This window comes from Nocardioides luteus, assembly GCF_000960475.2.
In the GTDB taxonomy this organism is placed as follows: Bacteria; Actinomycetota; Actinomycetes; order Propionibacteriales; family Nocardioidaceae; genus Nocardioides; species Nocardioides luteus_A.
Genome location: NZ_JZDQ02000046.1, coordinates 1 through 46733 on the forward strand (window position 1 = coordinate 1; position 46733 = coordinate 46733).

The following is a 46733-nucleotide window of genomic DNA, read 5'->3' on the forward strand; positions in this document are numbered from 1 at the left end:
CCCCGCCGAGTCGGCTCGTCAGAACGAGCCGACTCGGCGAGGAATGTGGTCAGAACGAGCCGACTCGGCGGGGTTCCCGGTCAGCGGACGACGTCGGGGGTCAGCAGGTCCTGGTTGTCGTCGGTCCACTCGGCCATCCGGTCCTCACGGACCGCGCGCCACAGGTCGAGGTCGCGGGAGGGGTCGAGGCGTACGACCGACTGGTCGCCGACCATGCCGGTGCCGTCCGTGGGGACGGTGAGGTAGCTGATGTCGTCGGTGCGGAGGTTGCGGAGCGAGGCGGCGAGCTTGGCCATCTGGGTCGTCGACCACTCGTCGTCGACGGAGGCGTGCTTCGAGAAGAGGCTGAGCAGGTCGAGGACCTGGTCCGGGTTCTTGCGCAGCTCCTGGTGAAGGGTCTGCTTGAGGAGGGTGCGGAGGAAGGCCTGCTGACGGGCGACGCGGTCGAGGTCGCCGTCCTGGAGGCCGTAGCGCTGGCGTACGTAGAGGAGCGCCTGCTCGCCGTCGAGATGGTGGCGGCCGGCTTCCCAGCGGACCCCGCGGGCGGAGTCGTAGACGGTCTTCGGGATGTCGATGTCGACCCCGCCGACGGCGTCGGTGAGGGCCTTGAAACCGTCCCAGTCGATGACGGTGAGGTGGTCGATGCGTACGTCGGTCATCTTCTCGACGGTCTCGACGGTGAGGCTGGGGCCGCCGAAGGAGTAGGCCCAGTTGACCTTGCCCTTGCCATGACCCGGGATGTCGACCCAGGAGTCGCGCGGGATCGAGATCACCGAGGCGGAGCGGCGGTCGCCGTCGAGGTGGACGAGCAGCATCGTGTCCGACCGGGCCTGTCCCGGCTTCCAGCCGGGCGCCTCGGCGCCGGTGGTGGGGATGTCGGAGCGGGCGTCGGTGCCGAGGACGAGGATGTTCATCGCGTCGGCGGCCGGACCCGAGGTGGGCTTGCTGGGCCGATCGGTGAGCCCGGTGAAGGTGTCGGGCAGACGCTGGATGTTCCCCTCCACCTTCGCCTGGAGCCACAGGATCCCGGTCAGCGCGGCCGCGCAGAGCAGCAGCAGGCAGATGAGCAGCCCGATCAGCGGCTTGCGGGCACGACGCCATCCGCGCGAGGGGGTCTCGCCCGCAGGCTCGGACTGCGGCGGCACGGGCGGATGATCGAGGATGGCCACCCGAGTATGTGACCCGTCGAGCCCGGATTCAGGGGCCCAGATGCTCGCCATTCCTCAATTTCAGGCACCAGTCGGTAACGGCTGGTAACCAAAAATAGGGAGGCAATACGTCGGCTGGTGTCGCTGAGTAAAGTCACTCTGCTGTACGGCGCTGTTCACGCCGGAGCCGATGTCTCCTGGTGTTTCCAGCCGCCTGGCTGTGTCTTGGGAGGGCGCAGCTCGCAGGATGATGACCAGGGAGAACTGTGTCGAACTCAAGAGTCGGACCCGAGGAAAGAGCCCGGCTGCACGAGGCTGCCTCGGTGCTGGCCGGGGTCCGAGCGGCGACCACGCTGCTCAACTCGCCGGGCGAGATCGACGAGGAGCGACGGGCCTCGATGGCGGCGATGGTGCAGAGCGAGCTCGAGCGGCTCGAGCGGATGGTCCGCCGGCAGCAGCAGGAGGCCACTGAGCCGGTGATCGCGGAGCCGCGAGCCGGAGAGCAGCGGGCCGAGGTGATCGATCTCGACGCCGTCGTGTCCGCCATGGTCCTGGCCCACGAGGCCAAGGGCACCACGGTCGCGTGGCACCCGAGCCGGATGCTGGCGCTGGGTGACTCCGATCAGCTGACCGAGGCCCTCAACGTGCTCCTCGACAACGCCGCGGCGCACGGCAGCGGGCCGGTCCGGATCGACGTACGTGCCGCGGGGCCGGCGACCACCTCGGTCGAGATCGCGGTGACCGACCACGGACCCGGCGTCGCGCCGGAGTTGCGCCGCCGGATCTTCGCCTGGGGAGTGAGCCGGCCGGGGTCCACCGGCCAGGGCATCGGTCTCCACGCCGCGCGCGACCTGATGGAGCGCCAGGGCGGCTACCTCGAGCTGGCCGAGACCGGCGAGCGTACGACCTTCGTCCTCGGCATCCCGATGCTCGGGTGCATCGACGGGGCCGGCGAGCACGACAGCTCGACCCGGGGAGGTCGCAGTGGTGTCGCCGCGTAAGAGGGTGAAGGTGGTCATCGTCGAGGACCACACCCTCTTCGCGGAGTCGCTCGAGCTGGCCCTCACCTTCGAGGGCTACGACGCCCACCGTGTCGACCTGCCGGAGGAGCCGCCGTCGGAGGCCAAGCTCACCTCGCTGATCATGCGCTCCCAGCCACGCATCGTGCTGCTCGACCTCGATCTGGGACAGCACGGCTCGGGCGTACGTCTCATCGCGCCGCTCGCCAGGGCCGGTGCCGACGTGGTCGTGGTGACGGGCTCCACCGACGAGACCCGCTGGGGCCACGCCCTGCACGCGGGGGCCCGGACGGTGCTCTCCAAGACGGTGCCGCTGGGCGAGATCCTGGGCACCGTACGCAGGCTCAACTACGGCCTCAGCGTGCTCGACGTCGACGACCGTGAGCGCCTGATCCGGGCATGGGTGGGCCAGGAGCAGGGCAGAATCGAGATCCGGCGCCGGCTCGCCCAGCTCTCACCGAAGGAGTCGCAGGTGCTCGAGCACCTCATGGACGGCCTCACCGTCGGCGACATCGCCAAGCTCCGCGTCGTCTCGGAGGCGACCGTGCGCACCCAGGTGAAGTCGATCCTCGCCAAGCTCGGCGTCTCCTCCCAGATCGCGGCGGTCAGCATCGCCCACAAGGCCGAGTGGCGGGCCGCCTGAACCTGCGGCGGGCGGACCTCAGGACGCGACGAGGCCGTCGTCCTCGTTGCTGCTGCGCCGGACGTAGAGCGTGCCGGTCTGCGGGCAGCGCCAGGCGTCCCCCTGGGCGACCAGCGGTGCGCCGGCGTGCCCGACCCAGCCCACCCGCCGAGCCGGCACCCCGACGACCAGCGCATGGTCCGGTACGTCCCGGGTGACCACGGCGCCCGCCGCGACCATCGCCCAGGCGCCGATCGTCACCGGCGCGACGCAGACGGCACGGGCCCCGATGCTGGCGCCGGTGCGTACGGTCACGCCGACGGCCTCCCAGTCGTCGCCGTCCTTGAGGGTGCCGTCCGGGTTGACGGCGCGGGGCAGGTAGTCGTTGGTGAAGACCACCGCCGGCCCGACGAAGGCACCGTCCTCGAGGACGGCCGGCTCGTAGACCAGCGCGTGGTTCTGGATCTTGCAGCGGTCTCCGACGACGACCCCGGGACCGACGTACGCCCCGCGGCCGATGATGCACTCGCTGCCGACGCGGGCGTGCTCGCGGACCTGGGCCAGGTGCCAGACGAGGGTCCCGGCGCCGATCACGGCGCGTTCGTCGACGTCCGCGCTGGGCTCGATCCGGGGCGCGGCATGGGTCTCCTCCAGGGTCATGTCCTCAGCAAAGCGCGACCGGGAAACCCGCGGCGGAGGCCGGGAGCGGCGTACCCGATTCAGCGTAGGACCGCGGGAGAGGCCGCCTCCGGGACCAGCACGCGAGGGGTCGCGGTGGGCTCGGTGTCGAGGGACCAGACGTCGCTGACCGGCTCGTCCTCGCGCTCGAGGCCGTAGAGGACGGTGTCGTCGTCGAGCCACTCGATCTGGTCGTCGATGCTGTGGGTCTCGCCGGCGAGCACGGTCCGTCTCCCGGTGGCGAGGTCGAGGACCGCGGGCGTCCACCGGGTGCCGTCCTTGTCGGCCTCCTTGAACGCGATCCGGGTGCCGTCGGGGGAGAGCGAGGGGCACTCGACGTGGTCGGCGATCGTGGTCAGGGAGCGCTCGGCGAGGTCCCCGCGGGCCAGATAGGTCCGGCCGCCGGTGGCCACGGTCGCATAGAAGGTGCGGTCGTCGGCGGCGAAGGTGACGCCCCAGACGTTGCGGTCGGCCGGCGCGACCCGGCGGCCGTCGACGACCAGCCGGAACTTCTCCAGGTCGCCGTAGCTCGCCCCGCCGATCCGGCGGACGACGGTGCGCGTCGAGAACCCGCTGACCATGTAGGAGTCGCCGTTGACGAACACGGTGGAGGAGACCAGCCGCCCGTCCGGCGAGATCCGGGTGCGGCTGGGCAGGCCAGGCAGGTCGACCCCGTCGACCTCGCGCCAGCGCGCGCCCGGGGTCGAGGTCGCCAGGTCGGTCGCGCGGTAGCGGGTCACCACACCCCGCTCGGTCGTCAGGCACGAGACCGAGCCGGCCCGGGCGTAGACCCGGTCGCAGCTCAGGTCCGTGAGCGCCCGGGGGCCGCCGGGGTCGGCCAGCGCCACGGCACCGACATGGCCGTAGTCGGCGTCGCGTCCGGTGTGCCGGAAGAGGATCCGTGGCCCCTCCTCGACCTGCGTGAGCGAGGTGGTCGTGGCGTCGGTCGCGCGGGACGTACGCCGGTCGTTCTCGGCGATCGCGGAGAGGGCGTACGCCGTCACGCCGGCCGTGACGAGGACGACGATCGCGCCGAAGACGGTGGTGCGCTGCTTGACCCAGGCCGTCTTCACCGCGCCGCCCTCCGGAGCACCGCGAACCCGGCCGGGATCGCCGCGAGCAGCGCCACGCAGACGGCGAGCATCGCGACCCGGGGGCCGACGGCGTACCAGAGGAGGCCGAAGCCGGTCGCCGCGACCAGCCGGGCCACCGCGACGGCGGTCTGGGCGGTGGCGATGCCGCTGGCGCGTACGGTCTCGGGGACCAGCTGCCCGGCCACCGCGGCCAGGGTGCCGTCGGTCGCGGCGTAGAAGACGCCGAGGAGGAGGACGGCGGCGCAGGTCGTCCAGAGCGCGCCGGAGCCGCTGGCCGCGCACAGATAGGCGGCCGCGAGCGGGAGGTGGCCGAGGACGAGCACCGTGGCGCGCCCGGCGCGGTCCGCGAGCCGGCCCATCGGTACGGCCAGGGTGAGGTAGGCGAGATTGGTGCCGACGTAGAGGACCGGGAACCACTGTGCCGCGAAGCCGCCGGTGTCGAGCAGTGCCAGGTAGACGAAGCCGTCGCCGATGGTGAGCAGGGCGAGCACGCCGGAGACGCCGGTCAGGCGGAGGAGGCCGGGGGTGAGCGCGGTGCGCCAACGCAACGTGGGGCGCGGTTCCCGGTGGGGAGCGGTCCGGCGGACGGCCCCGGTGCGGAACGGCACGAAGCAGGCCATCGTGGCCACCCCGAGCACCGCGAAGCCGAGCGAGACGACCAGGACGGTGTCGTAGCCGTCGGCGATCCGCCACAGGATCACGAACGCGAGCAGCGGCCCGAGCGTCGCCCCGATCGTGTCCAGCGCCCGGTGGACGCCGAAGCTGCGGCCGAGGTGCGCCGGGTCGCTGGAGGCGGCGATCATCGCGTCACGCGGAGCGGTGCGTACGCCCTTGCCGACCCGGTCCAGCGAGATCGCCGCCGAGATCGTCCCGAAGCCGCCGGCGAAGAGCAGCCCGAGCCGCGCGACCGCGCTCATCGCGTAGCCCGCCAGGGCCACCGGCTGCGGCCGGTCGGTGCGGTCGGCGGCCCACCCGGCCGCGATCCGCACCAGCGAGGAGACGCCCTGGTAGAGGCCGTCGACGAGCCCGTACGCCACCGGCGAGAGCCCCACCACCGCGGTCAGGTAGAGCGGCAGGATCGCCGAGACGGACTCCGAGGAGATGTCGGTCAGCAGGCTGACGATGCCGAGGGTGATGACCGTCCGGGAGACCCGCCCCCCGGATCGCCGCGCCTCGGCGCCGGTGCTGGTGGCGGGACGGTCGCTGAGAGAGAGGTACACCGGCGCTCAGGTCTTCGTGCGGAGGACGGAGTAGAGGCTGAAGTCGACGCTGCGGCGGCCGGTGCGGGTGACCGTGACGCTCACGGTCTCCTCGCCGCGGCGCAGCGACAGCGCCGGGGTGTTCTCCACCGAGGTGGTCGTGACCTCCTCGAAGCCGTGCTGGGCGAGCTGGGTCCGGAAGTGACGCAGTACGTCACAGGGCCGCCGGCAGCTCGCGGTCAGCGCCACCTGGAGCACGCCCTTGGTGGGCGTGACGCTGGAGACGTCCACGCTGGTCCGGGCCGGCGGCTCCAGGGCCTCCGGGTAGCCGGCCACCAGGGCGCCCTTGCGGACCGCCTGCTTCGGCAGCGGCTCCGAGATCAGCGCCGCCTGCTTCGTACGCGGCTTCGCGGTGAGCCCGGGCAGGCCCGACTCGGTCGGGGTCGAGGCCGCCTCCGGCAGCGCCTCGGTCGCCGGCTCGGGATCCGACTTCTTGCCGGACCCTGACCCGCCGCCCGATCCCGGGCTCGCGTCGGCTCCCGGTGAGCCCGACCGGGACGACGAGGCGCCTGCCGGATCCCCGCCGTCCGCGCCGGAGGAGGAGTCGGCGAAGCGTCCGGGCACCCAGAAGATCGTGACGCCGACGAGCACGCCGAGCAGCACGAGAAGGGCGAGGCGCTTGAGGTTCACGGGACCAGTCGACGCGCAGCGGAGCCGGGTCGCGAGCGATGGCCGGGCCGCGTACTCAATTTCAGGCAGCCTTCCGCGACCCCCACGGCCCGTCGAGGTGTGCCGTGCGACGTTGCCGTTGCCGGGAACGGTCCCGGCCGTAGCATCCCGGGGGACGGGCCACGTTGAACACCGCCGACTTTCTTCTCGAGCTAGCGCCCGAGGATTCGATCGCGCTCGCCGAGGCGGGTCGCGAGTACACCTTCGAGGAGCTGCGAGCCAGCGTGTCCGTGCTCACCGGGCGGATATCCGCGCTCGGTCTGACGCCGGGCACGCCGGTCGGGATCATGGCGCCCAACGGGCTGTTCTGGGTCTCGGCCTATCTCGCCGCGCTCCGGATGGGACTGGTCGTGGTGCCGTTCGCGGTCACGCTGCCGACCGAGGAGGTCGTGGCCCGGGTGCGATGGGTCGGGGCTGACGCGCTGCTGGTCGGACGCGCCCAGGCCGAGGCGCTGCGGCTGAGCCTGCCCAGGAGTCTTCCGGTCGTCGTGGAGCGCAAGGAGCGGCTGGTCCCGAAGCCGCGGTCGGCGCCGGTCGAGCTGCCCGAGACGGTCGACGTCGACCCGGACCAGGACGCGCTCTACATGTTCACCTCCGGCACCACCGGCGACCCGCGCGCGGTGCGGCTCACCCACCGCAACATCCAGGCGAACACGACCTCGATCCTCGGCTACCTCGACATCACGCGGGAGGACCGGATGCTGGTCGTGCTGCCGTTCACCTACGTCTTCGGGCTCTCGCTCCTGCACACCCATCTGCGTGCCGGCGCCGCGATGATCATCCAGCCGACGTTCGTCTTCCCGCAGGCGGTGGTGGATCGGATGGTGTCCGCGCGCTGCACCGGCTTCGCCGGGGTGCCGTCGACCTTCGGGATGCTGCTGCGCAGCAGCACCTTCGGCTCCACGGCGGTGCCGTCGCTGCGGACGATCCAGCAGGCCGGTGGCCGGCTCGCGCCGGCGCTGGTCGAGCAGATGGCGCACGCACAGCCACAGGCGAAGGTCTTCGTGATGTACGGCGCGACCGAGGCGACCGCCCGGCTCTCCTACCTTCCGCCCGAGGAGCTCGAGCGGCGACCGGGATCGATCGGCCGGGGCATCCCGGGCGTCGACCTGCGCGTGCTCGACCGCGACGGGGTGCACGTCCAGCCCGGCGAGGTCGGCGAGATCTGGGCCAGCGGCGCGAACATCTCGCCCGGCTACCTCGACGACCCCGAGGCGACGGCCCGCAAGATGCCCGGCGGGATGCTGCGTACGGGAGACCTGGCGAAGGTCGACGAGGACGGCTACATCTACGTGGTCGACCGGGTCGAGGACTTCATCAAGTCGTGGGGGCACCGGATCGCCAGCCAGGACGTCGAGGCCGCGGCGCTCTATCTGCCGGACGTGGTCGCCGCCGCCGCGGTCGGGGTCCCCGACGAGGCCGCCGGCGAACGGGTCGAGCTGGTGGTGGTGCGGCGGCGCGGGTCGCTGCTGCGTGGCGCGGACGTCATCGCACACTGTCGCGAGCGGCTCTCGAAGCACATGGTTCCCGAGGTGGTCCGCTTCGTCGAGGCGCTGCCGATGAACGCGAACGGCAAGGTCATCAAGCGTGACGTACGAGCGATGTGCCTGCGGCTGGCGCAGGAGCCGGGCGCGGGTCAGGGCGACGACGTCGATGATGCCGACGATGCCGGCTGCGAAGGGGTCAAGGTGGGGTGAGGATGTCGGTGAGGAACGTCCCCAGGTCGGTGAAGCTGCTGGCCGGGGTGTGGTCGGGGGTGCTGGTCGTCGCATTCGCGCTGGCCGGAGCATGGTTGCTGAGGAGTCCAGGGATGAACGACCAGGTCGCGATCGCGAAGCCGTCCGAGTCGGAGCTGCGGGTCGCGGGAGAGACCACGGTGCTCTTCGGGCACCAGTCGGTGGGGATGAACATCCTCGACGGGGTCTCGAAGGTGTACGCCGACGCCTCGGTGTCCGCACCCGCCATCGCCGACGTCTCGGGTGGATCCCTGGCACCGGACGCCGAGCAGGCGACCTTCCGCCACGCCTACGTCGGGGTGAACGAGGACCCGATGAGCAAGTTCGCCGCGTTCGCGGACGTGATGGACAGCTCGGCCGGCAAGGACGTCGACGTGGCGCTGATGAAGCTCTGCTACGTCGACATCACCGCGGCCACCGACGTCCAGGCGGTCTTCGACGCCTATGTGTCGATGATGGCGAAGGTGGAGGCGGCGCATCCGGACGTACGTTTCCTCTACACGACCGCGCCGCTCACCGCCGACCGCAACTGGAAGTCCAAGGTGAAGGCGGTCCTGGGTCGTGACGACCAGATGGGGCCGGCCGACAACATCGCCCGCGAGCGCTACAACGCGATGATCCGGGAGAAGTACGGCGCCACCGGCCGCCTCGTCGACATCGCCGCCGTCGAGGCCGAGGGCACCGGGGAGCGCAGCCACGACGGCAGCACCTACTACGTGCTCAACGAGAACCTGACCTTCGACCGCGGTCATCTCAACGAGACCGGCTCGGAGGCCGTCGCCGCCGAGCTGCTCAAGATGGTGGCGACCCACAGTCCGGTCGCCTGAGGACGAAGGGCGATGGGTGGGCGATGAGCCTGCAGGGGGTCGGGATCGACGTCGCCGACATCCGGCGCTTCGCGCGGCTCCTGGCGATGCGCGGCTCCGGGTTCGCGGTGCGCTGGTTCACCGACGCCGAGATCGCCCAGTGCATGGCCGCGACGACCCCCGCCACGGCCTTCGCGATGAGGTACGCCGCCAAGGAGGCCGTGTGGAAGGCGCTCGGTCCCGGCGAATGGTCCGGGCCGCTGCCGTGGCGCGGGATCACCGTCCTCGAGGATGCTCCCGGGTCGCTCGCGGTCAGCCTCGACGGCCCTGCGGCCGAGCTCGCGGCCCTGGCCGGTGTCACCTCGGTCCGCGTCGCCACCGTTCCCGGGCCCCGGATGGCCATCGCCACCGCGGTCGCCGAGGGCGACCCGCTGCGAGGTGAGAATGCCCGACCTTCGACTTGACCACGTCGGCATCCAGGTCCGCGACCTGTTCCGCACCGCCGAGGCCTTCGAACGGCTCTTCGGCTACCGCCGCGTCACGGACCCGGTCGTCAACACCCGCCACGGGGTCCGCGGGATCTTCCTGGAGAAGTCCGGCTCACTGCCCATCAAGCTCATCACCCCGGTGACTCCGGGGCCGCATGCGTACGGTCTCCACCATCTGGCCTTCATGGCTCCTGATCTCGAGGCCACTCTGGTCGAGCTCCGGGTCGCTGGGGCTCGTACGCTCAGTCCTCCGCAGCCCGGTGAGATGTTCGACGACGAGCTCATCGCGTTCGTACGGGCTGCGGGGATCAACGTCGAGCTGATCACCACTGATCGGCGGCGGGGTCGGATCGACTGAACGGGTCCCGCCCGTCGGGCCTGACGATCCCGCCGCCGACTGGTCGCAGATCCCGCTGAACCCGTCCGCCGCGATGCCCCACGAGCGTTCTGGCCAGCTCTCTCGACTCCACGCTCGCCGTTTCCCCGCTGACAGGGACACTTCCCCACTCCTGTGGAGGTTCACCACGCTCCGGAGGATGGGGAACCTCCCTGTACGTGGGGAACTCTTCGGATCAGCCCCAATCCCGCGCCCAACTGAATCCGCTGCGGCCAACATCAGGTCCCCGGCGACATCACTCCGAAGAGCGCTCCCTCCGCCCACGCCTGATCTCCGTGTCGAGAGCGTCCAGGTGTTGGGTCCAGAAGCGGCGGAACTGGTTGAGCCAGGCGTCGACCTCGGCCATGGGGCCGGTGTCGAGGGAGTAGATGCGGCGGGTGCCGTCGGGGCGTACGTTGGCGAAGCCGTGCTCGCGCAGGACCTTGAGCTGCATGGAGACTGCGGGCTGGCGGATGCCGAACTCGGCCGAGATGGTCTCGACGACCTCGCCGGAGGTGAGGTCGCCGGTGGCGAGGAGCTCGAGGATGCGGCGGCGTACGGGATCGCCGAGGACGTCGAAGGCGTGCAAGCGGCTACTCCGGGAAGGCGGTGTAGGCGGCGACGCAGCGCTCGCCGGCGGCGCGGGCCTGCTCGGGGAAGGTGCCGAAGGCGATGTCGGCCTCGACCCAGGCGGCGGCGGAGCCCTGGGTGTGCTCGATCATCGCGGGCAGGACGTCGGGGGACATCGGGTCGATCTTCTCGGCGTCGGGGGCGGCGAGATGGAGGGCGAGGCCGAGCAGCATCTGCTCCCAGCCGATGCCGACGGCGCTGGGGCCGAACTCCTTCCACTGCTCCGGCGGGACGGGGGCGGAGTGCTCGAGGCGGAGCAGCGTACGGCCGCCGGCCGCGGTCAGGGTCGCGTCGACCCACGACCTCATGTCGCCGTAGTCCCAGGTGATCGAGAGCAGCTTCGGGCGGTCGCAGGCGAGGATCTCGCCACCGGCGTTGCCCTCGAGCTGGTAGCGTCCGCCGACCTCGAAGTCGCCGGTGACCGGCATCAGCCAGCGCGGGATGCGCTCCTTGGTGGTCAGGGCGTCCCAGACCTCGTCCGGGTCGGCGTCGTAGCTGCGTTCGACGACGAGCATGCGCAGCTCCTCACCACCGCGCGTCGTCGTGGTGAGCGCGCGGTTCACGGCGCCTAGGTGGTCGGCAGGGATGAAGGGTGGTGTGCTCATGCCTGCCGACGTTATATCAGCGATTCTTGATATTCAACCGCCTAACCGACGGGCAGGTGAGCCTCGGGCCCGACGAACCGGAACGCGATCTGGAGCTTCTTCAGACCCTTGGGATCCGGCGTGGTCTTCGCGCCGGTTCCACCGGACTGGATCTCGAACTTCTTCCAGGCGGCGAGGGTGGCGCTGTCCACGATGCCGTTGACCACGAGGTTCGCGCCGGCCTTGGCGTTGAGCGCCTTCTGGATCCAGCCCACGCCGTTGGTGCGGATCCGCTTGCCCTTGCGGAGGCCCGCGGCGATCTGGAACTGCTGCTGGATGATCGCCAGGTTCGACTTGGTGTCCTTCGGCGTCCAGGCGGGCTTGGCCTTCGACCTGGCGAACGCCGCATAGTCGAAGATCGTCTTCTCGATGTGGGTGGGGTGCCAGGCCTCGTCGGTGTTCGCGCCGTGCATGCCCTTGAGGCCGAACGCGTGATGGTAGTAGTCCTCCAGCTGCGAGCTGGTGACCAGCGACCCGAAGAGGGTCGAGCCGCCGTCGACGAACTTGCCCACGGTGACCCCGAGGTCGCGGAAGTCGTCGCTCCGGACCACCCCGGACTGCGGCGGCAGGGTGAACCCGTGGATGTGGTGGCCGAACGTCGGCGGGAACCGGTACCAGCAGGCGTACCCGTTGGCCCGCAGCCACTTCTCCTGCGTCCTCCAGTTCACACCCGGGATGTGCAGGTCGGTGCAGGCGTCGTGGTCGTGGGTGCCCGCGGAGGCAGGCACGGTGGTGTTGAACGGGGCCTGGATGACGACGATCCTGGTCCCGAACTTCATCTGCGCAGCGGCGTCGATCGCGCACAGGTGCGCGATGGTCCGAGCCGACCCCTTGACCTGCTTGCCGCCCGAGGTCAGTCGTGACCACAGCACCAGGTCGGTCTGCCTCGGGGGCTTGCTCCAGTCGACCAGCTTGCCGTCGAGGGTGAGCATCTCACTCATAGATCAGGTCCTCCGGAAGATCCTCGGCAGGGATCATCGCGTCGGTGCCTGCGGTCTCCGCAGCCTCGCCGTCCTCGGTGTCCTCGTCGAAGGTGTTGATATCGGTGACGGCCTCGTCGATGTCGATCTCGGGTGCGTCGATCATCGCTTTGGCTTCGGCGTCGGAGAGACCGAGCGACAGGTCTACGATCTCACCGGGTTCGGGTGTGGTGTCGGACATGGAACCTCCTGATGTTGGTGGGGACATGCCACCTTTCAGGATGTTCCGACGGCCCCGCGGTGAGAAGCGGTCACGGAGATCTACCCAGGACTGGCGATCTCGGCGACCGCCTCGACGAGCATCGGAGCGGCGTGGAGGTAGGCGGTCGTACGCCGCTTCTGCTCGATGTCGTGGTAGACGCGCTCGACCTGCTCGACGGTGAGCCCGGTGGCCTCGGCGACGGCTCCGGTCGGGATCCCGTTGTTGAGGCCGTAGAGGCACAGGTCCATGCGCTGGTAGGGCAGCGAGAAGTAGAACTCCTCCTGCGACTGCTCCAGCGAGTAGGTGTCGGTGGTGGAGGGACGCGCCTGGATCTCCGCAGGGACGCCGAGGTGGGCGGCCATCGCATAGACCTGCGACTTGTAGAGGTGCGCGATCGGCTTCACGTCGGCGGCGCCGTCGCCGAGCTTCACGAAGAAGCCCTGGTCGTACTCGAGCCGGTTGGGGGTGCCGGCGACGGCGTAGTTGAGGCGGTCGGCGTGGAAGTACTCCAGCGCCTTGCGGGCACGCTGCTTGAAGTTCGTCGCCGCGACGATCTCGAGGTAGGCCTCGGTCGTCAGGCGGTGGGTGCTCTGGTTGCCGTGCGGGTCCTCGACGACGACCGAGAAGAGCCGGAACGCGTCGGAGTCGACCACGCTGGGCAGCACGATCTTCGACTTCCACCCCGGGCCGTACGCCGGGACGACCCGCCGGATCGCGTCGTCGCGCCGCTGGTAGGCGCCGAGGCCGACCAGCACTGGCGAGATGTCCTCGAGCACCGAGTCGATGCCCAGGGAGTCGGTCAGCTTCGTGCTGAACCCGATGGTGTCCTCGGACGACTCCTGCTCGGGCATGTGCAGCGCGAAGACCCGGTCCCGGCCGAGCGCCTTGACCGCCAGCGCGGCGACCACGCTCGAGTCGATCCCGCCGGAGACCCCGACGACGATGCCCTTGCGTTTGTTGGCCACCAGGTAGCGGCGGATCGCGTCGCCGATCCGGATCGCCTCCGCCTCCTCGTCGAAGCGGAGCGTATCCAGTCCGTACGCCGTGGCTGGTCTCGTTACTGGGGTGGTCACTGTGTTGTTCATGGCTGGGCTGAGGTCCTTCCGGTGGGCTCGAGAGTGGTGTCGAAGACGGTGAGTGGTTCCGGCGGCGCGGCCGCCCGGGCAGCCGGGCCGGAGAGCAGCTCGCTGTGCAGCAGCTGGGTGGACAGGACGGCCACCAGGCGCATGTTGTCGGTGTTGCCGAGACCGCGGCCCCCGGTGCGCCGGGCCTTCTCCAGCAGCCGCTGGACGAGCTCCGGCCGGAAGACCCCGGCGGCCTCCAGGGCGGAGGCCGTGGTGACGTCGGCGACCCAGTCCGGGGTGCCACCGGCGAAGAAGGCGGCCGCGTCCGGCGCCCGGTAGGGCTGCTTGGGCCGGCGCAGGATCTCCTCGGGCACCAGGTCGGCGAAGGCCCGCTTGAGCAGGTGCTTCTCGTCCAGGCCGTGGATCTTGTGCCCGGCCGGGACCCGGCCGGCGAGCTCGGCGACGTGCGGGTCGAGGAACGGGAAGCGGCCCTCGACCGAGTTGCCCATCAGCATCCGGTCGCCCTGGGAGGCCAGGATGTAGCCGGGCAGCAGGGTCGTCATCTCCAGCCACTGCGCCCGCGCGACCGGGTCCCACGAGGTCGCGGAGGCGGGCATCGCGGCGACGACCCCGTCGGCCGCACCACCGCCGAGCTCCCTGATCTCGGGCCGCAGCATCGACCCGAGGACGGCGGTGGAGTCCCACCGCGGCCGGTGCGACATGGCCAGGTCGTCGGGCGAGAGGTTGCGGGAGAAGAAGCTCCGCGCGAACGCCGGCGCCTGGTTGGGGGAGCGGTGCATCCACGGGTAGAGCTGCTCCACCGCCGCCTCGGCAGCCGCCGGGTCGCGCAGCCACAGGTCGCGGATCTTGGCCTCGCGGAAGATGTCGTAGCCACCGAGCACCTCGTCGGCGCCCTCGCCGGTGACCACCACCTTGAAGCCGGCCTCCCGCACCAGCCGGGAGAGCAGGAACATCGGCGCCGGGGCGGTCCGCAGCAGCGGCGACTCGGCGTGACGTACGACCTCGGGGAAGATGTCGGCGATGTCCCGCTCACGGACCACGACGTCGTGGTGGACGGTGCCGAGGCGTTCGGCCATCAGGCCCTGGAAGCCGCCCTCGTCGAACTCGGCATCGGCGAACCGCAGCGAGAACGTGTGCAGCGGGGTCGAGCTGCTGCGGATGGCGGCGATCGCGCCGGCAGTGACCGCGGAGTCGATCCCGCCGGAGAGGTACGCCGCGACCGGCACGTCGCTGCGCTCGAACCGCAGCCGGGTGGCCGCCATCAGGGTCGTACGCAGCGCCTCGGTGTTCGCCTCCAGGTCGGTGAGCTCCTCGGCCCCTGCCGGTGGGAACGACGGCGCCCAGTAGCGGTGCTCGACCTCCCGGCCTTCCCGGAAGGTGAGGTAGGAGCCCGGCGGCACCTGCGAGATCTCCCGGAAGACGGTGCGCGGCGCGACCGCCGACCACAGCGTCAGCACCTGGTCCAGCCCGGCGGGGTCCAGCTCGCGCGGGACGTCGGGGGAGGCGTACAGAGCCTTCACCTCGGAGGCGAAGAGCAGCTGTCCGGCGACGCGGGTGTAGAAGAGCGGACGGACGCCGAAGCGGTCGCGGGAGAGGACCAGCGAGCGCGTGCGACGGTCCCAGACCGCCAGCGCCCACTGGCCGTTGAACCGCTCGAAGCAGGCCGGCCCCCACTCCTCCCAGGCGTGCACGATGACCTCGGTGTCCGAGCGGGTGTCGAAGACGTGGCCGCGCGAGCGGAGCTCGGCAGCCAGCTCGACGTGGTTGAAGATCTCGCCGTTGAACGTGACCCAGACCTGCTCAGCTGCTCCCGACGAAAAGCAGGAGCGGCCGGTCATCGGCTGGGTGCCGCCGGCCGTGTCCACGATCGCCAGCCGGGTGTGGCCGAGCGCGACCTGCTCGTCGCGGTAGTAGCCGCTGCCGTCGGGGCCACGGTGGGCGAGGGCCGCCAGCATGTCCCGGATGAGGGCAGGCTCAGGCGTCTCGGTGCTGCTCAGCACCCCACAGATCCCGCACATGGCGCTCCTCGATCGATCCCGGACGGTGGTCGAAGGTTTGCTCGCGCCGGCATACCAGGGCGCCGGGATCGGCCCGTTTATCACCCAATGTCGGCATCTCCGGGCCTGATTTCGGCTCTCGACCCCCTCCGGCTGACAGAACGGGAGGCATTCCTCATAACCGTTCACAGGCCGTTGACAAGCAGGGAGATGTGATGGCGGACGTACAGCGCACGATCGAAGGCTTCATCCTGGACAGCCTGCTGCTGGGTGACGAGACCCGGCTGCCCGGGCCGTCGGAGTCGCTGGTCGAGTCGGGCGTGATCGACTCGACCGGGATCCTGGAGCTCATCGAGTTCCTCGAGGCGGAGTTCGAGATCTCCGTCGACGAGGCCGAGACCGTGCCCGAGAACCTCGACGGCGTCGCCAACCTGGTGGCGTACGTCGCCCGGAAGACGTCAGAGGCACAGAGCCTTGCTAGTTGACGGAGCCCGGAACACAGGCGACTTCGCGGTCGACCTGGCCAAGATGTACGCGATCGTCCTGGACGGTCCGCGTACGTCGTGGCTGTCCAGGCTGCGGTTCTGGCTCTTCGACTACGAGCTGCACTGCGTGGCGGCCTATCGCTTCGGACGCTGGGCGACCCGGCTGCGCGCTCGCAACCGGGTCCTCGGCGTGCTCGCGCTGGGCCTCTACTGGTTCTGGAACCGGCGCACCATCCGCGTCCACCACGCCGACCTCTTCCGGCGCGCCGACATCGGGCCCGGGCTGCTGCTCATGCACCGCTCGGGCATCATCGTCGGCCCGGCCACGATCGGCAGCAACTGCGTGCTCCACCAGAACGTGACGATCGGCCAGCGCATCGCCGACGGCGACCTCGGCGTGCCCACGATCGGCGACGACGTCTGGATCGGCCCCGGCGCGGTGATCTCGGGCGCGATCACGGTCGGTGACGGCTGCACCATCTCCGCCGGGACGGTGCTGTCGAAGGACGTCCCGCCCCGCAGCCTCGTCGGCGGCAACCCCGGCCGGGTCATCGCCAAGGACTACGACAACAGCAACATGATCAACTTCGTGGTCCCCAACGGGGTGGGACCGTCGTGATCGCGAGCGTCGTGGTGCCGGCGCACGACGAGGCCGGCGGGCTGTCGGAGAACCTGACGGCCCTGCTCGACGGCATCCCCTACGGGGCCGTCGACGTCGTGGTCGTGTGCAACGGCTGCACCGACGACACCGCCGCGATGGCGCGGACCGTCCCGGGCGTACGCGTCCTGGAGATCGCCGAGGCCTCCAAGGCGCGCGCGGTCGAGGTGGGCAACCTCGCCGCCCATACGTTCCCGCGGCTCCACCTCGATGCCGACGTACGCCTCACCGGCACCGACCTGCTCCGGCTGATCGACGCGCTGGACGAGGACGGTGTGCTGGCGGTCGCGCCCGAGCGGAGGGTGCCGCTGGCGTCGTCGTCCTGGCCGGTCCGCGCCTACTACCGGGTGTGGCAGGCCCTCCCGAGCGTACGCAGCGGCCTGTTCGGCCGCGGCGCCTTCTGCCTCACCGCCGAAGGTCAGGCGAGGGTCGCCGCCGCCGGGAACGGCCTGCTGAACGACGACCTGGTCGCCTCGGAGCTGTTCACGCCCGACGAGCGCCGTGTCGTCGCCGACGCGACCGTGGTCGTGCGGCCGCCGCGTACGGTGAAAGACCTGGTCAGACGCCGGATCCGCGTCGCGACCGGCAACGCTCAAGCCGATGACCACGGCGCGAGGAACGGATCCACCTCACTCTCGGACCTGCTTGCCCTCGGGCTGCGTCAACCGTCGATCGGACTCCGGGTTCCGGTCTTCCTGACAGTCACCCTCGTCGCCCGGATGCTCTCCCGCAGAGCTGTCCGGACCGGCGATTACACCACCTGGTTGCGCGACGAGAGCTCGCGAGCCTGATCCGAGAAGGAGCACGACTGTGAAGCTGCGTACGGGACTGGCCGCGTTGCTCGGAGTTGTTCTTGTCACCCCTGTCCTCTCGCTGGTCACCGCGTCCAGCGCCAGCGCCGACCCGTGCGGCCCGGAGGGCAATGCGATCGCCTGTGAGAACAGCAAACCCGGTAATCCATCGAGCGAATGGGGCATCACCGGCGCCGGCGACAGCTCGATCCAGGGATTCGCGACCGACATCAGCGTCAACGCGGGCAACCGGATCGACTTCAAGATCGACACCAACGCCTCGGCGTACGCGATCACGATCTACCGGATGGGCTGGTACGGCGGTGACGGTGCCCGCCGGATCACCTCGGTGACCCCGTCGGCGAACCTGCCGCAGAGCCAGCCCAACTGCTATCGCGACACCACCACCGAGATCACCGACTGCGGGAACTGGGCGGTCTCGGCCTCCTGGAACGTGCCGGCGACCGCGGTCTCGGGCGTCTACATCGCCAAGCTGGACCGCCCCGACACCAACGAGTCGAGCCACATCACCTTCATCGTCCGCGACGACGACAGCCACTCCGACGTCGTCTTCCAGACCTCCGACACCACCTGGCAGGCCTACAACTCCTACGGCGGCTCGAGCTTCTACGTCGGCGGCGGCAACGGACGGGCCTACAAGCTGAGCTACAACCGTCCGTTCGCGACCCGCTCCGGTGGCACCTCCCACGACTTCTTCTTCGCCAACGAGTACCCGGCGGTGCGGTTCCTGGAGCGCAACGGCTACGACATCAGCTACATCTCCGGGGTCGACACCGACCGCCGCGGCTCGCTGCTCACCAACCACAAGACGTTCCTCAGCGTCGGTCACGACGAGTACTGGAGCGGGCAGCAGCGCGCCAACGTCGAGGCCGCGCGCGACGCCGGCGTGAACCTGCAGTTCCTCAGCGGCAACGAGGTCTACTGGCGGACCCGCTACGAGGCGTCGAAGGACGGCACCAACACGCCCTACCGGACCCTGGTGACCTACAAGGAGTCCTGGGCACAGGCCAAGATCGACCCCAGCGCGGAGTCGACCGGCACCTGGCGCGACCCGCGCTACGCGCCGAAGTCGCAGGGCGGTGGCAAGCCGGAGAACGCGCTGACCGGCACCATCTTCATGTCCAACCTGACCGACCTGCCGGTGACGGTGAAGAAGTCGCAAGGTGGGCTGCGGCTGTGGCGCAACACCGGCCTGGCCGCGATGACCGCGGACTCGACCGCACTGGCGCCGCACACCGTCGGCTACGAGTCCGACGAGGAGCAGGACAACGGGTTCCGGCCACCCGGGACGATCCGGATGTCGGAGACGACCGGGTTCATCCCCGGGCAGTACATGCGCGACTTCGGCCGGATCACGGGTGACGGCACCACGACCCACTCGCTCACGCTCTACCGGGCGGCCAGCGGAGCGCTGGTCTTCGGCGCCGGGTCGGTCCAGTGGACCTGGGGCCTCGACTCCGAGCACGACAACCCCTACCACGACGAGACCGCCGACAAGCGGATGCAGCAGGCCCAGGTGAACCTCCTGGCCGACATGGGCGCCCAGCCGACCACGCTGATGACCGGCCTGACCGCGGCCACCAAGTCGACCGACACGACCGGACCGACGGTCGCCATCACCTCGCCCGCCGCCGGCTCGACGCAGCCCAACGGGACCAAGGTGACGCTCACCGGTACCGCCGTCGACACGGGTGGCGGCGTGGTCGCCGGCGTGGAGTACTCGCTCGACGACGGCACCTCGTGGCATCCCGCCACCGGGACGACCGCCTGGTCGGTGACGTACGTCCAGCCCGGGGTCGGCAGCACCCCGGTGCGGGTCCGCGCCGTCGACGACAGTGCCAACATCGGCGCCTCGGTGACCAGGAGCTTCGCGGTCACCTGCCCGTGCAGCATCCTCGGCCAGCGGGACGTGCCGACGACCTGGAACGCCGTCACCAGCCCGGCGACCCCTTCGGCCGACGACAACGGCGCCGCCGAGCTCGGCCTGCGCTTCACCCCGCAGGCCGACGGGTACGTCGCGGGCGTCCGCTTCTTCAAGGGCGCCGGCAACACCGGCACCCACGTGGGCTCCCTGTGGAGCAGCAGCGGCGAGCGGCTGGCCCAGGTCACCTTCACCAACGAGTCCAGCGGCGGCTGGCAGTCGGCGACGTTCAGCCAGCCGGTCGCCGTCGCCGCGGGGGCGAGGTACACCGTCTCCTACACGGCTCCGGCCGGGCACTACGCGGTGGCGCCGTGGGCGTTCGCGGCGCAGGGGTTCCAGGCGTACCCGTTCGAGGTCGAGGGCGGCTACGGTGCCGCGCCAGCCGGGGTCTATGCGGGAGCGGGACAGTTCCCGGCGAGCTCCTACCAGAACCCCAACTACTTCGTGGACGTGCTGTACACGACCACCGACAACTCCCCGCTGACCGCCACCAACCAGTGGCCGCTGGCCGGCTCCTCCTCGGTGCCGCGCAACACGACCGTGAGCGCCAGGTTCACCAAGCCGGTGGTCGCCTCGACCGTCGGGCTGCGACTGACCGACTCCGTCGGCAACGTGGTGGCCGGCTCGACGGCCTACGACTCGACGACCAGGACGGTGACGTTCACGCCGTCGGCCGACCTGGCCGGGTTCGTCACCTACACCGCCACGCTCTCGGGCGAGGACAGCGGTGGGACGGCGGTCTCGACCGGCAAGACCTGGTCGTTCCGTACGGCCAAGCCGCCGGCCGCGGCAGGAGTCTGCCCGTGCTCGCTCTATGACGAGGACGCCACACCGGCGGTCCTCCAGGACCCGGAGAACGCGCAGCTGACCCTGGGCGTCAGGTTCCGTGCCGACGTCGCCGGCACCGTCACCGGGGTGAAGTTCTACAAGGGCGTCAACAACGCCGCCCCGCACACCGGCACCCTGTGGTCGGCCAACGGGACCGTGCTCGCGCAGGGCACGTTCGCCGACGAGTCGACCAGCGGCTGGCAGACGCTGACCTTCACGCAGCCGGTGCAGATCCAGGCGAACACCGACTACATCGCCTCCTACCGCACCAACGGCTACTACTCGGCCACCCCGAACGCCTTCGCCTCGGCCGACCTGTCGAAGCCGCCGCTGCGGGTGACCTCGACGGCAGGGGCGTACGCCTATGGCACCGGGTTCCCGGCGGCGACCTCGCCCTCGAGCTACATGGTCGACGTCGTCTTCGAGAAGGGTGCACCGACGCTGACGATGACCTCGCGCAGCCCGGTCCCCGGGGCGGTCGAGGTGCCGCGCGCGTCCAACGTGGTGGCGTCGTTCTCCTCCGCGCTCAGCTCCGGCTACTCGGTGTCGGCGACCTCGGGGGGCCAGGCGATCCAGGGCACGACGACGCTCGGCAACTCCGGGACGACGCTGACCTTCGACCCGACCTCCCTGCTGCCCGCGGCCGCGGATGTGACGGTCACGATCAGTGGGATCACCTCGACCGAGGGGGCCAGCATGCCGACACAGAGCTGGACGTTCCGGACCAGGTCGGCGGAGACACCGGACAAGCAGACGCTCTTCGGTGACGTGGTGCCGGCGGTCGAGGCCCAGGACGACAGCTCACCGGTCGAGGTCGGGACGGTGTTCAGTCCCACCCGCGACGGGCGGGTGACCGCGATCCGGTTCTACAAGGGAGCCGGCAACGGGGGCACCCATGTCGGGTCGCTGTGGAACACGGCCGGTCAGCGGCTCGCCCAGGTGACCTTCGCCAACGAGACCGCCACCGGCTGGCAGCAGGCCACGCTGTCCAGTCCGGTCGCGGTGCAGGCAGGGGTGTCGTACATCGTCTCCTACCTGGCTTCGCAGGGGCACTACGCGACCACGTCGGGCTTCTTCTCGACCGCCTACTCCTCCGGGGACCTGACCGCCCCGGCGGGCGACAACGGGCGCTATCTCTATGGTGCCGCGGGCGGGTTCCCGCAGTACACGTACGGGTCGACGAACTACTTCGCCGACGTCCTGTTCGAGCGGTCGACCCCGACGATCTCGGTCACCGACCGGAACCCGAGCGCGGGCCAGATCGACGTGGCGACCTCGGCCATCCCGTCGATCACGTTCTCGACCGGGATCGCGAGCGGCTGGAGCATGGCGGTCACCGCCAACGGGTCCGCGGTGGCGGGTTCGGCGACGCTGAGCAGCGACGGACGTACGCTGCGCTTCACCCCGTCGGCGGCGCTGCCGTCCGGGGCGACGGTGTCGGTGACCGTCTCGGGGGTGGTCTCGACCGACGGGGCGAGCCTGCCCACGCAGACGTGGTCGTTCACCACGGTCGCCCCCACCGCGACGGAGGTCTCGCTGTTCACCGGTGTCACGCCACAGAACGCCTCGACGCTCGATCTGATGCCGATCGAGGTCGGCACCGCCTTCCGGACGTCCGTGGCCGGCTCGGTGACCGCGATCCGGTTCTACAAGGGCAGCGGCAACACCGGCACCCACGTGGGGTCGCTGTGGAGCCCGACCGGCACCCGGATCGCCCAGGTGACCTTCACCAACGAGACCGCGACCGGCTGGCAGCAGGCCACGCTGGCGACACCGGTCGCGCTCACACCGGGATCGACCTACATCGTGTCCTACTACGCGCCGAACGGGCGCTACTCCTCCACGCCCGCCGCCCTCACGCAGAACTGGACGGCCGGCCCGCTGACGGCTCCGGGCGGAGCCAACGGACGGTATCGATACGGGACCGGAGGGGGGCTCCCGAACCGATCCTGGAACTCCACGAACTACTTCGTGGACGTGCGGTTCCGCCCGGCGTCACCGTAGTCCGGCGAAGCGGTCCCTAATTGCGGGGATAGGTGGGGCGAGGCTCTTCGGAGCCTCGCCCCACCCGATTCCATGGTCGACATGACTGATGGCGAACCGCTCGGCGTGGCAGTGGTCGGGGCCGGTTACTGGGGGCCCAACCTGGTCCGCAACTTCCGCAACGCACGGGACTGGGCGCTGGTCGCGGTGGTCGACCTGGACCTCGCCCGGGCCCAGGAGGTGATCGGCGGCGGCACCGAGGTGCTGGCCACGACCGACCTCGACGAGGTGCTCGCCCGGGAGGACGTGGACGCGGTCGCGATCGCGACCCCGGCCCGTACGCACCGGGTGCTGGTGGAGCGGGCGCTGCGGGCCGGGAAGCACGTGCTCGTCGAGAAGCCGCTGGCCGACGACGTCGAGTCGGGACGGAGCATGGTCGAGGCCGCGCGGGCCAACGGCCTGGTCCTGATGGCCGACCACACCTACTGCTACACGCCGGTGGTGCAGAAGATCCGCGAGCTGGTCGAGGACGGCTCGCTCGGCGAGATCCTGTTCGTCGACTCGGTGCGGATCAATCTCGGCCTGGTGCAGCCCGACGTCGACGTCTTCTGGGATCTGGCTCCGCACGACCTCTCCATCCTCGACTTCGTCCTGCCGGGCGGGCTGCGCCCCACCGGGGTCGCCGCGCAGGGCTCCGACCCGCTGGGTGCCGGGAAGGCATGCGTCGGCTACCTGACCCTGCCGCTCGAGGGCGGGGCGATGGCCCACGTCCACGTCAACTGGCTCAGCCCCACCAAGATCAGGCAGATGGTGATCGGCGGGAGCCGGCGTACGTTGGTCTGGGACGACCTCAACCCGCAGCAGCGGCTCAGCGTCTTCGACCGCGGCGTCGACCTCGTCCAGCAGAGCGTGGACATCGCCGACCGCGCCGCTGCGACGATCTCCTACCGGCTGGGCGACACCTGGGCGCCCGCGCTGCCCGAGTACGAGGCGCTGTCCCGGATGGTCGGCGAGTTCGCCGGCGCGATCCGGGGCGAGCGCGCACCGGTCACCGACGGGGCCGCCGGGCTCCGTGTCCTCTCCGTCCTGGAGGCGGCCCAGACCAGCCTCCGAGCCCGTGGCGCCCTCGTCGAGGTGGCCACCGAGACCCCTTCACTGGAGCTGATCCGATGACGTCGTTGAACGGTGCGAATGTGCTGGTGACCGGGGGTGCGGGCACGATCGGCTCGACCATCGTGGACCAGCTCCTCTCCGAGGGCGTCGGCCATGTCGACGTGCTCGACAGCCTGATCCGCGGCCGCAAGGCCAACCTCGACGAGGCGCTCGCCTCCGGCCGGGTCACGCTGGTCGAGGGCGACATCCGCGACCGTGACCTGGTCGGCGACCTCACCGCCGGCAAGGACCTGGTCTTCCACCAGGCCGCCATCCGGATCACGCTGTGCGCCGAGGAGCCGCGGCTGGCCAACGAGGTGCTGGTCGACGGCACCTTCAACGTGGTCGAGGCGGCGGTCGAGGCGGGCGTCTCGAAGCTGGTCTACGCGTCCTCGGCCTCGGTCTTCGGGCTCGCCGAGGAGTTCCCGACGCCCGAGGGACACCACCACAACAACAACGACACCCTCTACGGGGCCGCGAAGTCCTACAACGAGGGGCTGGTGCGGTCCTTCCGGGCGATGCGCGGTCTCGACTACGTCGGGCTGCGCTACTTCAACGTCTACGGGCCCCGGATGGACGTGCACGGCGCCTACACCGAGGTGCTGGTGCGGTGGATGGAGCGGATCGCCGACGGCAAGCCCCCGCTGATCTTCGGCGACGGCCGCCAGACGATGGACTTCGTCTGCGTCCCCGACATCGCCCGCGCCAACATCCTGGCGGCCGCCTCCGAGGTGACCGAGGGCGTCTACAACATCGCCTCCGGCACCGAGACCTCGCTGCTCGAGCTGGCCGAGGCGCTGGTGCGGGTGATGGGCGCCTCGGCGCTGGAGGTCGAGCATGGCCCCGAGCGGGCGGTGAACGGGGTCACCCGCCGGCTCGCCTCGATCTCCGCGGCCCGTGAGGACCTGGGCTGGACGCCGACCATCGGGCTCGAGGAGGGGCTGCGGCAGCTGGTGGAGTGGTGGCGGCCGCTGCGCTCCGAGATCGCGGCCGGGCGGGCTCTGCAGGGTGGTCACTCATGAGCCGGATCAACGTGATGCAGCCGTGGCTGGGCGAGGAGGAGATCGCCGCGGTCACCGAGGTGCTCCGCTCCGGCTGGGTCGCCCAGGGCCCGCGGGTGGCCGAGTTCGAGCGCCGTTTCGCGGCCTCGCAGCAGGCGGCGCACGCCGTCGCCACCTCGAGCTGCACGACGGCGCTCCATCTCGCGCTGGTCGTCGCGGGCGTACGTCCCGGGGACGACGTGGTCGTCCCGTCCTTCTCGTTCATCGCGACCGCCAACGCGGCGGTCTACGTCGGTGCCCGGCCGGTCTTCGCGGACGTCTCGCCGGTGACCGGAAACCTCACGGCCGAGACGGTCCGGGAGGCGCTCACGCCGCGGACGACGGCGGTGATCGTGGTCGACCAGGGCGGGGTGCCGGTCGACCTGGACGCGATCCGGGAGGTCTGCGACCCGCTCGACATCGTGGTGATCGAGGACGCGGCCTGCGGTGCCGGGTCGACCTACCGCGGCCGTCCCGTCGGCGCCGGCGCCGAGATCGCCGCCTGGTCGTTCCACCCCCGCAAGATCCTCACCACCGGCGAGGGCGGGATGCTCACCACCTCGCGCGAGGACTGGGCGGCGCGGGCGCGGACGCTGCGTGAGCACGCGATGAGCGTCTCGGCCGCCGACCGGCACGCCAGCCTGGTCTCGCCGCCGGAGTCCTACGACGAGGTCGGCTTCAACTTCCGGATGACCGACCTGCAGGCCGCCGTCGGCCTGGTGCAGCTCTCCCGGCTGCCCGAGGTCGTCGCCCGGCGCCGTGAGCTCGCCGCGGTCTACGCGAAGGCCGTCGCGGAGATCGACGGGCTGCGCGCGGTCGCGGACCCGGCCTGGGGGACCAGCAACTTCCAGTCGTTCTGGATCGAGGTTCTGGCGGACTACGGGGTCGACAGGGAGGGGCTGCTCGCCGCCCTGGCCGAGGCCGGCATCTCCGCCCGGCGCGGGATCATGGCGGCACACCGGCAGCCTGCGTACGCCTCCGCGGGGGTCAGCCTCCCGGCCACCGAGCACCTCACCGACTCCACGCTCATCCTGCCGCTCTTCCACCAGATGTCGGACTCGGAGCAGGCGCGGGTCATCGACGTACTCCGGGGGGAACGTCGATGACCGCGCTCGTTCTCGTCGCCGCGAGCGGGCTGGCGGGAGAGGTCGCCGCGGCGGCCGCGGCCAACGAGTTCCGCTACGACGAGATCGTCGCGGTCGACGACAACCGGGAGCGCTGGGGCGAGGTGATCGGCTCCGTCGACGGTGCCGGCGGGGCCAAGGTGATCGGTCCGGTCGAGGTCGTCGCCGACTGCGGTGCCGACCTGGTGCTCTGTGCCGGAGCGGGCGCGACACGTCGTCGCCTCGCCGAGCGGCTGAGCGGCTACGGGGTCGCCCCGGAGCGCTACGCGACCGTCGTCCATCCGGCCGCGTCGGTGCCGGCCGGCTGCGAGCTGGGCGCCGGGACCGTGCTGCTCGCCGGGGTCGTGCTGACCGCCGGCGTACGCGTTGGGCGTCACGTCGTGGTGATGCCCAACGCCGTCCTCACCCACGACGACATCGTCGGCGACTACGCCACCCTCTGCGCCGGGGTGACCCTCGGCGGCGAGGTCGTGATCGGTGAGGCCGCCTACCTCGGGATGAGCTCCTCGGTGCGCCAGCGCACCACCGTGGGAGCCGACTCCGTCCTCGGCATGGGAGCGGTCCTGCTCAGCGACCTGCCCGCCGGGGAGACCTGGGCCGGAGTGCCCGCACGCAGTCTCAATTCACGTCAGGAGCTGATCTGGTGAAGGTGCCGTTCGTCGACCTCGGGGCGCAGCAGTCGGAGATAGAGGACGAGGTACGCCTCGGGCTGGACCGCGTCTTCGAGCGCACCGCCTTCGTGGGCGGGCCGGAGGTGACCGCCTTCGAGGACGCCTATGCGGCCTACGTCGGCGCGTCTCACTGTGTCGGTGTCGGCAACGGGACCGACGCGCTCGAGCTCGCGATGCGGGCCGTGGGTGTGCGGCCCGGGGGCGAGGTGATCGTGCCCGCCAACACGTTCATCGCGACCGCCGAGGCGGCCACCCGGATCGGAGCGGTGCCGGTCCCGGTCGACGTCGACGACGAGCATCTGCTGATCGACCCCGCCGCGGTCGAGCGGGCGATCACGCCGCGCACCCAGGCGATCGCGCCGGTGCACCTGTTCGGGCAGGCCGCGTTCGTGGAGCAGCTGCTGCCGCTCGCGTCCGCCGCGGGCATCCCGGTGATCGAGGACGCCGCGCAGGCCCAGGGCGCGCGCCGTCACGGCCGGGCCTGCGGCTCGCTGACCACGGTCGCGGCGACCAGCTTCTACCCCGGCAAGAACCTCGGCGCGGCCGGTGACGCGGGCGCGGTGACGACCTCCGACCCGGAGATCGCCCGGACCGTCCGGCTGCTCTCGGCGCACGGCTCGGAGACCAAGTACGTCCACGAGGTCGCCGGGATGAACTCCCGCCTCGACACGATCCAGGCCGTCGTGCTCTCCGCCAAGCTCGCCCGGCTGGAGAAGTGGAACGAGCTGCGCCGGCAGGCCGCCGACCGCTACCACGCTCTCCTCTCCGGCGTTGCCGGGGTGCGGGTGCCCGAGTCCGCGCCGGGCAACCAGGACGTCTGGCATCTCTACGTCGTCCGGGTCGCATCCCGTGACCGGGTCCTGGAAGCGCTCCTGGACGCCGGGATCGGCGCCGGGATCCACTATCCGTTCCCGGTGCATCTGACTGGTGCGTACGCCTCGCTGGGGTTGGGCGACGGCTCCTTCCCGGTCGCGGAGCGGGCGGCGGGCGAGATCCTGTCGCTGCCGATGTTCCCGCACCTGAGCCCGGAGCAGCAGGAGTACGTCGCCGATGTGCTCACGGAGGCGGTGAGGCATGGGTGAGGTGCGTACACCGGTCTCGATCGTCTGCGTCTACAACGACCCGGCGGTGCTGGAGTCGTGCCTGGCCGCCTCGGTCAAGGCCGGTACGGATGCATCGCGGCAGACCGAGGTGATCCCCGTCGACAACGTCTCCGGGGCGTTCGCGAGTGCCGGCGCGGCTCTCAACCATGGCGCCCGGCTGGCGCGCAACGAGGTCGTCGTCTTCGTCCACCAGGACGTCTACCTGCACTCGCTGCCCGCGCTGGAGGCCGCCGCCTCCGCCGTCCTCGCGGATCCGGCGATCGGGGTGCTGGGGGCGGTCGGGGTCAGCCACCACGGCGAGGTCATCGGCGCGATGCGCGACCGGGTCGTCCCCCTGGGCCGCTCCACGTCGGTCCCGACGGACGTCGACTCGCTCGACGAGGTGCTCTTCATGGTCACCCGCTCGCAGGTGCTGCGCGAGCCGCTCTCGGAGTCGCCCGACCTGGCCTGGCATGCGTACGCCGTCGAGTACTGCCTCCGGATGCGCGCCTCCGGCCGCCGGGCCGCCGCCGTCGACATCCCGCTGACCCACAACAGCATGACCACCAACCTCGCCCGCCTGGACGTCGCCCACCGTGCTGTCGGGCGGACCTATGCGGGCCTGGTGCCGGTGCGTACGACCTGCGGGATCGTCGGCGGCGAGCACGGCGCCACCTCCTGGCCGGTCCGGCGTGCGCGCGGCGCCCGTCGGTTCCTGGGGGAGTCGGTCCGCGCCCGCCGGGTGACGCGCTCGCTGCGCCGCGTCTCCCGGCCCGCGCGTGGGCAGGTGGTGCTCGCCGACATCCGGCTGCTCGTCGACGACGTCGCCCGCCTCGCCGGGAGCTCCTCGATCCGCGTCGTCGACCCCTCCCGCGACGGCACCGTCGGCGAGGCCGACGGTCTCGAGCGCAACGGCCTGCCCTTCTCCGCCGCCACCCTCCGCTGGCCCGGCGTCGTCGCCGCCGTCGCCGCTGCCGCCCCCGACCAGCTCCTCCTCGTCGCCGGCCTACGGCCCGACGAGATCGCCCCCCTCGCCGCCACCACCCGGGGGCCGTACGTCGTCGGACTGGCCAGCGACACCGGTCTGTGGCTGCTCGTCGGCGTCGAGGCCGGGGTCCTCGCGTCGTTGTGGAGTCGTCCGCGGAATCGGGCGTTCTTCGTGGGGTGAGGCGTGCAGGCCTGAGATATTCGTAGAGGCCGGTCAACCGGGTATCACGCCACCCCGGCGTCGCAACCGCGCCCGAACCGCCGCGGCGGCCCACTCGGGAGCGAGATCGCGGAGACGCCCGGCGCCGCCGCGGCGGGTCTGGCGCCAGATCGCGAGCCGGTCGGTGAGGGGCATCGCGCCGAGGAGGCCGGCGGTGATGTCGGCGGAGGTGCGGCTGAACGGGTTGGTCGCCTGGACGGAGACGGTGAGCAGGTCGAGGTGGCCGCGGCCGCGGACGGGCGGGAGGAAGTCGTCGTCGAGGAGCTGAGGCATCCGGTAGAGCGACTCGGCCTCGGCGACCCAGCCGGGGCCGGTGTGGCACTCCAGGATCGCCTGAGCGGTCGCGGTGCCGCGGGTGACCCGCTCGCGCGGGCGGCGGACGAGGTCGATGAGGGTGTCGCGCAGCTGGTCGGGGGTCTTGGGCCGCAGCATCAGGTGGTCGATGCCGGGGGAGTCGGAGCCCCATACCGCACACTCGGGCCGGTGGCCGCGGAAGGTGACCACCGGGTTGGCCAGGCCACCCGACTCGAGCAGCGAGGTGAGCCCGGCGAACGGGAACGAGTCGAGGTAGGCGTCGGCGGCGAGGTGGAGCGGAGCGACGTCGGGGAGCATGCCGACGGCCTGGATCCGGCCCGAGGTACGCCGGGCCAGCCCCGCCCACGGCTCCGAGTCCGGGTCGGGGCCGGCGACCCGCCACTGCAGCCGGGGTTCGGCGGCCACCGCGGCCTCGACGGCCGCGAAGTAGGTGTCGCCGCCCTGGAACTTGCTCGAGTCGGCGGCGGTCACGACGAGCACGTCGGAGGCGGGTACGCGCCACTGCGGCTTCGCCGTCTCGCGGCGTCTCGTCCGGCCCCGGACGGCCAGCGGCCGGTTGCGCAGGACCGAGCGCTCCATCGGCAGACCACGGCGGTGCAGGGCGAGGTCCTGGCCGCTGCGGCGCAGGTGGACGACCCGGTCGTAGGCGCGCACCCCGACCCAGAAGACGTGGTCGGTGTTGTCGATGTAGACCACCGGCGGCAGGCCGCGGCGGTCGGCGAAGGCGAGGGTCGGAACGACGTCGAAGGGGTGGCAGTGGGAGACGACCAGGTCGGCGGTCGAGGCGAGCGCGCGCAGCCGGGCGGCACGGTGCATCAGCGACCCGGGCGTGGTGTCGAGCATCGTCAGGCCGACCCGGTCCCCGAGCCGGGAGGCGATCTTGGCCGGCACCGGGGACGTCATGTGCCGGGTCGCCACGATCTCGTGGGCGTGGTCGGCGAGCTGGTCGGTCCAGCCCGCGATGATCTGGGTGTGCCCGCCGCTCTGGTACATCTGCGTGACCACGTGCAACGTACGCCGGGGGCGGGCCGGCGCCGGCACGGAGGGGAGCGAGCGGCCCAGGTCGGAGAGCAGCACCTCGAGCGGTTCGTACGCGAACCAGCCGGTGTGGTTGCCCCAGGCGAACTCGGCCGCGGCCTGGGCCAGGGCGGCCGCGCGCTGCGGCCGTCGTCTCCCGGCGGCTGCGGCGGCGGCGTACATCTCCTCCAGGGTGTGGTGGTTGTCGTCGAGACGGTCAGACATGCACGTCCTCGCTCCGGGGATCGGTGGGGGTCTCGGTGGGGGAGCCGGCGCCGGAGCGGAACCAGCTGACGTCCTCGCGCCGGCGCCGCAGGAGCACCGCCCACACGGCGGCGAGCACGAGCCCGGTGACCACGCAGGTCACCCAGACCGACGGCTGGACGGCGCGCAGCCCGACGGCCGCGGCCCAGACGGCGACAGCGCCGAGAGCGGGCAGCGCGGCACCCGCGGCGAGGCCCGCGAGCCCGACCCCGGCCCGGGCGAGGTAGACGAGGTGCAGCGGGAGGATGACGACGAGCCCGACCGCGAACGCGGCCAGCCCGACCCCACCCACGCCCGCCCAGGTCGCCCCGCCCAGCAGCGCCGGCACCAGGGCGATCAGCCAGACGATCTGGATCGTCATCAGGCTCCGCGTCGAGCCGGCGATGACCAGGAAGTCGTAGGCGAGCTCGAAGGAGATCCGCAGCACGGCCAGTGCGCCGAGCCAGAGGAGCGGTGCCGCAGCGGCCAGCCAGACGTGGCCGTAGACGAGCCGGATCACCTCCGGCGCCAGCGCGGCCAGCGCCGAGCAGCCGGGGAGCGTCACCGTCAGCACCAGCGCGGAGAGCCGGGAGAAGGCATGCCGCATGCCGTCCGGATCACGCTGCAGCCGCGCGAAGATCACCGGCGTGACCTGCCGCAACGGCTTCGACAGCATCGTCACCGGCCAGCTGGAGAGGTTGAAGGCGACGACGTAGAAGCCGAGAGCGGTCGCGCCCAGCGTGCTGCCGATGACGATCTGGTCGGCGAACCCGACCGCGAAGACCAGGATGCTGGTCACCGCCAGCGGCGTGCCGAAGCGGAGCAGAGCGACCGCATGCGAGCGGGAGAGCCCCAGCCGCCACGGCAGCGGCGACATCCGCAGGAACATCACGGTGGTGACCGAGACGCCGAGAACATGGCCGATGACCAGCGAGAACGGACCCGCGCCGGCCAGCGCCAGCCCGAGCATGACCGGCACCGCCACGACCGTGGCCAGCTGGTCGATGAGCATCCGCTTGCCCTGCATCAGGTTGCGCTGCAGCAGCGCCGCGGGCGTCGCGCTGATCCCGCTGAGGACCACCGGCACGGCGAAGAGAGCCACCAGCGCCGCCGCGTCCGGCTCACCCATCGCGCGCGCGTACGGCCCCGCCCCGATCACCATCGCCGCGGCGATGAGCAGGCTCGAGACGACCGAGATCGTGGTCACCGTCGGCGCGATCTCGCGGGGGTCGTCCTTCCAGCGCACCACCGCGAGGCTCACCCCGAGCTCGTTGAAGCTGAGCACCGCCATCAGGGCGAGGAAGGCGACGGCGTAGGTCCCGTAGCTCTCCGGGCCGAGCAGACGCGCGACGAGGATGCCGACGATCATCGTGCCGAGCTTGGTGACCGCGGTGTTCGCGATGCTCCAGGCGAGCGCGGTGTGCGGGCGGGTCTCAGGCCGGGTCTCAGACAACGTCGGGCTCCGTGAGGGTCTCGGCGCGACGCTGCCGGCGCCGCAGCAGGATCGGGTCGATGCGTACGACCAGGTAGAGGATCGCCGCGGCGCCGAGCAGCCCGGAGACCACGAAGGCCCGCCGCGAGCTGCCGCCGACCGGGTAGACGACGGTCGAGCCGGGCGCCTCCTTGGTGGTCATCCGGAAGGCCCGGGCCACCTTGTACTCGTCCTGCACCCGGTCGAGCGCGGCCGCCATCTTCTCGACCAGCTGCTCCTTGCGCTTGCGGACGGTCTCCGGATCGGGCCCGACGACCTCGATGATCAGCCACTGGTCGACGTAGTTGGGCGCCCACTGGCCGCCGGTGTCGGGCAGCCGGACGGTCCACCCGTCACGTACGCCCATGCCGATCAGCCCCGCATCGGTGGCCGTGAACTTGGGCACCTGCCGGGTGCCGGCGACGAGCTTGCCGACCACGCCGGCGGTGATCACCAGGTCCTCGGAGGTGGCCCGCAGCGCGTTCGGGTACTGCGCGTTCTTCGGCGCCAGGAAGACCAGATCCGTACGCGTCCAGTAGATGCTGCGGTCCTGGCTGGCGTAGTTCGCGGCGGCGAGCGTGATGAGCGCGCCGACCACGACGAACGGCCATCGTCGGACCATCGCCCGCAGCAGGTCCCACAGCGCCATGCCCTGAACGCTAGGTCCGCCGAGGCGGAGTCCACGCAGGTCAGCGGGGTCATCGCCCAAATCGGGTAGGGCCTCGGAGAGGTCGTCCCGGATCGATCCCGGCTGGGTACGTTCGGGCCCATGGTCTTGTCGGAGTTCGTCGGTGCGATCCGGCGGCGGTGGTATCTCGCGGTGATCGGCATCCTGCTCACCGGCGTGCTGGGATACAGCGCATCGGCGTTCGTGGCGCCCTCCTACACCGCCCGTGGCCTGGTCCTGATGCTGCCCTCGAAGAACGCGGTCGGCCCCGGTGGCAACCCGTTCCTGGGTCTCGGCGGGCTCGACCTGCCGGCCCGGGTCGTGGTCGCCTACTACACCAGCGCGCCGGCCCAGGAGGCGATCGCCGAGGTCACCCCGGGCGCCTCGGTCACGGTCTCGATGGAGGAGTCGACACGCGGCCCGGTGATCGCGATCGACGTCAGCGCGGACAGCGAGGCCAACGCCATCGAGGCGCTGAACTTCGTCGCCGACTCCATCCCCGAGACCCTCGGCAGGCTCCAGGACGAGGTCAACGCGCGAGGAAATGCCCGGCTCCGCTCCCGGCCGCTCGCGCTGGACGAGACGGCGGCCATCGACGGCAGCGGACCGCTGCGGGCCCGGATCATGGCCGTCGTGCTCGGCCTCGCGATGACCGCGGTGCTGGTCTACGCGGTCGACGGGATCGTGCTGCGCCGCCGCCTGGCCCGCGAGGAGCGGGCCGCGTCGCTGGCCGCCCAGGACGTCGCCGACGACGAGCCCGACGAGCCCGACGAGGACGACCGGGCCGGCTGGGCCGACCGGAACGACCACGTCGTCCAGCGCCTCCGCGGCTGAGGCCGGAACGATGGCCGTACGCCGTGGCGTCGATGCGGTGACGTGGCTGAGCCTCTACACGTTCGCCGTCTTCGTGATCCCGTCCTGGCTGGTCTTCCGCCCGCTGGGCAGCGCCGGCTCGGTCTCGATGCTCATGGGGCTGGGCAGCTTCGCGATCTGGGTGCTGCTGAGCATCGGCCGGCCGCTGCCGGTCGACCGGCCCCCGCAGCCGATGCGGCTGGTCCTGGCACTGTTCCTGTTCAGCGTCGGGATCACCTATGTCATCGCGATGTCGCGCCCGATCAGCCGCGACGAGGTGAGCCCGGCCGACGTCGCGATCCTGGCGATGGTCTCCTGGGTCGGCACGCTGCTGCTCGCCGGCGATGCCATCCCGAGCATGGCCCGGGTCCATGTACTGGTGTGGCGGCTGGTCGTGGGCGGCAGCTTCCTGGCGGTCCTCGGGCTGGCCCAGTTCTTCGCCAAGCAGGTCTTCGTCGACCGGATCTCGGTCCCGGTCCTGACCCCGATGACGACGGTCGAGCTGGCGATGCGCAACGGCCTCGTACGCCCCGCCGGGACCGCGCTGAGCCCGATCGAGTACGGCACCCTGATGGGGATGCTGCTGCCGATCGCGCTCCACGTCGGCTTCCACCACCGCAACCGCAACCCGCTCGTACGCTGGGCGCCGGTCATGCTGATCTGCATGGTCATCGCGGCCTCCTCGAGCCGGTCGGCCTACCTCGGCGCGGCCATCGCCGTCGGGGTCTGCATGATCGGCTGGTCGCGGAAGCAGCGCGGGGCGGTCCTGGGGCTCGCCGTCGGCGGTCTGGGGCTGGTCTTCCTGGTCGCGCCGCGAATCATCAACTCGGTGACCGGCATGTTCGTCGGCGCCGAGCAGGACCCGAGCGTCACCTCGCGCACCGACAGCTACGGGGTGGCCTGGTTCTTCGTGGACCGCAACCCGTTCTTCGGGCGCGGGCTGGGGACGTTCCTGCCCAAGTACCGCATCTTCGACAACCAGTACCTCCAGATGATGGTGAGCATCGGGATCGTCGGCGTGCTCCTCTTCGCGGCGTTCGTGATCGCGACGTTCGTCCAGCTCGCCAGGGTCTACCGGGCCTGCGAGGACCCGAAGACCCGTGACCTCGTCATCGCGCTCGTCGGCGCCGCGGCCGCCGGCTTCGCCGGGCTGGCCTTCTTCGACGCGTTCGCCTTTCCAATGACGATGGGCACGATCTTCCTGGTCCTCGGGCTGGGCAGCGCGATCACCCGGCTGACCGCGAAGCCGCCGCCCGCGGCGCCCTCACCCGAAGCGCCCTCACCCGCAGGGAAGATCTCGGACCGGCCGGGGTTGGCCCGCTGAGTCCATCGTCACGATCGCGGCCTGCCACTGGGTGACCAGGTTGCACCGGACGTCGAGCGGTCCGAAGACCCAGCTCCGGTCGACCACGTACAGGTTCCTCACCGTGCCCGGCGTGCCGAGCCGGAAGGGGTAGCCGCCGCCGCTCACGACCAGGCCGTCGATGTCGACGGAGGTGTTGTCCTGGTCGGGGTAGAAGAACGGGGCGGTGCCGCCGCAGTTGTTGGTGTCGACGAAGTCGATGACCGTCTTCCGGACGGTGAGCGCACCACCGCCGTACCCCTGGATGCCGTCACCGTGCCAGTCGGTGCAGACGTCGGGGGAGACGACGCGTACGTAGGAGTCGTAGATCCCGACGCCACCGCAGGCCGACCTGCCCTGGGCCCGGAAGCCCTCCGGGACCCCGTCGATGAGCACGTTGCGGGCCGTGTAGCCGCCCGAGGTGACCGCCGGCCAGGCCTCGTCCGTCGTCGGGGCCGTGCCACGGACGATCTCGGAGTCCTCGATCACGAGACCGGTCGCGCAGGTGGCGCTGGTGTAGTTGGCGATCACCGAGCCGACCGCCTGCACCCGGCGCAGGGTCACGTTCCTGGCGGTGACGTTGATCGTCCCGTTCGTGACCCGCAGGTCCTCGACGACGGCTCCCGGGGTGTTGATCGTGTACGTCCCGGTCACCGACCGTTTCGGCTGCCAGCCGTCCGGCAGCCCGGCCGAGGCGCGGGTCGGGAAGCCACCGGAGGAGGCGGCGGAGGTCGTCGCAGCGCCGGTCGGAGAGCTGGGAGAGCCCGGAGAGGTCGGGGAGGTCGACGGAGCCGCCGGCGTGCTCGCCGGAGCGCTCGGAGCGGCGCTCGTCGAAGGGTTGGGGCTCAGGGTCAGAGGAGCGCTGGGCGGCGATGGACGATGGCGTCGACCTGGTGGTCGGTGGCCCGGGACCGCTGGGGCCGCGTGGTCGGGGAGAAGGCTGACCGTCTTCGGGTGAGCGGTCGCCGCCCCCAACGTCCAGAGGACACCGCCGGTGACGAGGGTGACCAGGACGCTGGCGAAGGCGGCACGCCGCCACCGGGTGGTCCTGTCGCGACCGTGGGGGGGCGGTCGATCCGTCGTCGATGCGTGCTCGGGGGCCTGCTGTGCGAGGGCATGAATGCACCTGTTCGTAGGGGGATACCGGCAACGGCATCGACCTTACGTTTGACCCTTCCGGAACAGTCACCCTCAAAACTCGGTATAAATCGCGGTTTCCGGGGACTCGGAGGTCACTCGCAGGGTAGGTCGCGCAGCGGGACGGGCTGACCCGCCGAGTCCATGGTCACCACGGCCGCGCTCCACTCGGTGACCAGCGAGCAGTCCACGTCGAGCGGGTTGTAGACCCAGCTCTGGTCGACCACGTAGAGGTTGCGCACCGATCCCGGTGTGCCGTTGCGGAACGGGTAGCCGCCGCCGGCCACGATCAGGCCGTCGATGTCGACCGAGTCGTTGCCCTGCTCCGCGGGGTTGAAGAACGGCGCGGTGCCGTGGCAGTTGTTCTTGACGTCCAGGATCATCACCGTACGCCGCACCTTGATCGTGCCGCCGCCGTAGCCCTGCAGGCCGTCACCGTGCCAGTCGCTGCACACGTCGGGCGAGGTGACCCGGACGAAGGAGTCGTGGATGCCGACGCCGCCGCAGCGCTCCTTGTTGGAGGCGCGCAGCCCCTCGGGCACGCCGTCGATGACGACGTTGCGCACGGTGTAGCCGCCGGCCGAGACCGCCGGCCAGGCCTCCTCGGTGGTGGGGGCGCTGCTCCGGACGAAGTCGGAGTCCTCGATGCGCAGGCCGGGGCTGCACCGGTCGTTGTAGTCGTTGACCACGACCGAGGCGATCGCCTCGATGCGGCGCAGGGTCACGCCCGGAGCGGTGACGTAGATGACGCCGTTGGTGATCCGCAGGTCCTCCACGACCGCACCGCGGTGCTGGACCCAGAAGTCACCCGTCACGGTGCGCTTCGGCTTCCAGCCCCGGGGCAGGCCGGCCGACTCTCGGGTCGGGAACCCCTTGACCGGGGGCGCGGTGGCCGTCGGGGACTCGGTTCCCTCCGGGGTGGGCGTCGGGGTGGGCGTCGGGGTCGTCGGCGTCGAGGAGGCCAACGGGCTCGGGTCGGCAGAGGGCGCGGGGGAGGGGGTCGCGCTCGCGGGTGGTGGCACCGTCGGCAGCGAGTCGGAGCCGACGTTGCGTACCTGCGCCGGTTCGGGCCACAGGAACCAGGTCGTGGCGGCCAGCAGCAGAGCCAGGCCTCCTAGGACCGCGATCCGCCGGCGCCGGCCTGGCTTGGTTGGCATGTGTTCGCACCCGTTCGCGTCTCGATGGCCATTGTCTTGTCGGCACTGCTCTGCCGACCCTCCCCGACCGCGGGGCCGGGGGCATCCTTCAAACTGGTTACTTCTCTCCGCGCCTCGCTCCGTGCCCGCTCGGTGCTCGCTCCGTGCTCGCTCCGGGTCAGCGCAGTCTCTTGACCAGCCCGGCCGCCTGGCGTTCCACCCGCCTGGCGATGCCCTGCCCGTTCAGGATCTGCCTTCTCACGCCGGCACCGTCGTCGTCCGCGGTGATGCTGAACCTCGGCTGGAGCCAGGCTCCGGCCACGGCGTGGGCGCGGTCGCTGGTGTAGACGTGCTGGTAGCCCAGCCGACGCAGGTGCCGCAGCGTGATGCGGTCGTAGCGGCCGAGCGGGAGCGCCGCCTCCTCCACCACCTCACCGGCCGCCATGGTGATCTGCTCGCGGGCCTCGATCAGCTCGCGGCGTACGCCCGCGGCGTCGAGGCCGCGCCAGCTGACGTGGTCCATGCCGTGGGTGCCGATCCGCATGCCCGCCACCCGGAGGAGACGGATGTCGAGGCGGTCGACGCTGCCCGGCAGCCCGAGCCGTCCGGCCAGGACGAAGAAGGTCGCGGTCAGGCCGCGGGCGAGCAGGCCCGGCAGTCCGATCGCGACGTCGGAGTGGTTGCCGTCGTCGAAGCTGATCCGCACCTCAGGCCGGCCGGCGACGGCGTCCAGGATGTCCTCGTAGGCGTCCTGGCTGATCCAGTAGCGGTCCTCGCCCGGCTCCAGCTCGCGCTCGGGCACGCCGATGCCGTGGAAGCAGATGTTGGTCACATGAGCGGGCATGCTCTCCACGCTAAGGAGCCGGAGGCCGTGTCCGGTCACGCCGTGGGAAGGCCTACCTCATACGGGGGATCTGAGGTCGGGAGGCGGCTCCGCCGGGGGTCTGCGCCGTCAAGACTCGTGGCGTGCCGCAGTCCATCCGCACCATCGCCGTCGTGGTGGTGACCTACAACAGCGCTCACCTGCTCGCCGATCTCGTCGGCTCCCTGCCGGGTGGGCTGGCGGGTCTCGGATGGCATCTGGTGATCGCGGACAACGCCTCGGCCGACGAGACCGTGGCGACCGCGCGCCGGCTCGCGGCGGAGGCGACCGTCGTCGAGACCGGGCGCAACGGCGGCTACGCCGCCGGGATCAACGCCGGCGTGGCGGCCGCTCTTGCCGCGGATCCGGACCTCGATGCGGTGCTGGTGCTCAACCCGGACGTACGTCTCGAGCCCGGCTGCGTGGTGGCGCTGGCGCGCGAGCTCGCGCTGCCGGCCGGCGGTCGGCCGGGCGTCGGCGTCGCGGTGCCCCGGCTGGTCGACGCCGAGGGCCGGCTGATCGAGTCGATGCGGGGTGCGCCGAGCCTGGTGCGGGCCTTCGCCGATGCCGTGGTGGGTGCCAACCGCGCCGGCCGGGTCCGCTGGGCGGGGGAGATCGTGGCGTCGCCCGCCGAGTACGAACGGGTCCAGGACACCGACTGGGCCGAGGGCTCGACCCAGCTGATCAGCGCCGCGTGCTGGCGGGCGTGCGGCCCGTGGGACGAGTCCTACTTCCTCTACTCCGAGGAGACCGAGTTCCACCTGCGCGCCGGCGATCGTGGCTTCCGGGTGCGGTTCGTGCCCGAGGCCCGCGCCGTGCACCTCGGCGGCGAGTCCACCACCTCGCCGGGCCTGTGGGCGCTCCTGGTCGCCAACCGGGTGCGGCTCTTCACGGCCCGCCGCGGGCGGGTCCAGGGCGCCGCGTACTGGCTGATGGTGCTGGCCCGCGAGTGCAGCCGGGCGCTGCTGGGCAAGCAGACCTCGCGACGTGCCGTACGCACCCTGGTCAGCCGCCGGCGGATGAAGGCCCCGCGCGGTCCCGAATGGGTGGCGAGCGCATGAAGGCGGCGATGTCTCCGATCACGGCCGACGACCTCCCGGCCGTCTCCTCGTTCCTGCACGAGCAGCTGAACCCGAGGGTCCAGGAGCTGGAGTGGACCCAGGCGCTGCGGGTGCCGTGGGACGTACCGCAGCCCAACCACGGCTTCTTCCTCGCCGAGGGCGACCGGGTCGTCGGGGCCTACCTCGCCTACTACTCCGAGCGGACCGTCGGCGCCGAGACGCTCCAGATCTGCAACCTGGGCGCCTGGTGCGTGCTCGACAGCCACCGTGCCCAGGGGCTGCGGCTGCTGACCACGCTGCTGAAGCAGCCCGGCTACGAGTTCACCGACTTCTCGCCCTCGGGCAACGTGGTCGCGCTCAACCGGAAGCTCAAGTTCACCGATCTGGACACGACCACCTCGCTGGTCCCGGCCGTGGCCGTGCCGAGACGCGGGGTGCGGGTGAGCAGCCGTCCGGACGTACTGGACTCGGTGCTGCAGGGCGAGGAGCGTGACCTCTACGCCGACCACCGTGCCGCGGCGGCGGCCCGCCACGTGGTGCTGAGCACCGGCTCCGAGCACTGCTACGTGGTCGCCCGCAAGGACACCCGCAAGGGCGTACGCGCCTTCGCCTCGGTCCTCTACGCGAGCAACCCGGAGCTGCTCCGGCGGCACGCGCCGCGGCTGGCCTGGCACCTGCTGCGGGAGCACGGCGCCGCGGCGACGCTGGTCGAGCACCGGGTCGCGGGCGGTGCGCCGGCCGGGTCCTACCGGCTGTCGCGCTCGCGGCCGAAGATGCTGCGCAGCGACGCCCTCGACCCGGCCCGGGTCGACTACCTGTACAGCGAGCTGACATGTCTGGAGTGGTGAGATGCCGAACGTCGAGGGCATAGCCGTCGGGGGCATGGCCGTGGGGCTGCTGGCCGAGCGGGTCGGCTCCACGCCGTTCTTCGCCTACGACCGGGCCGCGATCGACGCCCGGGTCGTCTCGTTGCGCTCCGCGCTCCCCGGGGACGTGCACCTGAGCTACGCGGTGAAGGCCAACCCGATGCCCGCGGTGGTGCAGCATCTCGCCCGGAGGCTCGATGCGCTCGACGTGGCGTCGGGGGCCGAGATGCGGGTGGCGCTCGACACCGGGATCGCTCCTGGCTCGGTGAGCTTCGCGGGGCCGGGGAAGTCGGTCGCCGAGCTGACCCAGGCCGTGGCGGCCGGGGTGCTGGTCGAGATCGAGTCGCCGCTGGAGGCCGACCGCCTGGTCGAGGCCGCCGACCGGCTCGGTATCCGGCCGCGGGTCGCGGTGCGGGTCAACCCGGACTTCGAGGTCAAGGGCTCCGGGATGCGGATGGGCGGTGGCGCCCAGCAGTTCGGGGTCGACGCCGAGACGGTGCCGCTGCTGCTCAAGACGCTGCACGACCGCGACGTCGAGGTGGCCGGCTTCCACGTCTTCTCCGGCTCGCAGAACCTGCACGCGTCGATTCTGGCGGAGGCCCAGGAGCGCACGGTCGACCTCGTCCTGCGGCTCTCCGACGACCTTCCTTCGGCGATGACCTACCTCAACATCGGCGGCGGCTTCGGGATCCCCTACTACACCCAGGACCGCCCTCTCGACCTCGATCTCGTCGGCTCGCGGCTCGAGGAGCTGCTGGCCACCCGCGTACGTCCGGCACTGCCGTCCGCGCAGGTCGTGATCGAGCTCGGCCGCTATCTGGTCGGCGAGGCCGGGGTCTACGTGACCCGGGTCGTGGACCGCAAGATCTCCCGCGGCACGACCTTCCTGGTCGTCGACGGCGGCATGCACCACCAGCTCGCCGCCTCCGGCAACTTCGGCCAGGTGATCCGCCGCAACTACCCGATCTCGGTCGTGGCTGCTCACGAGGGCGGGGAGGAGGTCGTGCAGGTTGTCGGCTGCCTCTGCACGCCCCTCGACCTGCTCGGCGACAAGGTGAGCCTGCCGCGGGCCGAGGTGGGCGACCTGGTCGTGGTCCACCAGGCCGGGGCGTACGGCCTCACCGCCAGCCCCACCGCCTTCCTGAGCCATCCGGCGCCGCTCGAAGTTCTCGTCTGAAACCCAAGGAGTCCCATGACCATCGACACCACCGACGTGACCCTCACCGGCGTCAGCGAGGCGATCACCGACGTGATCGGCCCCGATCACAGCGCCGGCACGCTGACCGCGGACACGCTGCTCTTCGGCGCGCTGCCCGAGCTCGACTCGCTCGCCCTGGTCGAGCTGATCACCGTCCTCGAGGACCGCTTCGGCTTCGAGATGGACGAGGACGACATCAACGCCGAGGTCTTCGAGTCCGTCGGGTCGCTGGCCGAGTACGTGCGCGGGCAGCTGGGCTGATGCTCACCGAGTTACCTCGGTCGGGCGCCACTGCCTTCGTGGAGTTCCGCGAAGGCAGCGACTGCTCACCGAGGTGACTCGGTGAGCATCCCGCCCTCGGCCAGCGCCTGAGCCGCCGCCTGGTCGATCTTGCCGTTGCCGAGCCGGGGGAGCTGGGCGACGGGGACGAGCACGTCGGGGACCGAGTCGGGCCGGAGGACGGTCGGGAGGCCACGACGGAGGTCGTCGAGCCGTGTGGCCGGACCCTCGACGAGGCTGACCAGGTCGCCCGCGGGCGTCGCGGCGGTGAAGGTGGCCACGCCGAAGGCCTGCTTCACCTCGGCGTCGAGGACGTCGAGGTCGACGAAGCTCGCGCTGCGCTTGACCCGGCGCCCCGCGCGGCCGAGGCAGAAGAGCTCCTCGCCGCGGCGGGCGCCGAGGTCGCCGGTGAGCACCCGCTCCGGGTCGTCCCAGCGGGGGTACTCCCCGTTCGGGGCGCCGAAGAGGTAGCCGCCGGGAAGATGGGGCGACTCGATGGCGAGCATCTCGTCCGCGGCCGACAACGACGTACGCCACGCCCCGACCGCGCCGCGCCCGATCCCGAGCGCGCCGTGGACCGCCGGCAGATCGTCACCGGCATCGAACCGGGCGGCGCTGGCGAACCCGATCGTCTCGCTGGTGCCGTACGTGTTGACGACGGTCGCGACGCCGAGGTCGAAGACGCGCCGGGCGTCGGCGGCGGAGAGCCGGTCGCCGCCGGAGCCCCACACCCGCAGGCTCCGCGGAGCGGCGTCGACCCGCTCGGCGGCCGCCAGGTCGATGAACCGGGGAGCCAGCCGCAGGTGTGTCGCCTCGACGCGCGCGCAGAAGCCGAGCGGCCGGAGTCGGTCACCCAGCGACGACGACACCTGAAGCGACGCGCCTGCGGCCAGGGCGACCAGCAGGTTGGTCATCGCCAGGTCGTAGGAGAGGTGCGAGACCTCGGCCCACACCGAGGAGGGGTCGAGGTCGAGCGCTGCCGCGCCGTGCGGCACGAAGGCGTCGATCCCGGCCCAGGCCGACAGCACCCCCTTGGGGCCGCCGCCGGTGGAGCCCGAGGACATCGCGACGTACCCGGCCTCCCGTGCTTCCGCGGACGATGACGATGACGATGACGATGACGACGACGAAGACGATGACGAGGCGACCGTGCGGATGCCCGAGCGGTCGAGCACGACGTCGGGATGCAGCGCCTGGACGAGGGCCCGGCGGTGCTCCTCGGGCGCCGACGGGTCGACGAAGCAGACCGAGAGGTCACCGAGGATCGCGGCCACGAGCGCGACCACCGCTTCGGTCGACAGCGGCAGCGCCACGGCGACCAGCGGCCGCGGCACACCAGCGGCCGCGACGAGCGCGTCCCGCACCCCCTCGGCCGTCTCGACCAGCGTGTCCGCACCGACCGACGTGCGCCGATCGGCGATCACAGACTCCGAACGAGGTCGCGTGCGCGCGGAGAGGATGCGCTCGGCCAGCGGGTTCACAGCACGCGACGCTAGGGGCCGCAGAGTGCCTCGGCATCGGGGTCACCGATCACGATCCCCGGATTCGGGGATATGCCGGGTGTCCCCGGCGAGCGGGTCTCCGCACTCCTCAACGCTGCTCATATGGTCAACGCAGCCCAGCAGAGACATGGCGTGGCAGAGACGCACGTGCTGATCATCGTTCAGAACCTCCCCGTGCCGCTGGACCGACGGGTCTGGCTGGAGTGCCAGGCGCTGGTCGCGCGCGGCTACGAGGTCAGTGTGATCTGCCCGAAGGGCCCCGGCGACCCGGGACGGCAGCAGCTGGGCGGCGTACGCATCTACAAGTACCGGGCCGCGCCGCAGGCCCGCGGCGTGCTCGGCTATCTGCTCGAGTTCGTCTACTGCTGGATCCGCACCGCGCTGCTGGCCACCAAGGTCTGGCGCGACCGCCCGTTCTCGATCATGCAGGCCTGCAACCCGCCCGACACCTACTGGCTGCTGGCCCGCATCTGGAAGCGCCGCGGCGTCCGGTTCGTCTTCGACCAGCACGATCTCAACCCCGAGCTCTTCCTCTCCCGCTTCGGCGCCCCGACCTCGCTCTCGGGCCGCGCCCAGCTGGCCGTGCTGCGCTGGCTCGAGAAGCAGACGTACGCCACCGCCGACCGCGTCATCTCGACCAACGAGTCCTACCGGAAGGTCGCGATCAGCCGCGGTGGGATGGACCCCGCGGAGGTGACCGTGGTCCGCAGCGGACCCGACACCTCGGTGATGCGCCCGATCCGGCCCCACGACCCCGCTCCCGCGGGACGCCGCCACACCCTGGCGTACCTCGGGATCATGGGGCCGCAGGACGGTGTCGACACGGTCCTGGAGGTGATGGACGAGCTCGTCCACCGCCGCGGCCGCACCGACGTCGACGCGGTGCTGATGGGCTTCGGAGACTGCCTCGAGGACCTCAAGCGCCGCTGCACCGAGCTCGGCCTCGACGACGTGGTCACCTTCACCGGCCGGGCCGGCTCCGCGCAGATCGCCCAGCACCTCAGCGCCGCGGCGGTCGGTCTGTGCCCCGACCTGAAGACGCCGCTCAACGACGTCTCGACGATGAACAAGACGATGGAGTACATGGCGTACGCCCTGCCCTCGGTCTCCTTCGACCTGGTCGAGACGCGGGTCTCCGCCGAGGACGCCGCGCTCTTCGTCCCGTCGGGGGACGTGGCGGCGTTCACCGATGCCGTCGAGACCCTGCTCGACGACCCGGAGCTGCGGGTCGAGCTGGCGCTCCGGGCGCGGGAGCGCGCGGCGAAGGTGCTCGACTGGGGCCCGCAGTCGGCGGCGTACGTGCAGGTCTACGACTCGATGTGCGCGATCGGGGAGGCGCCGGCGGCGGTCGAGGGGTTCGAGTACGTCGATCTGGACGATCCGGACGCGCTGCGCCAGTTCGTGCTGACCCGGGGACCCTTGGCGACGTAACCCATTTCGGGTATATGACCACGGATCGTGGACCACGGTCCGTGCGGATGCCCTTGGATGGCTCCTTGTGCTGAAAATAGGGGCCGTCGGCTCCTAGCAAACTAGGAGTCAACCCCACGTGACCCCCACTGTACGCATGCTCGGGACCCGTGGTGTGCCCGCTGCCCACGGCGGCTTCGAGACCGCGGTGGAGAACATCGGACTCGACCTGGTCGACCGCGGCTGGCGCGTGGTCGTCTACTGCCAGGACGACGAGCCGCACGCGGACCTGCGCATCGACACGTGGAAGGGCATCGAGCGCGTCCACGTGCCGGCCCGACACGACGGCCCGCGCGGGACGATCGAGTTCGACGTCGGCGCGGTCCGGCACGCCGCGCGCGAGGCCGCGCTGGACGGCAGCGTGTGCGTGACGTTCGGCTACAACACCGGCGCGCTCAACTCGGTGCTCCGCTCCCGCCGGGTCCCCAACATCATCAACATGGACGGCATCGAGTGGAAGCGGGCCCGCTGGTCCGGCCCCGAGAAGGCGTTCCTGTGGACCCAGGAGCGGGCCGCGTGCTGGCTGGGCGACCACCTGATCGCCGACCATCCCGAGATCGCCCGCCACCTGGCGACCCGGGTGCCGGCCGAGAAGATCACCACGATCGCCTACGGTGCGCCGCCTGTTGTCGATGCACCGGAGTGGCCGGTGCTCGACCACGGGCTGGAGCCGGGCTCCTATCTCACGCTGATCGCCCGGCCGGTGCCGGAGAACAGCATCCTCGAGGTCGTCCGGGCCTTCTCCAGCCGCCGGTGGGGCCGGAAGCTGGTCGTCCTGGGCTCCTATGATCCGGCGGATACCTACCATCGCGCCGTCCTCGAGGCGGCGAGCGACGAGGTCGTCTTCCTCGGCGCGATCTACGACACCGACATCGTCTCGGCGCTGCGCTTCCACTCGGTGGCGTACGTCCACGGGCACCAGGTCGGCGGCACCAACCCGTCGCTGGTCGAGGCGCTGGGCTGCGGCAACGCCGTGATCGCCCACGACAACCGCTACAACCGCTGGGTCGCCGACGGCGCCGCACTCTACTTCTCCGACGAGGCCGGCGTCGTGACCGCGCTGGAGCAGCTCCTGTCCGAGCCCGAGCTGGTGGCGTCGCTGTCCGCGGCGGCCCGGGCCCGGCACTCGGCCGAGTTCACCTGGAGCCGGATCACCGACCAGTACGAGGCGCTCATCCGCGCCCACATGCGCTGAGGTCTGTCCTAGACGTCGGTCGTGATGTCTGTGACCCGGGGTGTGGCCTCGCTGGCCGCGTAGGCGCGATAGGCGATGACGCAGGCCACGGTGAGGACGGCGGCGGTCGCGGCGCAGACGGTGAAGAGGGCCTGCCACTGGTTGTCGTCGGCGGCCGGGCCGGCGGCGACGGCGGCGACGGAGCTGCCGATGAAGAGCGAGGCGGCGAAGCAGGCGACGACCGTGCCGCGCGCCTCGGGGACGATCGAGGTGGCCCACGTCTGCAGCGAGGTGTGCAGGAAGGCCCAGGTGACCCCGAGCATGATCACGATGCCGATGATCGTGGGCACCGAGACGCGCATGGTCGCGACGGCGTACCCGGCCGTCAGGGCGCTGCCGCCGATCCCCATCAGTGCCCACCGCGGGAGCCGCCGGGTGAGCGCCTTGAGGACCTGCGAGGAGAGCAGGACCGCGATGCCGTACGCCGCGGCCGCCAGCCCCGCCCGCGCGGCGTCGACGCCCTGGGCCTGCAGGGCGGGGGCGAGGAGGGTGAGGACGCCCAGGACCAGGCCACCCTCGACGAAGACGAGCAGCCCGACGACCAGCACCCAACGGTTGCTCAGCGCGGCCCGGAACGCTGCTCCGACCCCGTGGCCGGTGCTTCTCGGTGGCTCGGCGAGCTTCCTCAGGCCCCAGGCGCTGACCAGTGCGACCACCGCCGGCCCGGCGAACACGACCCGCCATCCCGCCAGCTGACCGGTGATCCCCGCCGCGGCCGCGGCCAGCGCGGTCCCGACCGCCATCGCCGCCATCAGGTCCGAGAGGGCCCGCTGACGGTGGGTCGTGGAGACGGTGTCCCCGACGTACGTCAGCGACGTCGGCACGATCGCCCCGAAGAACGCCCCGGCGACCACCCTCACCACGATCAGCGTGATCAGGTTCGGTGCCGCGGCCGATGCGACCCCCGCGATCCCGGCTCCGACCAGCGCCCCCTGCATCAGGCGGACCCTGCCGAACCTGTCCGAGAGTGCGCCCCACAACGGCTGACAGAGCCCGTACGCCAGGTAGTAGCCGCTCGCGATCGCCACCGCCTGCCCCACCGATACCTCGAACGTCGCCGCGACCAGGACCAGGATCGGGCTCACCACGAACCGGTCGAAGCTGCTCACAAACGAGGCGACCGCGATCCAGACCGGTGGGCGTTTCGGGGAGCGGTCTGCGGGAGGGGTCACTTCTTCAGGTTAGTAAAGAAACGTTGGCCTTCGGCTTCGGGCTTCTCTCTGGTGGGTCTGGGGTGCCGGTTCGTTCTTGGGAGGGGGTTCTCGTGCCTGGGGATGGGCGGTGGTCGAGCTTGTCGAGACCATCGCTTGTGCGGGGCTGCTGCTTCGTGGCTGGTGTGTGGGCCGCCGACCCGTTCTCGGGGGTCTTCTCGATCTGGTCCGGCGTCAAGGGCGGGCCTTCGGCCCGCCGGCTTTGCCGGCTGCTGCTGCAGTGGGTCACGGACCGGTGCTGCTCCGGTGGTCGAGCTTGTCGAGACCACCCTGCGCGTAACCGTTCTTCGTGGTCGGTGTGGGCTGCCGACCTGTCTTTCAGGGGCTTCTCGGTCGGTCGGGCGTCAAGGACGCCCTGCGGGCGCGGGCTTCGCCGGGTGCTGCACCGACCTGTGTGTCGCGGACCGGTGCTGCACTGGTGGTCGAGCTTGTCGAGACCACCCCGTGCGGGGCTGTTCTTGTGGCTGGTGTGGG

At 71.3% G+C, this 46733-nt stretch carries 44 protein-coding genes; 25 read left to right on the forward strand and 19 right to left on the reverse strand.

Annotated features, from left to right (window positions below; translation table 11 throughout):
* Positions 1-80 precede the first annotated feature (80 nt).
* On the reverse strand, positions 81-1169 hold the full coding sequence (locus tag UG56_RS24420; RefSeq protein WP_052693265.1) for an LCP family protein: 1089 nt from the start codon (positions 1167-1169) through the stop codon (positions 81-83).
* Between the two features lie 245 nt (positions 1170-1414).
* Here UG56_RS24420 and UG56_RS24425 point away from each other — a divergent pair, with 245 nt between their 5' ends.
* Both UG56_RS24425 and UG56_RS24430 read left to right on the forward strand, forming a co-directional pair.
* Entirely contained in the window at positions 1415-2149 is a 735-nt protein-coding gene (locus tag UG56_RS24425; protein ID WP_143055183.1) for a sensor histidine kinase, read from the forward strand.
* Positions 2136-2810, forward strand: a complete 675-nt coding sequence (locus tag UG56_RS24430; RefSeq protein ID WP_256206875.1) for a response regulator — start codon at positions 2136-2138, stop codon at positions 2808-2810. Before UG56_RS24425 ends, UG56_RS24430 begins: the two co-directional genes overlap by 14 nt.
* A gap of 18 nt (positions 2811-2828) precedes the next feature.
* Here the strand turns inward: UG56_RS24430 and UG56_RS24435 are convergent, their stop codons facing one another.
* From UG56_RS24435 to UG56_RS24450, 4 genes are read right to left on the reverse strand one after another with little or no spacing between them, the layout of a single operon-like run.
* Positions 2829-3449 (reverse strand): acyltransferase, encoded by a 621-nt coding sequence (locus UG56_RS24435; RefSeq protein WP_045547620.1) that lies wholly within the window; start codon positions 3447-3449, stop codon positions 2829-2831.
* A gap of 59 nt (positions 3450-3508) precedes the next feature.
* Entirely contained in the window at positions 3509-4540 is a 1032-nt protein-coding gene (locus UG56_RS24440; protein WP_052693267.1) for a TolB family protein, read from the reverse strand.
* Positions 4537-5781 carry an MFS transporter gene (locus UG56_RS24445; protein WP_052693269.1) on the reverse strand — a complete coding sequence of 415 codons (1245 nt, stop codon included), beginning with the start codon at positions 5779-5781 and terminating at the stop codon, positions 4537-4539. The genes UG56_RS24440 and UG56_RS24445 overlap by 4 nt, the downstream gene beginning before the upstream one ends.
* A 6-nt stretch (positions 5782-5787) precedes the next feature.
* Complete coding sequence (locus UG56_RS24450; RefSeq protein WP_045547621.1) at positions 5788-6450, reverse strand: hypothetical protein; 663 nt, start codon at positions 6448-6450, stop codon at positions 5788-5790.
* Positions 6451-6614: 164 nt separating this feature from the next.
* Between UG56_RS24450 and UG56_RS24455 the strand changes: the two genes are divergently transcribed.
* Genes UG56_RS24455 through UG56_RS24470 form a run of 4 tightly spaced genes read left to right on the forward strand, consistent with a single transcriptional unit; the run spans position 6615 to position 9877 of the window.
* A complete protein-coding gene (locus UG56_RS24455) occupies positions 6615-8186 on the forward strand; it encodes a class I adenylate-forming enzyme family protein (RefSeq protein WP_256206876.1) in 1572 nt (523 codons plus the stop codon).
* Between the two features lie 8 nt (positions 8187-8194).
* Entirely contained in the window at positions 8195-9052 is an 858-nt protein-coding gene (locus tag UG56_RS28550; protein WP_177191548.1) for an SGNH/GDSL hydrolase family protein, read from the forward strand.
* Between the two features lie 23 nt (positions 9053-9075).
* On the forward strand, positions 9076-9495 hold the full coding sequence (locus tag UG56_RS24465) for a holo-ACP synthase (RefSeq protein ID WP_045547622.1): 420 nt from the start codon (positions 9076-9078) through the stop codon (positions 9493-9495).
* A complete protein-coding gene (locus UG56_RS24470) occupies positions 9476-9877 on the forward strand; it encodes a VOC family protein (RefSeq protein ID WP_045547623.1) in 402 nt (133 codons plus the stop codon). The genes UG56_RS24465 and UG56_RS24470 overlap by 20 nt, the downstream gene beginning before the upstream one ends.
* Before the next feature lie 274 nt (positions 9878-10151).
* Here the strand turns inward: UG56_RS24470 and UG56_RS24475 are convergent, their stop codons facing one another.
* The 6 genes from UG56_RS24475 to asnB form a co-directional block, all read right to left on the reverse strand.
* Positions 10152-10484, reverse strand: coding sequence for an ArsR/SmtB family transcription factor (locus UG56_RS24475; protein WP_045547624.1), 333 nt, complete (start codon positions 10482-10484; stop codon positions 10152-10154).
* 4 nt (positions 10485-10488) lie between these two features.
* Positions 10489-11130, reverse strand: coding sequence for an SRPBCC family protein (locus tag UG56_RS24480; RefSeq protein ID WP_071327303.1), 642 nt, complete (start codon positions 11128-11130; stop codon positions 10489-10491).
* Positions 11131-11171: 41 nt separating this feature from the next.
* Positions 11172-12110 carry a hypothetical protein gene (locus tag UG56_RS24485; protein WP_143055184.1) on the reverse strand — a complete coding sequence of 313 codons (939 nt, stop codon included), beginning with the start codon at positions 12108-12110 and terminating at the stop codon, positions 11172-11174.
* A complete protein-coding gene (locus UG56_RS24490; RefSeq protein WP_045547626.1) occupies positions 12103-12330 on the reverse strand; it encodes a hypothetical protein in 228 nt (75 codons plus the stop codon). The genes UG56_RS24485 and UG56_RS24490 overlap by 8 nt, the downstream gene beginning before the upstream one ends.
* Positions 12331-12410: 80 nt before the next feature.
* The gene (gene nadE, locus UG56_RS24495) at positions 12411-13424 is read right to left on the reverse strand and encodes an NAD(+) synthase (RefSeq protein ID WP_256206878.1); all 1014 of its coding nucleotides are present in this window, start codon (positions 13422-13424) and stop codon (positions 12411-12413) included.
* Between the two features lie 8 nt (positions 13425-13432).
* Positions 13433-15454 carry an asparagine synthase (glutamine-hydrolyzing) gene (gene asnB / locus UG56_RS24500; RefSeq protein WP_045547628.1) on the reverse strand — a complete coding sequence of 674 codons (2022 nt, stop codon included), beginning with the start codon at positions 15452-15454 and terminating at the stop codon, positions 13433-13435.
* A gap of 194 nt (positions 15455-15648) precedes the next feature.
* Between asnB and UG56_RS24505 the strand changes: the two genes are divergently transcribed.
* The 10 genes from UG56_RS24505 to UG56_RS24550 all read left to right on the forward strand — a co-directional run bounded on the left by UG56_RS24505 (position 15649) and on the right by UG56_RS24550 (position 28357).
* Complete coding sequence (locus UG56_RS24505) at positions 15649-15918, forward strand: acyl carrier protein (RefSeq protein ID WP_045547629.1); 270 nt, start codon at positions 15649-15651, stop codon at positions 15916-15918.
* Positions 15908-16537, forward strand: a complete 630-nt coding sequence (locus UG56_RS24510; RefSeq protein ID WP_052693273.1) for a serine O-acetyltransferase — start codon at positions 15908-15910, stop codon at positions 16535-16537. The genes UG56_RS24505 and UG56_RS24510 overlap by 11 nt, the downstream gene beginning before the upstream one ends.
* Positions 16534-17367, forward strand: a complete 834-nt coding sequence (locus tag UG56_RS24515) for a glycosyltransferase (protein ID WP_218145283.1) — start codon at positions 16534-16536, stop codon at positions 17365-17367. The genes UG56_RS24510 and UG56_RS24515 overlap by 4 nt, the downstream gene beginning before the upstream one ends.
* 19 nt (positions 17368-17386) lie before the next feature.
* Positions 17387-22141 (forward strand): DUF4082 domain-containing protein, encoded by a 4755-nt coding sequence (locus UG56_RS24520; RefSeq protein ID WP_052693275.1) that lies wholly within the window; start codon positions 17387-17389, stop codon positions 22139-22141.
* Between the two features lie 81 nt (positions 22142-22222).
* The gene (locus tag UG56_RS24525; RefSeq protein ID WP_256206879.1) at positions 22223-23293 is read left to right on the forward strand and encodes a Gfo/Idh/MocA family protein; all 1071 of its coding nucleotides are present in this window, start codon (positions 22223-22225) and stop codon (positions 23291-23293) included.
* Positions 23294-23313: 20 nt separating this feature from the next.
* Positions 23314-24294, forward strand: a complete 981-nt coding sequence (locus tag UG56_RS24530; RefSeq protein ID WP_256206880.1) for an NAD-dependent epimerase/dehydratase family protein — start codon at positions 23314-23316, stop codon at positions 24292-24294.
* On the forward strand, positions 24291-25418 hold the full coding sequence (locus tag UG56_RS24535) for a DegT/DnrJ/EryC1/StrS family aminotransferase (RefSeq protein ID WP_045547632.1): 1128 nt from the start codon (positions 24291-24293) through the stop codon (positions 25416-25418). Before UG56_RS24530 ends, UG56_RS24535 begins: the two co-directional genes overlap by 4 nt.
* Positions 25415-26083, forward strand: coding sequence for an acetyltransferase (locus UG56_RS24540; RefSeq protein ID WP_045547633.1), 669 nt, complete (start codon positions 25415-25417; stop codon positions 26081-26083). Before UG56_RS24535 ends, UG56_RS24540 begins: the two co-directional genes overlap by 4 nt.
* The gene (locus UG56_RS24545) at positions 26080-27189 is read left to right on the forward strand and encodes a DegT/DnrJ/EryC1/StrS family aminotransferase (RefSeq protein ID WP_045547634.1); all 1110 of its coding nucleotides are present in this window, start codon (positions 26080-26082) and stop codon (positions 27187-27189) included. Before UG56_RS24540 ends, UG56_RS24545 begins: the two co-directional genes overlap by 4 nt.
* Positions 27182-28357 (forward strand): glycosyltransferase, encoded by a 1176-nt coding sequence (locus UG56_RS24550; RefSeq protein ID WP_071327304.1) that lies wholly within the window; start codon positions 27182-27184, stop codon positions 28355-28357. The genes UG56_RS24545 and UG56_RS24550 overlap by 8 nt, the downstream gene beginning before the upstream one ends.
* Positions 28358-28390: 33 nt before the next feature.
* On the opposite strand, the gene UG56_RS24555 is transcribed toward UG56_RS24550, so the two are convergent.
* Genes UG56_RS24555 through UG56_RS24565 form a run of 3 tightly spaced genes read right to left on the reverse strand, consistent with a single transcriptional unit; the run spans position 28391 to position 32091 of the window.
* Positions 28391-29953 (reverse strand): hypothetical protein, encoded by a 1563-nt coding sequence (locus UG56_RS24555; protein WP_071327305.1) that lies wholly within the window; start codon positions 29951-29953, stop codon positions 28391-28393.
* The gene (locus UG56_RS24560; protein ID WP_071327306.1) at positions 29946-31424 is read right to left on the reverse strand and encodes an oligosaccharide flippase family protein; all 1479 of its coding nucleotides are present in this window, start codon (positions 31422-31424) and stop codon (positions 29946-29948) included. The genes UG56_RS24555 and UG56_RS24560 overlap by 8 nt, the downstream gene beginning before the upstream one ends.
* Positions 31417-32091: a hypothetical protein gene (locus UG56_RS24565; protein WP_045551532.1), complete on the reverse strand. Its 675-nt coding sequence runs from the start codon at positions 32089-32091 to the stop codon at positions 31417-31419. The genes UG56_RS24560 and UG56_RS24565 overlap by 8 nt, the downstream gene beginning before the upstream one ends.
* 120 nt (positions 32092-32211) lie before the next feature.
* On the opposite strand from UG56_RS24565, the gene UG56_RS24570 reads away from it, so the two are divergent.
* Positions 32212-32943, forward strand: coding sequence for a hypothetical protein (locus tag UG56_RS24570; protein WP_045551533.1), 732 nt, complete (start codon positions 32212-32214; stop codon positions 32941-32943).
* A gap of 10 nt (positions 32944-32953) precedes the next feature.
* Positions 32954-34285, forward strand: a complete 1332-nt coding sequence (locus tag UG56_RS24575; protein ID WP_256206881.1) for an O-antigen ligase family protein — start codon at positions 32954-32956, stop codon at positions 34283-34285.
* Here UG56_RS24575 and UG56_RS24580 read toward each other — a convergent pair.
* The gene (locus UG56_RS24580; RefSeq protein ID WP_052694167.1) at positions 34241-34957 is read right to left on the reverse strand and encodes a hypothetical protein; all 717 of its coding nucleotides are present in this window, start codon (positions 34955-34957) and stop codon (positions 34241-34243) included. The two genes, UG56_RS24575 and UG56_RS24580, sit on opposite strands and share 45 nt — an antisense overlap.
* On the opposite strand from UG56_RS24580, the gene UG56_RS28110 reads away from it, so the two are divergent.
* Complete coding sequence (locus UG56_RS28110; RefSeq protein ID WP_143055185.1) at positions 34941-35261, forward strand: hypothetical protein; 321 nt, start codon at positions 34941-34943, stop codon at positions 35259-35261. The two genes, UG56_RS24580 and UG56_RS28110, sit on opposite strands and share 17 nt — an antisense overlap.
* Positions 35262-35535: 274 nt before the next feature.
* On the opposite strand, the gene UG56_RS24585 is transcribed toward UG56_RS28110, so the two are convergent.
* Together UG56_RS24585 and UG56_RS24590 are read right to left on the reverse strand one after the other, a co-directional pair.
* Positions 35536-36597 (reverse strand): hypothetical protein, encoded by a 1062-nt coding sequence (locus UG56_RS24585; RefSeq protein WP_052694169.1) that lies wholly within the window; start codon positions 36595-36597, stop codon positions 35536-35538.
* A gap of 157 nt (positions 36598-36754) precedes the next feature.
* A complete protein-coding gene (locus UG56_RS24590; protein WP_045551534.1) occupies positions 36755-37420 on the reverse strand; it encodes a polysaccharide deacetylase family protein in 666 nt (221 codons plus the stop codon).
* Between the two features lie 122 nt (positions 37421-37542).
* Here UG56_RS24590 and UG56_RS24595 point away from each other — a divergent pair, with 122 nt between their 5' ends.
* The 4 genes from UG56_RS24595 to UG56_RS24610 are packed head-to-tail and all read left to right on the forward strand — an operon-like array spanning position 37543 to position 40824.
* The gene (locus UG56_RS24595) at positions 37543-38499 is read left to right on the forward strand and encodes a glycosyltransferase (protein WP_071327307.1); all 957 of its coding nucleotides are present in this window, start codon (positions 37543-37545) and stop codon (positions 38497-38499) included.
* Between the two features lie 8 nt (positions 38500-38507).
* On the forward strand, positions 38508-39347 hold the full coding sequence (locus UG56_RS24600) for a hypothetical protein (protein WP_143055186.1): 840 nt from the start codon (positions 38508-38510) through the stop codon (positions 39345-39347).
* A gap of 1 nt (position 39348) precedes the next feature.
* Positions 39349-40542: a pyridoxal-dependent decarboxylase, exosortase A system-associated gene (locus UG56_RS24605; protein ID WP_045552072.1), complete on the forward strand. Its 1194-nt coding sequence runs from the start codon at positions 39349-39351 to the stop codon at positions 40540-40542.
* Positions 40543-40557: 15 nt separating this feature from the next.
* Positions 40558-40824: an acyl carrier protein gene (locus tag UG56_RS24610; protein WP_052694273.1), complete on the forward strand. Its 267-nt coding sequence runs from the start codon at positions 40558-40560 to the stop codon at positions 40822-40824.
* Positions 40825-40889: 65 nt separating this feature from the next.
* Here the strand turns inward: UG56_RS24610 and UG56_RS24615 are convergent, their stop codons facing one another.
* The gene (locus tag UG56_RS24615; RefSeq protein ID WP_143055187.1) at positions 40890-42323 is read right to left on the reverse strand and encodes an AMP-binding protein; all 1434 of its coding nucleotides are present in this window, start codon (positions 42321-42323) and stop codon (positions 40890-40892) included.
* A gap of 153 nt (positions 42324-42476) precedes the next feature.
* Here UG56_RS24615 and UG56_RS24620 point away from each other — a divergent pair, with 153 nt between their 5' ends.
* Complete coding sequence (locus UG56_RS24620) at positions 42477-43775, forward strand: glycosyltransferase family 4 protein (RefSeq protein WP_256206883.1); 1299 nt, start codon at positions 42477-42479, stop codon at positions 43773-43775.
* A 118-nt stretch (positions 43776-43893) separates the two neighbouring features.
* Positions 43894-45009 (forward strand): DUF1972 domain-containing protein, encoded by a 1116-nt coding sequence (locus tag UG56_RS24625; protein ID WP_084101560.1) that lies wholly within the window; start codon positions 43894-43896, stop codon positions 45007-45009.
* An 8-nt stretch (positions 45010-45017) separates the two neighbouring features.
* Here the strand turns inward: UG56_RS24625 and UG56_RS24630 are convergent, their stop codons facing one another.
* Entirely contained in the window at positions 45018-46220 is a 1203-nt protein-coding gene (locus UG56_RS24630; protein WP_045551456.1) for an MFS transporter, read from the reverse strand.
* Between the last annotated feature and the right edge of the window lie 513 nt (positions 46221-46733).

What these genes read in the sequence shown, in the direction of transcription:
- UG56_RS24505 (WP_045547629.1), top strand. Translation starts at nt 15,649, where the DNA reads ATGGCGGACGTACAGCGCACGATCGAAGGCTTCATCCTGGACAGCCTG.
- UG56_RS24435 (WP_045547620.1), bottom strand. Translation starts at nt 3,449, where the DNA reads ATGACCCTGGAGGAGACCCATGCCGCGCCCCGGATCGAGCCCAGCGCG.
- UG56_RS24590 (WP_045551534.1), bottom strand. Translation starts at nt 37,420, where the DNA reads ATGCCCGCTCATGTGACCAACATCTGCTTCCACGGCATCGGCGTGCCC.
- UG56_RS24610 (WP_052694273.1), top strand. Translation starts at nt 40,558, where the DNA reads ATGACCATCGACACCACCGACGTGACCCTCACCGGCGTCAGCGAGGCG.
- UG56_RS24480 (WP_071327303.1), bottom strand. Translation starts at nt 11,130, where the DNA reads ATGAGCACACCACCCTTCATCCCTGCCGACCACCTAGGCGCCGTGAAC.
- UG56_RS24525 (WP_256206879.1), top strand. Translation starts at nt 22,223, where the DNA reads ATGACTGATGGCGAACCGCTCGGCGTGGCAGTGGTCGGGGCCGGTTAC.
- UG56_RS24555 (WP_071327305.1), bottom strand. Translation starts at nt 29,953, where the DNA reads ATGTCTGACCGTCTCGACGACAACCACCACACCCTGGAGGAGATGTAC.
- UG56_RS24490 (WP_045547626.1), bottom strand. Translation starts at nt 12,330, where the DNA reads ATGTCCGACACCACACCCGAACCCGGTGAGATCGTAGACCTGTCGCTC.
- UG56_RS24535 (WP_045547632.1), top strand. Translation starts at nt 24,291, where the DNA reads ATGAGCCGGATCAACGTGATGCAGCCGTGGCTGGGCGAGGAGGAGATC.
- UG56_RS24565 (WP_045551532.1), bottom strand. Translation starts at nt 32,091, where the DNA reads ATGGCGCTGTGGGACCTGCTGCGGGCGATGGTCCGACGATGGCCGTTC.
- UG56_RS24470 (WP_045547623.1), top strand. Translation starts at nt 9,476, where the DNA reads ATGCCCGACCTTCGACTTGACCACGTCGGCATCCAGGTCCGCGACCTG.
- UG56_RS24485 (WP_143055184.1), bottom strand. Translation starts at nt 12,110, where the DNA reads ATGAGTGAGATGCTCACCCTCGACGGCAAGCTGGTCGACTGGAGCAAG.
- UG56_RS24605 (WP_045552072.1), top strand. Translation starts at nt 39,349, where the DNA reads ATGCCGAACGTCGAGGGCATAGCCGTCGGGGGCATGGCCGTGGGGCTG.
- UG56_RS24550 (WP_071327304.1), top strand. Translation starts at nt 27,182, where the DNA reads ATGGGTGAGGTGCGTACACCGGTCTCGATCGTCTGCGTCTACAACGAC.
- UG56_RS24575 (WP_256206881.1), top strand. Translation starts at nt 32,954, where the DNA reads ATGGCCGTACGCCGTGGCGTCGATGCGGTGACGTGGCTGAGCCTCTAC.
- asnB (WP_045547628.1), bottom strand. Translation starts at nt 15,454, where the DNA reads ATGTGCGGGATCTGTGGGGTGCTGAGCAGCACCGAGACGCCTGAGCCT.
- UG56_RS24600 (WP_143055186.1), top strand. Translation starts at nt 38,508, where the DNA reads ATGTCTCCGATCACGGCCGACGACCTCCCGGCCGTCTCCTCGTTCCTG.
- UG56_RS24585 (WP_052694169.1), bottom strand. Translation starts at nt 36,597, where the DNA reads ATGCCAACCAAGCCAGGCCGGCGCCGGCGGATCGCGGTCCTAGGAGGC.
- UG56_RS24570 (WP_045551533.1), top strand. Translation starts at nt 32,212, where the DNA reads ATGGTCTTGTCGGAGTTCGTCGGTGCGATCCGGCGGCGGTGGTATCTC.
- UG56_RS24465 (WP_045547622.1), top strand. Translation starts at nt 9,076, where the DNA reads ATGAGCCTGCAGGGGGTCGGGATCGACGTCGCCGACATCCGGCGCTTC.
- UG56_RS24540 (WP_045547633.1), top strand. Translation starts at nt 25,415, where the DNA reads ATGACCGCGCTCGTTCTCGTCGCCGCGAGCGGGCTGGCGGGAGAGGTC.